This window comes from Teichococcus vastitatis, assembly GCF_003604215.1.
In the GTDB taxonomy this organism is placed as follows: Bacteria; Pseudomonadota; Alphaproteobacteria; order Acetobacterales; family Acetobacteraceae; genus Pseudoroseomonas; species Pseudoroseomonas vastitatis.
This window is the reverse complement of sequence record NZ_QXGS01000001.1, coordinates 668890-723873: the sequence shown is the minus strand read 5'-3', so window position 1 is coordinate 723873 and position 54984 is coordinate 668890. Positions and strand designations below refer to the sequence as shown.

Sequence of the window (54984 nt, the reverse complement as noted above, 5' to 3'; positions counted from 1 at the left end):
CGACCCCCGCCACCCTGGCGGGCGGCGCCATCGTGGTGCTGGCCTGCGTCATGAGCCAGCGGGCGCAGCGCGCGGTGGACTGAACCCGGTTCAGCGCCGCTTCGGCCCGGCCTCGTTCAGGGCCAGGTTCTGCGCGGCCAGATCGGCGGCGGGGCTGTCCGGCGCCAGCCGGATGGTGGCCTGCCAATCCGCCCTCGCCCCCGCCCTGTCGCCCTTCAACTGCTTCAGGATGCCTCGCTCCAGCATCGCCTCCGCATTCTGCGGCTCCAGAGAGAGGACCTGCTGGATGTCGCGCAGCGCGTCCTCCGTGCGATCCAGGTGGCGCAGCGCGGCGGCGCGGAACACCAGCGTCTCGGCCCGGCCAGGGTCGTTGAGCACCGCCTGATCGAGATCGAGCAGCGCTTCTGCGTAGCGCCCCAGCGCGGCGGCCGCGATGGCGCGATCCACCAGCAGGGCGGAGTCCTGCGGCGTCAGGCTCAGCGCCAAGGTGGAGGCGGCATAGGCACGGTTGGGCGCGTTGCTGAGCATCCAGGCCTGCGACGCCTGGGCATACACCGCCGCCCGTGCCGGCGCCTCCGCCGAGGCCGTGGCGGCCAGCCGCTCCAGCCGCCCGGCCGCACGCTCGGTGTCACCCACCGCCAGCAGGCCCAGCGCCAGGCAGTGCCGCGCCCCGTCACCGCCGCCGCGTTCCTCCCACTGGCCGGCACGCTGGACGGCGCCTTCCGGATCCACCCGCAGCAGGGCCAGGCAGGCTTCGTATTCGGGGCCGCTGCCCAGGCGCGGCGGCTCGGCGCGCGGCTGCGCGTCGGGTGGCTGCGCGGCCCAGCCCGTCCCGGTGAACAACAGGAACAGCCCGGCCAAGGCACCCGAGGCCGCGTGGCGAAAGAAAAACCGCATGCGTCGCAGTCTAGCCGCGCCCAGCACCCTGCGCCACATGCAGGCCGGACGGCAGATGGTGGGAGGGCGGATGAACCGGCTGGTGGTGATGGGACTGGGTTATTGCGGCACCGAGGTGGCGCGTCTGGCCCGGCAGGCCGGCTTCGCGGTGCAGGGCACGCGGCGCGAGCCGCCGGCGGGCAGCAGCGCACTGCGCTTCGCCGGGGCCGGCCCCGCCCTGGCCGAAGCCACCCACCTGCTCGTCACCGCCGCACCCGGGGCGGAGGGCGATCCCGTGCTCCGGGCCCATGCCGGGGTCCTGGAACAGGCGCGGACGCTGCGCTGGGTGGGCTACATCTCCACCACGGCGGTTTATGGCGACCGCGGCGGCGACTGGGTGACCGAAACCACCCCGCCGGCACCGCGGCAGGAGCGGGCGATCCGCCGGCTGCAAGCCGAGCAGGATTGGGCGTCGGCGCTCGCCGGGCGCGGGGTGGCGCTGGACCTGTTCCGCACCGGCGGCATCTACGGTCCCGGCCGTTCGGCGCTGGACGAGCTGCGCGCCGGCCAGGCGCGGCGGGTCGACAGGCCGGGGCACCTGTTCTCCCGCATCCACCGCGACGACATCGCCCTGGCCGTGCTGGCGGCGATGCAGTCGCCCGGCACGCCGGAGGCGCCGCGCGTGCTGCATCTGGTGGATGACGAGCCCGCCTCCGGCGCCGCCGTGGTGGAGGAAGCGGCGCGGCTGCTCGGCATCGCGCCGCCGCCGCTGCTGCCGTTCGAACAGGCGCTGGAGGGCATGTCGGCGATGGGCCGCTCCTTCTGGGCCGAAAGCCGGCGCGTCAGCAGTGGCGCGACGCAGCAGGAGCTGGGCCTGCGCTGGCGCTACCCTTCCTATCGCCAGGGATTGCGCGGCATCCTGGCGGCGGAAGCAGGGCAGCATGGCGCGGAAGGAAGATGAAAACGCGGCGCGGCTGATCTATGCAAAGGCCATGAACACCCGGCACACGCTGCGCACGCATTGCGCCCGGCATCTCGACACGATGCGCGCCGAAGGCCGCTACCGTGACTTCGCCCGCCTGGAGAAGATCGCGGACCGCTTTCCCCTGTATCGCTGGCACCAGCCCGGCGGCGCCCCGCGCGAGATCACCGTCTGGTCGGCCAACGACTACCTCGGCATGGGCTGCCATCCCGCCGTGCGTCAGGCGGCGGCGGCGGCGATCGCCGCCTACGGCGCCGGCGCCGGCGGCACGCGCAACATTTCCGGCACCTCGCCCGAGCATGCCGGGCTGGAGGCGGAGCTGGCCGCCTGGCACGGCAAGCCGGCGGCGCTGTTGTTCGGCAGCGGCTACGTGGCCAACCAGGCCTCGCTGCTGGCGCTGCTGTCCGCCCTGCCGGGCATGATCGTGTTCTCCGACGCGATGAACCATGCCTCGATGATCGACGGCATGCGGCGCAGCCCGGCGCAACGGCGGATCTGGCGGCACAACGACCTGGCGCACCTGGAAGAGCTGCTGCGCGCCGCCGGTCCGGCCGCGCCCAAGGTGATCGCGCTGGAAAGCGTGTATTCCATGGAAGGCGACGTGGCGCCGCTGCACGCGGTGTGCGACCTCGCCGAGCGCTACGACGCCATCACCTATCTGGACGAGGTGCACGCCGTCGGCCTGTACGGCGTGACCGGCGCCGGCATCGCCGAGCGGGACGGCGCCGCGTCCCGCATCGACATCATCCAGGGCACGCTCGCCAAGGGCGTCGGCGTGGTGGGCGGCTACATCGCCGGGGAGGCGGAACTGGTGGATTACGTCCGCTCCACCGCGGGCGGGCTGATCTTCACCACCTCCATGCCGCCGGCCACCGCCGCGGCGGCCCGCGCCAGCATCCGCCACATCCAGCAGGACACAGCCCTGCGCGACCGGCTGGCGGAGCGGGCGGCGGCGCTGAAGGCGGCGCTGGACCGCGCCGGCCTGCCGCGCCTGCCGAGCGAAAGCCACATCGTGCCGGTGCCGGTGCCGGGCGCTGAGGCGTGCCGCCGGGTGGCCCGGCAACTGCTGGAGCGGCACGGCCTCTACATCACGCCGATCAACTACCCGACCGTGCCGCGCGGCACGGAACGGCTGCGGCTCTGCGCTACGCCCTTCCACACCGACGCCATGATCGGGTGCCTGACCGCTGCGCTGCGCGACGTGCTGCCCCTGGCGGAGGCTGCCTGAAGGCGGCCTACTGGCCGCGCCGCGAGGCCAGCACTCCCGCCGTGGCCCAGTCGGATTTCTCGACGTCAGCGAACAGGATCTGCACGCTGTCCGGCGTGCAACCGGCATGTTGCACCAGCGCCTCGGTGATGGCGCGGGCGGTGTTGGCCTTCTGCTCCTCGGTGCGGCCGGAGAACAGGTCGATGCGGACGAAGGGCATGTGTTGGCTCCTGTGGGGTTGGATCAAACGCTGGCCAGCAGGCCCGCGAACAGCCGGGCACGCGGCACAAGGCTGTCCACCAGCAGGTGCTCCTCCAGCGTGTGGATGCCGCCCCCGAGCACGCCAAGGCCATCCAGGGTCGGGATGCCGAGCGCGCCGGTGAAATTACCGTCCGACCCACCGCCGGCCGAAGCGTGCGGCAGCGGAAAGCCGAGGCGCTGCGCCAGCGCCTCGGCCACGCGGTAAAGGGTCAGCCCGGTCGCGTCCGGCTCCCAGACCGGGCGGGTGACGCCACGGGTGATCTCCACGCCCACCTCGCCGCCGCCGGCCAGGCCCAGCATCCGCTGCACCGCCCCGTCCAGATCCTGCTGCCGCCTGGCCATGGACAGGGCCTCGGCCTCGCAGGTGGTGGTGACGCAATTGACCCACTGCCCGCCGCGGATCACGCCCACGGAAAAGGTGGCGGCCTCGGTGGTCATCGCTTCCACCGCCTGCACCAGCCGGCACATCTCGCGGATGGCGCTGCGGCCCTCGGACAGGGCGGCACCGGCATGGCTTGGGCGGCCGGTGGTGCGCAGATTGAAGCGGGCGATGGCATAGCGGCCGGTGACCACGCCGCCATCCGGGCGGGCGGGCTCCGGCACCAGCACCACCTCGTGGCGCGCCGCCTCGGCCTCGATCAGGTCGCGGGTGGAAGGGCTGCCGATCTCCTCGTCGCCAGTCAGCAGAAAGGTGACGGGGCGGCGCAGCGCGATGCCGGCCTGGACGATCGCCGCCATCGCCTGGACGGCGATGAAGGTGCCGCCCTTCATGTCGCAGATGCCGGGACCGAAGCAGCGATTGCCATCCAGTCGGAACGGCAGGGCGCCCAGCGTGCCCACCGGATGCACCGTGTCCAGATGCGCCAGCACCAGGATGCCGCCCTCGCCGTCGCCATCGCTGTCCGGATGCGGGAAGCGGGCGCGGATGCAGTCGCTCAGGCCCATGCGGCCGGGAATGCGCTCGATCCGGGCGCCGAGGATGGCGAGGTCGCGTCCCGCCAGCGACATCATGCGGTTCACCGCGGCCGGATCAAAGGTGGGGCTTTCGCACTCCACCCACGGGCGCAACCCGGCCAGCAACGCCTCGGCCTCGAAGGGCAGGGACAGGGCGCGCTGCGCCTCGCTGTGCTGACCTGACAAGGCCTCGTCCAACATGCGCATCCCTTTTTCCCTCCCGCCATGCCTTCGGCGCAGCCTGCGTCGGGTCCAGGGCGCCGGCAAGGGGCAGAGGCGGCGCCGGGCCGAAAGGCTGGACGAAAACTGCCCAAGGACTGTTAAACCCATCGCGATGACCGAATCCGCCGCGCCGCGCCGCATCGCGCCTCAGACTGGCCCGCATCTGTGGAGCGGCGCCACGCTGTCACCGGCCGATTGGATGATGCCGCTGGGCGCCGGCGCCGGCGCCGAGATCGAGGCGGCCCTGGCCTCGCCCGGCGGGCCGCTGCCGCTGCTGGCACCGATGCTGGCCCAGGTGATCGAGCGATTGTCGCATGGCCAGGGCTTCTGCCTGCTGCGCGGCCTGCCGCACCGGGCGGAGCCTCACGCGCTGCTCGGCCTGCTGGGCAGCCGCATCGGCCGGCCGGTGGCGACCACCCCGGCCGACGGGCCGTTCCAGGCCGAGCCCTGCGACGTGCTGCTGCTGCTGTGCCGCCAGGGCTGCGTGCTGGCGCTGCATTCCGCCGCAGCCTTGCACAACGCGCTGCTGAAATCCGACCGCGCGACCCTGGAAGCGCTGTATCAGCCGCAGCCCCACGAGCCGGCGGTGCCGGTGTTTGCGGTGCACCAGGGCGCCTTCGCTGCCTGGCCGGCGCCGGCCTCCGCCGCGCTGCGGGACGCAGCGGAGGACGCCGCCCTGTCCATCCCCCTGCATCCCGGCGACCTGCTCTGCCTGAATCCATTCCTGGTCTGGGCCAGCCCGGCCGCCGGATTGGCCGCCCTGCCGCTGATCACCGAGCCATCTCGCCTGACCGGCCCCTTCGCGGCGCTGATGCCGGCCGCCGCGGGCTGAGACGCGTCATGCCGCTGCGCATCCTGGTGGCCAACGCCAACACCACCGAGGCCATCACGGCCCTCTGCGCCGCCGCCGCCCGCGCCGCCGCGGCGCCCGGCACCGAGATCATCCCCGCCACGCCGCGCTTCGGCCCGGCGGTGATCAGCACGCGCGTGGAGAACGTCATCGCCGGCCACGCGCTGCTGGAGCTGCTGGCCGAGCATGCGGGGCGGGTGGAGGCCGTGGTGCTGGCGGTCAGCCACGACACGGCGCTGGAAGCGGCGCGCCAGCTGATGCCGTGCCCGGTGCTGGGCATGACCGAGGCGGCCTGCCTGGTGGCCTGTACGGTGGGGGGCCGCTTCGGGCTGGTGACGCTGGGTGGGGTCGAGACCTATCGCGAGCTGATCGGGCGGCACGGCTTCGCCGTGCGCCTGTCCGGCCTGGAGGGCGTCGCCGCCACGCCGCAGGAGGCGGTGGCCGATCCCGGGAGGGTGGAGGCGCTGGTCGGCGTCGCCGTGCAACGCCTGGTGGATGGCGGCGCGGAGGCGGTGGTGCTGGGTGGGGCCGCCCTGGCCGGCATGGCATCCCGGCTGCCCGCGCCGGTGCCGCTGCTGGATGGCATGGCCTGCGCGGTGAAGCTGGCTGAGGCGCTGGCCGGCCTGAATCTGCCGCGGCCTTCCGCCGGCAGCCTGGCAGCACCGCGCGGGCGGGCGAGCTCCGGCCTGTCTCCGGCCCTGGCCAGGCTGCTGGGCGGCTGAGCCCGAGCGGCAGAGTACCGGCAGCGCGGCGTTTGCTGCGCTGCCACGACCCTTGCAAGGAGAGCCGCATGTTGCCGCAGCTTCGCCCCTACACCGACCATGCCGCCGCCCTGGCGGACGGCCGCCATACGCCGCGCGCCCTGCTGGAAGCCTGCCTGGAGGCGATGGAGCAATGGGAGCCGCAGGTCGGCGCCTTCACCGCCACCGACGTGGAGGGCGCGCGCCGCGCCGCCGATGCCGCCACCGCGCGCTGGAAGAACGGCAGGACACTCTCGGCCATCGACGGCATGACGGTGGGAATCAAGGACATCATCGACACCGACAACATGCCGACGCAGATGGGCTCGCCGCTGTTCGAGGGCCATCAGCCGCGCTTCAGCGCCGCCAGCGCCTGGGCGCTGCGCGACGCCGGGGCGGTGATCCTGGGCAAGACCGTGACCACCGAATTCGCCTCCACCGAGCCGCGCGGCACCCGCAACCCATGGGATCTGTCGCGCACCCCGGGCGGCAGCTCTAGCGGCTCCGGCGCGGCCGTGGCGGCGGGCATGCTGGCGGGGGCGATGGGCACGCAGGTGGTGGGCTCGATCATCCGCCCGGCCGGTTACACAGGGGTCTACGGCTTCAAGCCCTCGGTGGGGGGCATCAACCGGGGCGGCAGCCTGGATCTGCTGAGCCACAGCTGCTCGGGACCGATGGCGGCCAGCCTGTCCGACGCCTGGTGCATGGCGCGCGCCATCACCGAGCGGGTCGGCGGCGATCCGGGCTATCCCGGCCTTGGCGGCCCGTTGCTGCTGCCAGAGGCCCGGCGCCCCGCCACCCTGGCGCTGCTGCGCACCGCCGGCTGGCCGGGGCTGCATCCGGAGGCGCGCGCGGCGCTGGACGGGGCGCTCGAGACCCTGCGCGGCGGGGGTGTGCGCATCCTGCTGCCGGAGGAATGCCCGGAGCTCGCCGTGCTGGAAGCCGCCACCGCGGAATCCCGCGCCATCGCCATGGGCATCAATGCCTGGGAATGGCTGTGGCCGCTGGGTGCCTTCGCCGAGCGCGATGCGGCGGCGCTGAGCCCGTCCGCCCGCGAGCGGCTGGCGGCGGCGCGCGGCATGACGCGGGCGGACTACGTCGCGCTGCTGGAGCGACGCCGCGCCGCCCGCGCCGCCTTGGCGCGGCTGGCCGGGCTGTGCGACGCGCTGGTCGGCGTCACCGCGGCGGGCGCCGCGCCGGTCGGCCTCGGCTCCACCGGGGACCCGGTGTTCGTGGCGCCGGGCTCGGTGCTCGGCGCGCCGGTGGTCAGCCTGCCGGTGCTGCGCTGCGAGGGAATGCCGCTCGGGCTGCAGCTGCTGGGCTTCCGCGACCAGGATGCGGCGCTGGTCTCGCGGGCCGCCTGGATCGGCGACTGCCTCCGGGATGGCGGCGGACGGGCCGGCTGACGCCGGCCCGTCCCGGGCTGTTTCCGGCTACTCGACCTTGGCGCCGGAGCGGCGCACCACTTCGGCCCATTTGGTGACCTCGGCGGCGACGAACTTCTCATAGGCTTCCGGGCTGGTGCCGCCGTCGGGCGTCAGGTCCGGCTTCATGCCGCCCAGATCGGCCAGCTTGGCCCAGGTCTCAGGCTCCTTCACGATGGCGTCGATCTCGGCGCCGAGCTTGTCGATGATGGGCTTCGGCGTCTTGGCCGGAGCCTGCACGCCGAACCAGCCGGTCGCCTCCACGCCTGGCCACCCGGCTTCGGCGGTGGTCGGCACATCGGGGAGGGCGGTGCTGCGCGTGGTGGTGGTGACGGCGAGAGCACGCAGCCGCCCATCGCGGATGTGGCCGATCGCCGAGGGCAGGTTGTCGACGCCGACTTCGACCCGTCCGGCCATGACCTCGGCCAGCATCGGCCCGGCGCCGCGGTAGGGGATGTGGGTCATCTGGATGCCGGCCTCCAGCTTCAAAAGCTCGCCCGCCATGTGCAGCGAGGTGCCGGCGCCGGAGGAGCCGTGGTTGAGCTGGCCTGGCTTCGACTTCGCCAGCGCCACCAGTTCCTGCAAGGTCTTCACCGGCAGGGACGGATTGACGAAGATCACGTTGGGCACCCGGATCAGCAGGCCGACATTGGCGAGGTCGGACGGCTTGTAGGGGATCTCGCTGGCATAGAGCGCGTAGTTGATGGCGCCTGAGGACACCGTCTGCATCAGGATGGTGTAGCCATCCGGATCCGCCTTGGCGACGGCATCCGAGCCGATGTTGCCGCCGGCGCCGGCGCGGTTCTCGATCGGAAAGGGCTGGCCGAGGCGCTGCTGCAGCCGCGCCGCCAGGATGCGCGCCGCGATGTCGGTGGTGCCGGCCGGGGCGAAGGGCACGATGAACCTGACCGGACGGGTCGGCCAGGCTGCCGCCTCTGCGGCGCGCACCACGTGCGGGGCGAAGGGCAGCAGGGCGGCGGCGGACAGCAGGGTGCGGCGGCGTAGGGCCATGATGGGCGTCTCCTGTGGGCCGGGCCGTTCGCCCGGTTCTCGTGTCGACGCCCTTCATGTCCCATCCGCCGCCGCCCGCGCAAGCCGGTGCGGCGGCGCCGGACTTCAACCCTGGCGGCGCACGCCCATTGCCAGGGTCTGCTCGTCCACACGGGATGTGGTGGTGAGGCCGCGCCGCAGGCCCCAGACGCTCTTCTGGGTGTGCAGCGGGATCACCGCGATGTCGCGCATGGCCATCGCCATGGCGTCCTGCAGCTTCTTCTCGCGCGCCGCCTCGTCCAACGTTTTCAGCCCGTCGGCGGTCAGCGCGTCCATCTCCGGGTTGGAATAGCGCCCGTAATTCGACAGGCCGAGCCCCGGCGTGCCGCGGCTGCCGAGCACGGCGCGCAGCGAGGTGGACGGCTCGCCCGTGCTGTTGCTCCAGCCCAGCAGATAGGCCGAGACCTCGAAGCGGTTCAGCCGGCCGATCACGGTGGCCAGCGGCTGCGCGTCGACCTGGGTCTTCACCCCGATCCTGGCCCAGAGCTGCGCCACCACCTGCAGGATCTGCGCGTCGTTGACGTAGCGGTCGTTCGGCCCGCGCAGCACGATGGAGAAGCCGCCGGGATAGCCGGCTTCGGTCAGCAGCGCCTTGGCGCGGTTGGGATCGAAGCCGGGCACGGGTATGGCCGGGTTGTAGCCGAAGGCGCCTTCCGGCATGAACTGCCCGGCCGGCACCGCGGCGCCTTCCATCACCCGGCTGACGATGGCCTGGCGGTTGATGGCCAGCGACAGCGCTTCGCGCACCCGGTGATCCTGCAACGGGTTGCGGCCCAGCTTTTCGCCGTTGGGGCCGGTGATGTCGGGGCTGTCGCCGTCGCGGAACACGTCGAGGCCGAGAAAGATCAGCCGCAGGCTGGTGCCCTCGACGATGGTGAGGCGGTCCTCCTGGCGCAGCCGGGCGAGGTCGGCGGTGGGCAGGTTGTCGATCATGCCGACATCGCCCGACAGCAGCGCCGCCACGCGCGAGCCCGACTGGGTGATGATGCGGTAGTCGAGCGTCCGCCATTCGGGCTTGTCGCCCCAGTAATCCTCGTTGCGCTCCATCCGCACGCGGTCGTTCGGGCTGTAGGAGACGAAGCGGAACGGCCCGGTGCCGATGGCGGCGCGGCCGTTGTTGAACTCGGCCGAGGCGACCTCCCCCAGGCTGCGCGGCAGGATGAAGACCGAGGCCAGGTCATTGGCCAGCTGCGGATAGGCGCTGGCGGTGGTGAGGCGGATGCGGCGCTCGTCCAGCACCTCGATGCCGGTGATGGCCCGGGTGTAGACGGAGAAAGAAGATGGGCTCTGCACCGTCGGCACGCGCCGCAGGCTGTAGGTCACGTCCTCCGCCACCAGCGTTTCACCGTTGTGGAACGTCACCCCCTGGCGCAGCGTGAACTCCCAGGTGGTGTCGTTCACCAGCCGCCAGCCCTCGGCCAGGCCAGGGCGCAGCCGGGCGTTCTCGTCGCGCTGCACCAGCGTGTCGAACAGGTGCGTGGAGACCTGGATGCTGGGCGTCAGGGTGTAATAATGCGGGTCGATGCTGGCCGGCGGTGCGCTGACCGCGATGGACAGGGCATCGCCGGCGCCCTGGGCACGGACGGGCAGGGCCGGAAGGGCGGCGGCGCCGAGCAGCGCCCCGCCGAAGCCGCGTCGGGTCAGGCTCATGCCGCGTCCTCCACCCGTGCCGCCTCGCCGAGGCCGAGTTCCTGCTGCACCAGGCTGGCCCAGTAGGCGGCGCCGGGCACCAGGATCTCGTCGTTGAAATCGTAGAGCGGGGTGTGGACGTTGTGGAACGAGCCGTCCGGGTTCACGCCGTTGCCGATGCGCATGAACACGCCGGGCTTCTGTTGCAGCATGAAGGCGAAATCCTCGCCGCCTGTGCTCATCGGGAACTCGCCGACCTCAGCGGCGCCGGCCACGGCGGCGGCCGCAGCGTTGGCGGCAGCGACCTTTTCCGGCGCGTTCACGGTGGGTGGGCAGAGCGCCTCATAGGTGAACTCGGCGGAACAGCCGGACGCAGCGGCCAGCGTTTCGGCCAGTTCCCGCAGCCGGCGCCGGATCATCGCCTGCGCCTCCGGGCGGAAGTAGCGCGCGGTGCCGCGCACCTCGACCTTGGCCGGCATCACATTGGGCGAGCCTTGGGTGCCGCCGTGCACATAGCCCACGGACAGCGCCGCCGGCTCGGTGGGCTTCAGGTTGCGCGGGATGATGGTGTGCACGGCCATCAGGAACTGGCCCAGCACCACGGTGGCATCCGTCGCCAGATGCGGCGCCGCGCCGCCATGGCCGCCGGTGCCGTGGAAGGTGACACCCCAGAAATCCGCGCCGGCCAGGATCGGGCCGGGGCGGGTGGCGAAGGCGCCTGCCGGCAGGCCCGGCGTGTTGTGCATGCCCCAGACGCTGTCCATCGGGAAGCGTTCGAACAGCCCGTCCTGGATCATGGCGGCGGCGCCGGTACCGGCTTCCTCGGCCGGCTGGAAGATGAAGTGCACGGTGCCGGCGAAATCCGGGTTGCGCGCCAGATACCGGGCGGCGCCCAGCAGCATGGTGGTGTGCCCGTCATGGCCGCAGGCGTGCATCTTGCCCGGCACGGCGGAGGCGTGCGGCAGGCCGGTTTCCTCCTGGATGAACAGCGCGTCCATGTCGGCGCGCAGCCCGATGGCGCGCTGCGCCTGGTTGTGGCCGAGCGGGTGGCGCCCCTTGAGGGTGCCGACCACGCCGGTGCGGCCGATGCCGGTTTCCACCTCCAGGCCCCATTCCCGCAGCTTCTCCGCCACCAGGGCGGCGGTGCGAACCTCCTCGAAGCGGGTTTCCGGATGGCGGTGGATGTCCCGCCGGATGGCGGTCAGTTCCGCCTCGTCCTGCCGGATGTCGTCGAGGATGTCCTGGCGCACGCTGCCCAATCCCTGTTCTGCCACGAAAGGCGGCGAAACTGAGCCGCCGCGCCGGAGCGGTCAACGGGGGTGGCTGGCCATCCATCCCAGAACGCGGGATAACTGCCGGACTGATTGCCTGGAGATTGCTGTGGCCCCTGCCCGATTCCTGATCCGCGACGCGGTGGAGAGCGACCTGCCCCGCATCCTGACGATCTTCAACGAGGCGATCCGGACCAGCACCGCCGTCTGGCACCTGGAGGAAACCACGCTCGAGGCCCGCCAGGCATGGCTGCGGGAGCGGCGGGGCCGCGGATTGCCGGTGCTGGTGGCCGAGCTGGAAGGCAGTGCCCAGGGCTTCGCTTCCTACGGGGATTTCCGTCCCTTCGCCGGCTATGCGCTGACGGTGGAGCATTCCATCTATGTGGATCAGGCGCTGCGCGGGCGTGGCCTGGGCCAGGGGCTGCTGGAGGCCCTGCAGGACCGGGCCGTGGCGGCCGGCATGCATGTGATGCTGGCCGGGATCGAGGCCAGCAACGTCGCCTCGGCGGCGCTGCACCGGAAGGCCGGCTTCGAGGAAGCTGGCCAGCTGCGCCAGGTGGGGCGCAAATTCGGCCGCTGGCTCGACCTGCTGTTCATGCAGAAGATCCTGGCGGCCTCCGGCGGCCACCCGCCAGCCGGGTGATCCGGGATCGGGGTGCCGCGCACCCTCCCGGGACTGGTGCCCGCGCCCGGGAGTGCGGCCAGGTGGCACCCGGGCGGGCTCCTCCGATACGGCGCGTCGCTGCCACGGCCTCAAGCCACCGGATGCGGCATCGACCGGGCCCCGATGCGAGGACGGGAACGCCGTTGCGAAGGCGCCAGCGGCGGCGATGGATAGCTGTGGCCGGGCGCTGCCGCATTTCTCCGTCACGTTTTCAGAAGCCCTTTTCTCGTTGACGCCGGGATGGCCGGGCCGCATGGTCCGCCGCCCGAAAATCAACCCAGGGAAATACCCTTCCGATGCCTGCGATCACGCTGCCCGACCAGTCCGTTCGCCAGTTCGACGGGGCTGTGACGGGCACCACCGTGGCCGCCAGCATCGGCCCCGGCCTCGCCAAGGCGGCCCTCGCCATGGAGGTGGATGGCCAGCTGCGCGACCTGTCGCACGAGATCGCCTCCGACGCCGCGGTGCGCTTCATCACCCGCAAGGATCCAGAGGCGCTGGGCATGATCCGCCACGACGCCGCCCATGTGTTGGCCGAGGCAGTGCAGGAGCTTTATCCCGGCACCCAGGTCACCATCGGCCCGGCGATCGAGAACGGCTTCTACTACGACTTCGCCCGCAATGAGCCCTTCACGCCCGAGGATTTCCCGGCCATCGAGGCCAAGATGCGGGAGATCATCGGCCGCAACGCTCCCTTCGTGCGGGAAGAATGGCCGCGCGACGAGGCGATCGCCTTTTTCGAGAAGAAGGGCGAGCGCTACAAGGCCGAGCTGATCCGCGACCTGCCGGAGAGCGAGGTGATCTCGGTCTACCGTCAGGGCGAGTGGCTGGACCTATGCCGCGGACCGCACATGCGCTCGACCGGCGACATCGGCTCGGCCTTCAAGCTGATGAAGGTGGCCGGCGCCTATTGGCGGGGCGACCACCGCAACGCCATGCTGAGCCGCATCTACGCGACCGCCTGGCGGGACGGAAAGGAGCTGGATGCCCACCTGCACCAGCTGGAGGAGGCCGAGAAGCGCGACCACCGCAAGATCGGCAAGGAGATGGAACTGTTCCACCTCCAGGAGGAAGCGGCGGGGTCGATCTTCTGGCATCCCAAGGGCTGGCGCCTCTACACCACGGTGCAGGACTACATGCGCCGCCGTCTGGACGCGACCGGCTACCAGGAGGTGAAGACCCCGCAGCTGCTGGACCGCAAGCTGTGGGAAGCCTCCGGCCACTGGGACAAGTACCGCGAGAACATGTTCCTCGCGACCGTGGACGACGAGTCCGAGAAGGACCGCGTCCTCGCCCTGAAGCCGATGAACTGCCCGTGCCACGTGTTGATCTTCAACCACGGGCTGCGCTCCTACCGCGAGCTGCCGATGCGCATGGCCGAGTTCGGCGCCTGCCACCGCTACGAGCCCTCGGGCGCGCTGCACGGCATCATGCGGGTGCGTGCCTTCACCCAGGACGATGCCCACATCTTCTGCACCGAGGCGCAGATCGCGCAGGAAACGGTGGAATTTGTGGCGCTGCTGTCCCGTATCTACCGCGATTTCGGGTTCGAAAGCTTCCGGGTGAAGTTCTCCGACCGACCGGAGAAGCGGGCGGGCGACGACGCCACCTGGGACCGGTCCGAGGGCGCGCTGAAGGAAGCCTGCCGCATCGCCGGCGTCGAGTACGAGCTGAACCCGGGGGAGGGCGCCTTCTACGGCCCGAAGCTGGAATTCGTGCTGCGCGACGCCATCGGCCGTGACTGGCAATGCGGCACGCTGCAGGTCGATTTCGTGCTGCCCGAGCGGCTGGATGCGCAGTATGTCGGCGAGGACGGCAACCGGCACCGCCCCGTGATGCTGCACCGCGCCATCCTGGGTTCCTTTGAGCGCTTCCTCGGCATCCTGATCGAGGAGCATGCCGGGCGCTTCCCGCTCTGGCTGGCGCCCGTGCAGGTTGCGGTCGCCACCATCGTGGACGAAGCCTCGCCCTTCGCTCGCGAGGTGGCGGAGGCCTTCCGCAAGGCCGGATTGTCGGTCGAGCTGGACCTGCGCAATGAAAAGATCAACCGCAAGGTGGTCGACCATATCGAGGCCCGCGTGCCGGTGCTGGCGGTGATCGGCCGACGCGAGGCGGAGGAAGGCAAGGTGGTGCTGCGCCGCCTGCCCGGCCGCGAGCAGGTGACGGTGACGCTGGCCGAGGCGGTGGGGACCCTTGCAGCCGAGGCCGCGCCACCCGATCTGAAGACCCCTCTAAAGGTTGCAGCGGCCTGATCGCTGGACCATAAGACACTTCGATTTCGTTCCAACAGCAACAGGAGTTGACTCTGGCCCGAGGCCCTATTCCGAACCAGCTGCCGCCCCGCGAAGGACCGCGGGTCAATGAGGATATTCGCGTCCCGCAGGTTCGCCTGATCGACCAGGATGGTGAGATGCTCGGCGTCATGAGTGCGCGCGAAGCCCTGCTTCGTGCCTATGACGTCGGCATGGACCTGCTGGAAATCAGCCCCAATGCCGTGCCGCCGGTGTGCAAGATCACCGATTACGGCAAGTTCAAGTATGAGCAGCAGAAGAAGGCCAACGAGGCCCGCAAGAAGCAGAAGATCGTCGAGATCAAGGAGATCAAGGTTCGTCCGAACATTGATGACCACGATTACGACGTGAAGATGCGGGCGGCGAAGGGCTTCCTGGAGGAAGGCGACAAGGTGAAGGTCACCCTGCGCTTCCGTGGCCGCGAGATGGCGCACCAGGATCTCGGCGTCAGGGTTCTGGAACGCGTTCGGAACGAGCTTGGCGAATTGGCCAAGGTTGAGCAGATGCCGCGCCTTGAGAACCGGCAGATGATCATGGTGCTGGCGCCCAAATAAGCGTTCATCCCGGGGAAGCGCCTTCCCCGGGGACGCTTCAGCCCTTGGCCGGCGGATGGCTCGGAAAGCGCAGGTCCAGCCCGCGCGCCCGCCAGCCGGCCTCGATGATGGCCTTGTCGATCATGCCGGCCGGATCCGCCTTGCGAGGCGAGAAGGGCAGGGCCGGTGCCCGTGTCTGCCGCCAGATGTCCAGCAGCCGGCGCAGCTCCACCAGCGGTTCCCGATGGTCGTCCACCCGCAGGTCGAGGTCCGGGAAGTCCTCGGTGGTGACCAGTTTCATCGCCGCCGACTGGCGCCCGCGGCGGTCACCGCCCGCCGCTTCGCCTGCATCCAGCGCCAGCATCAGCCGCTCCGGCAGGAGAGAGGCTGTGGCGGAGGCGAAGGTCGCCGCCGTTTCACCCACCACGGCAGGCCCCGCCAGCATGTTGCCGGCGACGCTGAAGCCAGGGCCGGACTGGCTGCCCGCCCATTCCACGCAGCTTTCACCGGTCCACGCGGCGCTGCGGCCCTGCCGGTCCACGGCATGGATCTGGCGCAGCGCCTTGCCGGCATCCCCCACCAGGGCGCCCTCGATCGCCGCCGCCGGTGCCAGGCCGCGCGCCAGCGCGTCCAGCACGGCCGGTGCCAGGTAGCGGTTGGTGAAGGACTGCGTGGACACGGCGCCCACCCCGGCGCGCACATGCGGGCAGGAGGCGCCGACGGCAAAGGCGCAGGTCGTTACGGCCACGGCAAAGGCGCCGGTTGCGGCGTCATGCGCCACGATCGACCAAGTCATGCAGACGATTCCTCCGTTTTGGCCCGCTGCCATCAGGGGAGACGCCGCCACACCGGTCAAGGGGGCGCGCCCCGGCCGCATTCCTTCCATCCGTGCGAAACGCTTGCCTTGGGGAAATGACTGTGGTGCAAGCTCGCCCATGGCCGACCTGTCCTCCCAAGCGCTCCACCACGACCGCATCCTCATCCTCGATTTCGGCAGCCAGGTGACGCAGCTGATCGCGCGCCGGGTGCGGGAATCCGGCGTCTACTGTGAGGTGTGGCCGTTCACCGCCACCGCCGAACGCATCCAGGGCTTCGAGCCCCGTGGCATCATCCTGTCCGGCGGGCCGGCCAGCACGGTGGATGAGGGCAGCCCGCGCGCGGCGCCGGCGGTGTTCGAGATGGGCGTGCCGCTGCTCGGCATCTGCTACGGCCAACAGACCATGTGCATGCAGCTCGGCGGCCGGGTCGAGAAGAGCGACCACCAGGAATACGGCCGGTCCTATGTCGAGGTGCGCGAAGAATGCGCCCTGACCCGGGACGTCTGGTCTCCCGGCGCGCGGGAGCAGGTCTGGATGAGCCATGGCGACCGCGTCGCCGAGCTGCCGGCGGGTTTCCGAATCGTGGCGGTGAGCGAGGGTGCCCCCTTCGCCATGGTGGCCGATGACAGCCGGCACTTCTACGGCATCCAGTTCCACCCCGAGGTGGTCCACACCCCGCATGGCGCACAGTTGCTGCGCAACTTCACCCACGGCGTCTGCGGCTGCGGGGGCGACTGGACCATGGCGGCCTTCCGGGCCGAGGCGATCCAGCGCATCCGCGCCCAGGTCGGCGACGGCAAGGTCATCTGCGGCCTGTCCGGCGGCGTCGATTCCTCGGTGGCGGCCGTGCTGATCCACGAGGCCATCGGCGACCAGCTGACCTGCATCTATGTCGACCACGGCGTGATGCGCGGCGGCGAGACGGAGCAGGTGGTCCGCACCTTCCGTGACCGCTTCAACATCAGGCTGGTGCACCGTGACGCCTCCGACCTGTTCCTCGGCCAGCTGGAAGGCGTCACAGACCCGGAGCGGAAGCGCAAGACCATCGGCCGCCTGTTCATCGAGGTCTTCGAAGAGGAGCAGGCCAAGATCGGCGGCGCTGATTTCCTGGCGCAGGGCACGCTGTATCCGGACGTCATCGAGAGCGTTTCGGCCACCGGCGGGCCGTCGGTCACCATCAAGTCGCACCATAATGTCGGCGGTCTGCCCGAGGGCATGCGGATGAAGCTGGTGGAGCCGCTGCGCGACCTGTTCAAGGACGAGGTGCGCGAGCTGGGCCGTGAGCTTGGCATGCCGGAGGAGATCGTCGGCCGCCACCCGTTCCCCGGCCCGGGCCTGGCCATCCGCATTCCCGGCGAAGTCACGCGGGAACGGGTGCAGATCCTGCAGAAGGCCGATGCCATCTATCTGGAGGAGATCCGCGCCGCGGGCCTCTATGACGCCATCTGGCAAGCCTTCGCCGTGCTGCTGCCGGTCAAGAGCGTCGGGGTGATGGGCGATGGCCGCACCTACGACAATGTCTGCGCCCTGCGCGCGGTGACCTCCACGGACGGCATGACGGCGGATGTGTACCCGTTCACCATGGAGTTCCTGACGCGCGTCTCGGCCCGCATCGTCAACGAGGTGCGTGGCATCAACCGGGTGACCTACGACATCACCTCGAAGCCCCCCGGCACCATTGAATGGGAATGAGGCGGCCGGGATAGCCGGGCGAGCGGTGCGGCGGGGAAGGCAGGGTCTCCCCTTTCCGTGTCAGCGGGGCGCCGGCCGCAGCCGCTCGGCCAGCACCGCCCCCAGGGCGCCCAGCAGCATCAGCGTCGCCATCGGCCGCGCCGTGCCGTCGGCGAAGTGGCTGAGCAGGAAGCCGCTGCTGCCGGCGATGGCGAATTGCAGCGTGCCCATCAGGGCCGAGGCGGAGCCCGCCTGCATGGCATGCCGGCTCAAGGCGCCGACCGCCGCGTTGGGCATCACGAAGGACGAGCAGGACATCGCCACCGCCACTGGCAGCAGGATCGCCAGCCAATGCGGCGGACCAACATAGGCGATCACGGTCAGCACCAGCGTTGCCAGCAGGATCGCCAGGGCCGCCATCCGCACCAGCCGCTGCGGCCCGAAGCGCAGCAGCATCGGCGGGTTGAGCTGCGAGCAGATGATGAAGCCGGAAGCGTTGGCGCCGAACAGGATGGCGAAGGCACCCGGCGTCATGCCGAACTGGCCGACGAACACTCCGGCCGCGCCGCCGATAAAGGCGAACAGCATGAACAGCATAGCGCTGCCCATCATCACGTGGGTGATGAAGCTGGGCTCGCGCAGGATCTGCAGGAAGCGCACCAGCAAGGCGCTGAAGCCGAGCCGCAGGCGGCGTTCGGGGGCCAGGGTTTCCGGCAGCAGCCGCCACACCAGCACGGAGGAGATCACGGCATATCCGGCCCCGAACCAGAAGATCGGCCGCCAGCCGCCGAAGTTCAGCATCAGCCCGCCCAGGCTGGGGGCCAGGATCGGTGCCGCGCCCATCACCAGCATCAGCCGCGACATCAGCTTCGCCGCCGCGTGACCATCCGCCAAGTCGCGCACCACGGCACGCGGCAGCACCATGCTGGCCGAGCCGCCGAAGGCGGCGACGCAGCGGAAGGTCGCCAGCATCTCGATGCTGGTGGCGGTGGCGCAGCCCACCGAACCGAGGATAAAGATGAACAGGCCGATCAGCAGCGGCCGCCGCCGGCCCAGCCGGTCCCCGAGCGTGCCCTGCACCAGCTGCCCGACCGACAAACCGAGGAACCAGGCGGCCAGCGTCAACTCGGCCGATCCCGTTGGCGCGCCGAACCCGTGCTCGATGGCTGGAAAGGCGGGAAGGTACATGTCGGTCGAGAGCGGCCCGATCGCGGTCAGAAAGCCGAGCAACAGGGGCAGCCAGACAGGCATGGTGGGGAATGATCCGGAGATGGAAGCGGGGCTGTGCAGGCATCGCCGTATCTCTGGCCATGCCGAAACAGAATGACCTGCCGCGCGAAGAACCGCCAGGGCCCACAACTGCTGCCGGATAGCGAAATCCGCCCGGATCCTGTGCACCGGAGAGCTGGATGATAATATTATGATTCACTGCGGCAGGTCATTCCGTCAGCAAGGTCACCCTGGTGCCGGCCGCTTCGCTGAGGCATGCGGCCACAGCTTCATCTCCTGACGTGCCGGGCGTCATCGATCACTCCTCAGCCAGGGGCGGGCTGCACGCCGCCGGTGCGAGAGGGCCGGCGGCCGCATCCGGCGGCGGGACCTGTTCGGGCCGCAGCGCCGCCCCCGGCCGCCTACATTGGCGCATTGCGCTTCCCCGCGTGTTCCGGCTTGCCGAGCGTTGGCGGGGCGGGAAGACTTGCCTGGCCGGCGACGCGCCGGCCCAGAAAAACCCAGGGAGAAATGCCGTGTTCCGAAATCTCGCTGCCCTCGCGGGCGGCCTCGCGCTCGTGGCCGGCTTCGGCCTCCCCGCCGCCGCCCAGCCTGCCGCCGACACGGTGGGCGCCATCCGCGCCCGCGGAACGCTGGTCTGCGGCGTGATCGGCACCACCGCCGGCTTCAGCCTGCCTGACAGCCGCGGCGTCTATCGCGGCCTCGACGTGGATGGCTGCCGCGCCGTCGCCGCCGCCATCCTCGGCGACGCGGACAAGGTGCGCTACGTCAACACCACCACCCAGAACCGCTTCACCGCGCTGCAATCGGGGGAGCTGGACCTGCTGGTGCGCAGCACCACCTGGTCCCTCGCGCGCGAGGCGGCGCTGGGCCTCGCCTTCGCCACAGTCAATTTCTACGATGGCCAGGGCTTCATGGTGCGGAAGTCGCTCGGGGTGGAGAGCGCCAAGCAGCTCGACGGCGCCACCCTGTGCCTGCAGCCCGGCACCACCTCCGAGCTGAACGCCGCCGATTACTTCCGCAGCAACGGCATCAAGTTCACACCGGTCGTCATCGAGAACGTCGAGGAACTGCGCTCCGCCTTTATTGCCGGGCGCTGCGATTCCTATACCAACGACACCTCTTCGCTTGCCGCCTTCCGTGCGGTGCAGCGCAACCCCGCCGACTACGTGCTGCTGCCCGAGGTGATTTCGAAGGAGCCGCTCGGCGCCGCCATCCGCAAGGGCGACTGGCGGTTCTTCGACATCGTGCGCTGGACGCATTTCGCGCAGCTGACGGCGGAGGAGCTCGGCATCACCAGCACCAACCTGGCCGAGTTCGAGAACAGCACCAACCCGGACGTGCAGCGCTTCATGGGCAGGAGCGGCGAGCTGGGCAAGATGCTGGGGCTGGCGCCGGACTGGGCGGTGCAGGTCGTGCGCCAGGTTGGCAATTTCGGCGAGACCTGGGAGCGCAACATCACCCCGATCGGCGTTCAGCGAGGGCTGAACAGCCTGTGGACCAAGGGCGGGCTGCAATATGCGCCGCCGATGCGCTGAGGCATCATGCCGGGGAGGGCGTCTCCCCGGCCGCCCTTACCCATGGGCGGCGAGAATCGCGTCGAAGCGTTCCCGCCGCAGCCGCTCGTAGTGGCGGCGGTGAAAGCCGTCGATCTCCCGCAGCTTCGCCTCGTCGAGCGGCATGAACTCGTAGGTTTCGCTCTGCGCGATGCGCATGCGGTCGAAGCCCATGGCGCGGAAATGCGCCGGCGAGAAGGAATTGCCCTGCTCGCCGATATAGCGGCCAAAGGACACGGTGGTCAGCACCCGCGTCATGCCCAACTCCAGGCAGGCGATGCTCTTGGCCGCGTCCTGGGATGACGCCTCAGTGGTGATGCTCAGCGGCCGGTAGAGTTCGAAGATGCGCCGGTGCGGCCGGTCATTGTAGTCGCGGCCCTCCAGCAGCGCGTAATACGGCGCTAGCCATTCCATCATCCGCCGCCAGGCCTGCCGCCGCAGCCCGAAGCCCCAATGGTGCTCCAGCGGGATGTATTTCACCACCGGGCCCGGATAATCCCGCCGGTGGTCGCCATAGGCGGCGAAATAGGCAACGTGGTCGAACGACTCGCTGCGGCGGCGCAGTTCCTCCAGCGCGAACAGGTACCAGGGGCCGAGCTCCAGATCGTCCTCCAGGAAGTAGGCCAGCTCGGCATCCAGCTCCTCGAAAGCCAGCCGCTCGCCGCGCAGGATGTTCTGCGCCACGCCGAGGTTATGCGGACTGCGCATCACCTGGCCGGCGGGAAAATGGCGCCGGAAGGCGGCGACGCATTCATCCAGCGCCGCATCCGTGGTGAAGCGCCGGCCGGTGTGGCGCGACACCGCGCCATCCTGAAGCAGCCACACTCGGGCGGGGTCGAATCGCACCCCGCGCTGCGCCGCGAGCGAGGCGCAGATCCGCTCCAGGTAGTGCGGCCGGTCGAACGCGTAGAGGATGATCGGCGCGGTGACGCTGTGCACCGGGCTCACCGGCCGGCGACGCGGCGAAAGCCGGGCTCGGCCGGAGGTTCGGCGAAATCCTCGTCGATCTGCTCCACCCAGGCCAGCGGCGGGCCCTTGCGGCAGGCGGTCAGCAGCGCGCTGACGGCGGCGGCATCGCCGGAAACCAGCGCTTCCACGCTGCCGTCGCTGCGGTTGCGCACCCAGCCCTGCACGCCCAGTCGGTGCGCCTCGGCCACCATCCAGTCGCGATAGCCGACGCCCTGCACCCGGCCGCGGATCCGCACCGTCTTGGCATCCATGTCCTGCTCCTCCCCTTCCGCCCTGGTCCACGGCGTGGCGGGAAGCGTCTCAGGCCCGTGCCAGCCGCAGCAATTGCGCCGCCAGATGGACGTCGCGCTCCACGGCCCGCTGCCGCGCCGCGGCTTCCTCGTCCACGCCCCACAATTCCTGCTGGTAGCTTTCATCGACGAAGCCGAGCCGGCAAGCCTCCGCCGCATCGACCTGCCCGGCCACGATGGCGAGACCCAGCACCAAGCTGCCCAGCGCCGGTACCGCGATTCCGAGCGCCGCCAGCTCCAGCGGCGGCAGGGCGGCCACGGCGCGGTGCAGCGCGGCCACCGAGGCCGGGTCCTGCTCCACCGGCATGATGCCAACCGTCACCCGCAGCGGGGCGTCATAGGTCAGGGCCGCCCAATCCAGCAGCGGCTGCCATTCCGCCGCCTGGATGGCGGCGAGGCGCGGCTCGGTCGCGCGGTAGCAGAGCAGGTCGGTTTCCCCATACTTCGCCACGGCAGCGGCGGAGGGCGCCGGGTCGGGCGCGATGCGGTCCACCGCCGTGGCGGCGACGCGGGTCAGCGGAACCTCCTCCAGGCTCATCTCGCCGCCCTTGGCGGCGCCGCCGGCCTGCTGCCATTCGGCGGCCACCGCCTCGGCCAGGGCACGGCCGGGCAGGCGCAGCGCGCCGCTGCCGGGCAGCCGCATCGGACGGCCGTCCAGTAGCACGGTGAAGCCATCCTCGCCTTCGGAGACGGTGGCCTGGTCCCAGAAACGCTTCATGCGCGGCTTATCGCGGAGGGCCGCTGTCGCATCAAGCCTTGTCCTTCCGCTGCGGCTTCAATCCCTGAAGGCCGCGCAGGGTCAGCACGGTGGCGAGCGACAGCATCACCGCCACGGCGAAGGCATGCAGCGCCACGGCGGCGCCGATCGCGCCCGTCACCCACAATCCGGCGGCGGTGGCGGTGCCGTGCACCCGTCCGCGGTCGCGGATGATGGCGCCCGCGCCCACGAAGCCGATCCCGGTGGTCAGGCCCTGCAGGATGCGCGACACGGCATCGGCGTTGATGTCGGCCGGCACTCCCGCCGCCTGCAGGAAGCCGCAGGAGGCCAGCGCCACCAGGGGGAAGGTGCGCAGCCCGGCACTGCGGTCCTCCCGCTCGCGGTCCCAACCGATCGGCAGGGCCAGCACATAGGCCACCACTAGGTCGCGGATCTGCAACAGCGCCGGGGCGAGTTGCGGGTCGTCAGGCAGCATCGGCTTCTCCATTCCGGCAACGGGGACGGTGCCGTCCGGTTGCCGGCTCCGCGTTGTCTCGCGCCGCAGGAGGCGTATAGATCCGGCCTGACCGCAGCGGAGGCCCGATCATGCGCAACGATCCCATCAGCCTGGACGAGCTGTCCGCCCGCATTGAGGGCAAGGGTCCTGCCTATACCCGGCTGGCCGACACCATCTGGGGCTTCGCCGAGCTGCGCTTCAACGAGCACCAGTCGGTGGCGGCGCAGATCGCGACGCTGGAAGGCGAGGGCTTCCGCATCACCCGCGAGGTCGCCGGCCTGCCCACCGCCTTCATGGCGGAATGGGCTCACGGCGGCCCGGTGATCGGCTTTCTCGGCGAGTTCGATGCCCTGGCCGGGCTCAGCCAGGAGGCCGGCGTGGCGGAGCCGCGGCCGGTGGTGCCGGGCGGCATCGGCCATGGCTGCGGCCACAACCTGCTGGGCTCGGGCGCCATGCTGGCCGCCGTGGCGGCGCGCGACGCGCTGGCCGCGGAGGGCCGCCCCGGCACCATCCGCTATTACGGCTGCCCCGGCGAGGAAGGCGGCTCCGGCAAGACCTTCATGGCGCGGGACGGCGTGTTCGACGACCTCGACGCCGCCATCTGCTGGCATCCCGGCGTGTTCGCCGGCGTGAACTCGGCCAGGACGCTGGCGAATTTCCAGGTGTATTTCCGCTTCAAGGGACGGCCGTCCCATGCCGCCGGCTCCCCGCATCTTGGCCGCTCGGCGCTGGACGCCGTCGAGATCATGAACATGGGCGCCAACTACCTGCGCGAGCACATCCCCTCCGACGCACGGCTGCACTACGCCATCACCGACGCCGGCGGCAATTCGCCCAACGTGGTGCAGGCCAATGCCGAGGTGCTGTACCTGATCCGCTCGCCCAAGGTGGCGCAGGCGGCGGCGCTGTTCGAGCGCGTGAAGCGCTGCGCCGAGGGTGCCGCGCACATGACCGAGACGCAGCTCTCGGTGGAGATCGACAAGGCCTGCTCCGAGGTCATGCCGAACACGGTGCTGGAGATGGTGATGCACGAGAACATCCGCCGCCTCGGCGCGCCGGTGTTCGACGATGCCGAACGCGCCTTCGCCGCCGCCATCCGTGAGACCCTGACGGCGGACGACATTGAGAGCAGCGTCGAGTTCTTCGGCGCCCCTCCGGAGGCCGCGTCGCTCGACCTGGCGGCCGAGATCCTGCCCTTCGACGGCACGCCGCGCTGGATGCCGGGCTCCACCGATGTGGGCGATGTGTCCTGGGTGGTGCCGACGGTGCAGTGCCACGGGGCGAATTACGCGGTGGGCACGCCGTTCCACACCTGGCAGATGGTGGCGCAGGGCAAGAGCCCGGCGGCGCACAAGGGCATGCTGCACGCCGCCAAGGCGATGGCCGCGACGGCGCTGGACGCGATCCGCGACCCTGAGCTGCTGGCCCGCGCCAAGGCGGAGCTGCGGCGGCGCACCGGCGGCCGGCCTTATGCCTGCCCGATCCCGCCGGAGGTCAAGGCGCCGCCGCTGCGCGCCGCGCGCTGAGGCCGGTTCCGCCCGCCCTCACCGCATGGCGGCGACGTCGATGATCTCGCTGCGCGGCAGCCGTGCCACCGGACCCAGGGTGGTCAGCGTGCCGCCATCCAGCATCACGTTGTGCAGCGTACCATCCGCCAGCAGCCAGGCGGTGTTGTCGCCTTCCGCCCGGCTGGCGATGTCGAAGGCCGCGCCGGCCGGCAGCGAACCGAGCAGCACCTTGGGCTGCTGTACCCCGTCATTCGGCGGCGCCTGCAGGTTCAGCTGCCCGAGCAGCATGTCCAGGGTGTAGAGCATCGTCGCGGCCGGCTTGCCGACGCTGTTGGTATAGGCGCCGGCAGTGATGCGCGGCACCGTCTCGCCGAGTGCGCCGGCCTGGTACTTCAGCGCACCGTCCCGCGTCACCGCGCCGGTGTCGGGATGGACGCGGAAATTGGTGCCGTTCATGCCCATCAGCCGCAGCCGGTCGGCCATCGGATTGAAGTCCACCACGGCGCGGCCGCCGCCCTCGAAACGCTCCGACAGGCTGCTGACCTGGACGGCTTGGCCGCTGGCGGGATCCACCGTGACAATCTGGCCGGCGCTGGTGACGCCGTAGAGCTTGCCGTCGGCCGGACGCTGATCGATGCCGAGCAGCGTGCCCTCCGCGCCGCGCACGGCCACCGGCTTCGCCGCCATGCGGGTCTCGGTGTCGATGGCGACGATCTCGTTGCTGTTGGTCAGTCCGATCAGGGTCGCCGCATCGGCCGCGCGGGTCAGGCCCAGCACGCCGGGCAGGATCATGGCGGCGCAGGCGAGGGAACGTGACAGGATCATCAGGTGGCTCCGGTTCCGTGAGGGCGGGATGCTCCTCTGCCGGCGTTACGCAGCCCCGGCGGGCTTGGACGCAGCCCATCTGATCACGAAAAAGCGATCCGGTTCAGCTCCCCGTCGCCGCGGTGAGCCTGCCGATGAACTGCACCGGGCCGCTCGGCCGCGGCAGCGGCGATCCGCCTGGCGGCTCCAGCGTGATCTCGATCAGCATGCCGGGCTGCGGCTCGAGACCGCCGGGCGCCACGATGATGCGTCCCTCGGGCGGGATCAGCCCCAGCGAGACCGGAGCGGTGGCGCCCTGCGGCAGAGCCCAGAGCTGCAGCACGCGGTCCGGCGGCAGGGGCTGCGGGTTCAGCGAAGCCAGCCGCAGTCCCTCGCGCGCCGTTTCCACCACCCAGGCGGGCTGATCGCGCTGGGTCAGCAGCACCGTCATCAGCCGCGGCGGCTCGGCGGGCTGCAGCAGCAGCAGCGCCGCGAGGCCGGCGGCCAGCCCGGTGGCGCCCAGCGCCCAGCCCCGCCAAAGCCAGCCCGCGCCGCCGTTCACGCGTCGCGGCCCGGCCGGGGCATCGGACAGAGATTCCTCGATGCGCTGCCAGAGCGCCGGCGGCGGCGCTTCGGGCGGGGACAGCGCCATCAGCGGCGACAATCGCGCTTCCCAGGCGGCGACGGCCGTGCGCATTTCGGCATCCCGCGCCATGACGCGCTCAACCGCCTCGGCCTCGCGTGCTTCCAGCGTGCCCAGCACGTATTCGCCGGCCAGCGCGTCGCGTTCTTCCTGCGTCATGCCAGGCACCCCCGAAGCTGCGCCAGGCCGCGCCGGATCCATGCCTTCACCGTGCCGAGCGGCTGGTCGAGCCTCGCCGCGATCTGCGCGTGTGACAGCCCGTGCACGAAGGCGAGCAGGATGCCGTGGCGGTTGCGTTCCTCCAGCGCCAGCAGGCAGTCGCGCAGCCGGCGTCCATCGGCGCGGGCGGCGACGCTGTCCAGGGCGCTGGCATCCACCGCCGCATCGCCGAGCGCGGGATCGTCGGTCAGGATCTCGCGCCCCTGCCGTCGGGCGATATCGAGCGCGGCATGGCGGACGATGCCGCCGAGCCAGGCTTCCGCCGCGCCGCGTCCGGGATCGAATTGTTCGGCGCGGCGCGCGATGTTGAGAAAGGCGTCGTGCAGCGCGTCGGCGGCGCGGTCGCGGTCGCGCAGGATGGCGTTGGCCACGCCGAACAACCGCACCGACTGCCGGTCATAGACACCGCGCAAGGCCGCGCGGTCGCCGGCCGCGACGGCAGCGAGCAGCCCGGTCAGATCCTGCCCGCCGCCATCCATGGCCTCAGCCCGCCGCCTTGGCTTCGCGCCGGCGGCGGTGCAGCACGAACTCGGTGTAGCCGTTCGGCTGCTTGGCGCCCTCGAACACCAGGTCGCGCGCCGCCCGGAAGGCCGGGCCGTCATAGCCCGGTGCCATCGGCCTGTAGGCCGGGTCCGCCTTGTTCTGCCCGTCCACCACCGCGGCCATGCGGCGCAGCGTGTCCTCCACCTGGCTCTCGCTGACGATGCCGTGGCGCAGCCAGTTGGCGATGTGCTGCGCCGAGATGCGCAGCGTCGCGCGGTCCTCCATCAGGCCGACATCGTTGATGTCCGGCACCTTGGAGCAGCCGACGCCCTGGTCGATCCAGCGCACCACGTAGCCGAGGATGCCCTGGGCGTTGTTGTCCAGCTCCGCCTGCACGTCGCCCGGTGCCCAGTTGCTGGTGCCGAGCGGGATGGTCAGGATGTCGTCCAACCTGGCGCGCGCCCCGCCCTGCGCGATTTCCTCCTGCCGCTTCGCCACGCTGGTCTCATGGTAGTGCAGCGCATGGAGCGTGGCGGCGGTGGGGGAGGGCACCCAGGCGGTGTTGGCGCCGGCCTTCGGATGGCCGCCCTTCTGCGCCAGCATGTCGCCCATCTTGTCGGGCGCCGCCCACATGCCCTTGCCGATCTGCGACTTGCCGCGCAGCCCGCAGGCGAGGCCGGTGTCGACGTTCCAGTCCTCATAGGCCTTGATCCAGGCGGCGCCCTTCATGTCGCCCTTGCGCAGCACCGGCCCGGCCTCCATGGAGGTGTGGATCTCGTCGCCGGTGCGGTCGAGAAAGCCCGTGTTGATGAAGGCGACGCGCGCCGACGCGGCGGCGATGCAGGCGCGCAGGTTCACCGTGGTGCGCCGCTCCTCGTCCATGATGCCCATCTTCAACGTGTTGCGCGGCAGGCCGAGCGCGTCCTCGACGCGGCCGAACAGCTCGTTCGCCCAGGCCACTTCCTCCGGCCCGTGCATCTTCGGCTTGACGATATAGACGGAGCCGGCGCGGCTGTTGAGCCGCCGGCCCTTCACGTCGTGCAGCGCGATGGCGACAGTGATCAGGGCGTCCAGGATGGTTTCCGGCACCTCCCTTCCATCCAGCATCACGGCATCGGTCATCATGTGGTGGCCGACATTGCGCACCAGCATCAGCGAGCGGCCGGGCAGCGTCAGCGTGCCGCCCTCCGGCGTGGTGTAATCGCGGTCGCCGTTCAGCCGCCGGGTCTGGGTTCGGCCGCCCTTCTCGAAGGAGGCTTCGAGGTCGCCTTTCATCAGCCCGAGCCAGGCGCGGTACACCGCCACCTTGTCCTCGGCGTCCACGGCGGCGACCGAATCCTCGCAATCCATGATGGTGGAGATGGCGGATTCCAGCACCACGTCGGCGATGCCGGCCGGGTCCTCCCGGCCGATGGGGTGGGCCTTGTCGACCACCACCTCCATGTGCAGGCCGTTGTTGCGCAGCAGGATGGCGGACGGCGCCTCGGCGCTGCCGGCATAGCCGGCGAATTGCGCGGAATCCCGCAGCGCCGTGGCGCCGCCCTGCACCAGCCCGACCACCAGCACGCCGCCGACCACCGACAGCTCCGCCACGTCCGACCAGGACCCGCCCAGCAGCGGCGCCGCGCCATCCAGCACTTGGCGGGCCCTGGCGATCACCTTCTCGCCGCGGGCCCGGTTGAAGCCGCCCTTGCCCCCTGCGCCACGGGCCAGCGCGCCCTCCTCGGGAATGGCGTCCGTGCCGTAGAGCGCGTCATACAGGCTGCCCCAGCGGGCATTACCGGCGTTCAGCGCGTAGCGGGGGTTGTTCACCGGCACCACCAACTGCGGGCCGGCCAGGGTGGCGATCTCCGGATCCACGTTCTCGGTGGTGATGGTAACCGGGCCGGGATCGGGCCGCAGGTAGCCGATCTCCTCCAGGAAGCCGCGGTAGGCGGCGAGATCCACCGGCTTCTGCGGATGCGCCCGGTGCCATTCGTCGAGCTTCGCCTGCAGCGCGTCCCGCCGGGCCAGCAGCTCGGCGTTACGCGGCCCCAGATCGGCAAGGATCGCCTGCATGGATGACCAGAACGCCGCCGGCTCGATGCCGGTGCCGGGCAGCGCCTCGGCCTCGATGAACTGACGCAGCACGGGTGCGACCTGCAGCCCCGCCTCGGTGTTCGCCATGCCCCGTGATCCTCCAAGCTGGTTCTTCTGGTCTGAGCATAGACGGCAACGCCGCCCGCCGGCAAAGCCGCCCCCGCCGCCTCACCGGGGTGGAATGCCCATTGCCGGTTTCCGCCGATGGGTGGACGCTGGCGGCCCCGATCCACGGAACAGGATGCCCGCCGCCATGGCCATCGCCTACGCACCCTCGCCCTTCGCCACCCAGCACTGGCAGGTCACCAAGCCGGCGGCGCGCGGCGCGCGGGGCCTGGTGGTGAGCCAGAGCCGCGCCGCCGCGGAAGCAGGCGTCGCGGTGCTGGAGGCCGGCGGCAACGCGGCCGACGCCGCGGTCGCGACCGCCTTTGCCCTGGCGGCGATGGAGCCCTGGAACTCTGGCCTGGGCGGCATCGGCTTCGCCCTGGTCCACAAGGCCGGACAGCCCCGGGCCGAACTGCTGGATTTCGGCCCCGTCGCCCCCGCCGCCAGCGATCCCTCCGCCTTTCCGATGACCGGCCGGATGAAGCAGGACCTGTTCTCCTGGCCGGAGGTGGAGGGCGACCGCAACATCCACGGCCCGCTGTCGATGGTGATCCCGTCGGCGGTGGCCGGCTACGCGGCCATGGCCGAGCGCTTCGGCAGCGGCATCGCCCTGGCCGATCTGCTCGGCCCCGCCATCGCCCTGGCCCGGCGGGGCCTGCCGCAGGACTGGTACACCACGCTGAAGGTGGCGAATTCCGCCAAGGTGCTGCGGCTGTATCCCGACAGCGCGCGCATCTACCTGCCGGACGGGCTGCCGCCGGTGGCGCCCTACCAGGGGGCACCGGGTTTTTTCCGCCTGGGCCGCCTGCCGGACACGCTGGAGCGGCTGCGCGACGCCGGATGGCGCGATTTCTACGAGGGCGAGGTCGCGGCCTCCATCGTGGCCGATGTGGCGGCGATGGGCGGCTTCCTGTCGGCCGAAGATCTGCGCGGCTGCCAGGCGCGCATCCGTCCGGCCCTGTCCATCCCCTGGCGCGGCGACATCGTGCTGCAGGGCGCCGGCGGGCTGACCGCTGCGCCCACCCTGGCGCGGGTGGCGGCGGAGATGGCGAGGCTCGACTCTGCCGCGCCGGATGCCGCCTGGTTCAGCGCCCTGGCCCGCACGCTGCGCGGTGCCTATGCCGAGCGCCTCGAAGGCCTCGGCGCCGCTACCGCCGCCGAACCGTCGGAAACCTGCACCACCCACCTCACCGTGGTGGATGCGGAAGGCAACATGGTGGCGATGACCACCACGCTGCTCTCCTCCATGGGCAGCCGCGTGGTGCTGCCCGGCAGCGGCGTGCTGATGAACAACGGCATGATGTGGTTCGATCCACGCCCCGGCTCGGCCAATGCCATCCGTCCCGGCGCCCGGCCGCTCTGCAACATGTGCCCGGTGACGGTGTCCGACGGCACCGGACCGGTGATGGCGCTGGGCGCCTCGGGCGGGCGGCGCATCCTGGCCTCGGTGGCGCAGATGCTGGCCTTCACCTTGGATTTCGGCATGACGCCGGAGGAAGCGGCGCACCACCCGCGCATCGACGTGTCGGGGCCGGACGGCGCCACCGCCGACCGCCGCCTGCCGGCCGAGGTTCTGGCGGCGCTGGAGGCGCAGGGCGAGCTCACCGTGGTGGAGCACGCCGTGCTGCCGGTGAACTTCGCCTGCCCTAACCTGATCCGGCGGGAGGAGGCGGGGTTCGCCGGCATCAGCGATGCCATGACGCCGTGGTCGGCGGCGGTGGCGGCGCGGTGACCGGCGCCGTGGCCGCCGCTGACCCGGCGCTGCGGCGGGTGGTGCGACGGGTCGCGGCGCTGAACCTCGGCTATTTCGGCGTGGAATTCGCCGTGGCGCTCGCCATCGGCTCGGTGTCGCTGCTGGCCGACAGCATCGACTTCCTGGAAGACGCCTCGCTGAACCTGCTGATCCTGCTGGGGTTGGGCTGGAGCCTGCGCCGCCGCGCGCGGCTCGGCCGGGTGCTGGCCCTGATCCTGCTGGTGCCGGCGTTGGCCACGCTGTGGACCGCCTGGACCAAGTTCCAAGCGCCCGTGCCGCCGGCGCCACTGGCGCTGACTCTGGCGGGCGCCGGCGCCATGCTGGTCAACCTGCTCTGCACCGCGATGCTGGCGCGGGTCCACCGCGGTGGCGGCAGCCTGACGCGCGCCGCCTTTCTGTCGGCGCGCAACGACGTGCTGGCCAACATCGCCATCATCCTGGCCGGGCTGGTCACCGCGTTTCTGTGGGCCTCCGCATGGCCGGACCTGATCACCGGCCTCGGCATCGGCGCCTTGAACGCCGACGCGGCGCGGGATGTCTGGCAGGCGGCGCGCGAGGAAGGCCGCGCGGCGTCGGCCTGACGCTCAGCGTGCGCGCATCGCCAGCAGAATACCGCCGCCGATCAGCGCCAGCCCGGCCAAGTGGAACAGTTCCAGCGCCTCGCCCAGGAAAACCACGGCCATCAGGCTGCCGAACACCGGCAGCAGGTGGATGAACTGCCCGGCCCGGTTGGCCCCGATTAGTTCCACGCCGCGATTGAAGAACAGGTAGGACAGCAGCGAGGGAAACACCGCGAGATAGCCCACCGACAACAGCGTCGCGGCTCCCAGCGGCGGCAAGGGCCGCGCCGCCGCCTCCCACAGCCAAGCCGGCAGCAGGGCGAGGAGGCTGGCGGCGACCGCGCAGAACAGGAAGCTCAGCGGATGCACCCGGGGGCGCAGGCGCAGGCAGGCAGAATAGATGGCATAGGCCAGCACCGCGCCCATGATCCAGAGATCGCCGGCGCGCAGCCGCAGCCCCAGCAGATCCTCCAGCGAGCCATGCGAGGCGATGCACACCACCCCGGCCAGCGACAGCGCCAGACCCAGCAATTGCCGCGGCCGCGGCGCTTCCCCGAACACCAGAAAGGAACAGGCGAGAATGGCGAGCGGGATCACCGATTGCAGCAACGCGCCGTTCACCGCCGTGGTGGACCGCAGCCCGAGATAAACGAAGGTGCTGAACACCGCGATGCCGAGCAGCCCGAGCAGCAGCATCAGCGGCCATTGCCGGAACAGCGCCGGGGCATCCCGCCGCAGATGCGGCCATGCGAAGGGCAACAACAGCAGCAGCGCCAGCATCCACCGCCAGAACGCCAGGAAGAAGGGCGGAACAATGCCATGCACGGCGCGGCCGATAACGAAATTGCCGGCCCAGAACAGTGACGCTGCCACCAGCAGCAGCACCGGCATGCCCCACAGGCGCTGCATCGGGCCGCGGCGCGGCCGGGGGGCGGGATGGCTCGGCGTCGGCATTGGGCATTCTCCTGCGGCGGGCCTGCCTGAGTCCGGAACCGGCCGGCTGCAAGTTTCGGACTGCTCCGCGGCCGTGTCAGGCGGTGGCCAGCAGCACCACGCCGGCCGAGATCAGCGCGATCGCCGCCAGCTTCTGCGCCCCCAGCGCCTCGCCAAAGGCGAAGTGGCCGATCACTGCGACGATGATGTAGGACGCGGCGGTGCAGGGCAGCGCCACGCTCATCGGCAGCTTGCGCAGCGCCACGATGTAGAGCATCGCCGCGCCGCCATAGAGGCCGAGCCCGATCACCGTTTGCCAGCGGAACAACTGCGTGACGAAGCTGCCGCCGCCGATTGTGCCCATCTTCAGCAGCACCTGCCCGGCCAGCGAGGTGCAGATGGCGGCGGCGAGCGTCAGCCAGTGGAACATCCCGGAGGCCAGCATCAGCGCGGCCCGCCGGTCACCACATCCCGCACCACACCTTGCGGCTTGCCATTGGCCGACAGGAAGGCCCGGCCGATATACTCGCCCATCACGCCCAGGATCAGGAACTGCATGCCGGCGACGAGCAGCGTCACCGTCATCACCGAGGCCCAGCCGGAGGGCGTTTCCTTGGTCAGCGCCTCGATCATGGTGAACACCGCACCGATCACGCCCAGCACGCCCATGCCGATGCCCGCCAGCATCGCCAGCCGCAGCGGCATCAGCGAGAAGTTGGTGGCGAGGTTCAGCCACAGCCGCACCAGCCGCCGCAGCGTGTAGTTGGAGCGGCCTTCCATGCGCGCCAGGTGCAGCACCTCGATGCTGTCGATGCGCTGCGTCACCTGCATCACCAGCCCGTCCACATAGGGATACGGGCCGGCGTAGCGCGTGACCTGCTGCACCACCAGCGCGCACATGCATCGGAAGGAGGACAGGTACAGGCCCTTCGGCTTGTCCATCAGCTGGTCCGCCACCCAGTTGGCGAAGCGGGAGCCGAGATTGCGCCAGCCCTCATGCTTCTTCTCGGCATAGCGGGTGTACACCACGTCCCAGCGCCCGAGCCGGGCATGGTCGTACAGCTTCAGCACTTCCTCCGGCGGGTTCTGCAGGTCGTCGTCCATGGTGATGACGTAGCGGCCGCGCATGTGCCGCAGCCCGGTCATGACGGCGTTGTGCTCGCCGAAATTGCGCGCATGCTCGATGTAGGTGACCGGCACACTGGCGGTGCGCGCCAGCTCGCGGCACACCTCGCCGCTATTGTCGGGGCTGCCGTCATTGACCAGAATGATCTCCAGCCCGCCCTCCGGCCGCAGGGCCGAGAGCGCGGCGACGAGCCGGCCCACCGTATCGGCGCCGCGATACACCGGCACCACGATCGACAAGCCCACGGGGATGCCGCGGGCAAGCGGATCATCGGACATCCGGTCCTCCGGGCCCGGACCCTTGATGGACGGGCCGACGGGGTGTTGCTCAGCATTCATGGCGGGCGGCCTCGGGTGGTCGGAAGCGGGGCGATCAGGCTCGCCGGGCGATGGCCAGCACCGATCCGCCGGCCGGGTAGCGCAGGCCGAGGCGGAACAGCGCGGCCTCCGCCACGGTGACGCCGTGCAAGGTGGCATTCAACCACGGCGGAAACGGGGCAACATCGCTGGCGGCGTCGTCGGCACGCGCCAGCAGCTTGCGCTGCGCCACCATCAGCGGCAGCAGCAGCGCGTTCCAGTAGCCGATGCGACGCGGCGCGAAGCCGTTCGTCTGCAGCAGGGCGCGCACCTCGCCGGCAGTGTAGCGGCGGGCATTGTGGACGCGCCTGTCATGCGCCGAGTGCAGCCAGCGGAAGGCCGGCAGGTTCAGCACCAGCAGGCCGCCGGGCCGCAGCACGCGGCGCATCTCGCACAAGGCGCGTTCCTGTTCCACCGCGGCGTGGCACAGCACGTCCATGCTGGCCAGCGCGCCGAAGCTGGCCGCGGCGAAGGGCAGGGCGGCGGCGTCGCCCGCCACCACCTGGGCCCCCGATTTGGCGGCGGCGCGACGCGCGGCGAGCGAATTGTATTCGAGCCCGTGCAAGGCCTGCCCGGGAAACGCGGCGGCGAGGCGCTGCAGCAGGCCGCCGGTGCCGCAGCCCACGTCGAGCCAGGGGCCGTTCGGCGATTCGGTGCGCAGGGCGGCGACAACGCGGGCGTGCAGGGCACGGTACCACCACATCCGCTGCTCGGCCGCGTCCATCAGGTCGTATTCGGCGGGATCCACGGAGAATGCTTGTGGCAGTGCCCGACCCTTGCCGCAATGGGATTGCACAAAGGCAGCGCCGGGGAAAGGATGGTCCGGCGCGGGATGAAGCCACAGCTCATGGATTCCTTGACCCGGCAGGACACTGCCTGGGATTCGACGCCGTCTGCCAGCAGCGGGCGTCTTGCCGGTCTCAACCTGGCCACGCGGCTTGCCGCAGTGCTGGCGCTGCTGCCGGCGCTGGGATTCCTGCTGGTGCTGCTGGCGCCACCGCTGAATCCGGATGTGTCGGCGGTGCTGGACTTTGCCACCCGCATGCTGCGTGGCGAGCCGTTGTATGAGCGGCTGGTCGACGTCAATCCGCCGCTGATCTTTCTGCTGAACCTGCCCGCCGCCCTGCTGGCGGAATGGACGCCGCTGCGGCCGGGCCAGGCGTTGCAGCTCAGCGTGTTGCTGCTCTGCGCTGCCGTGTGGCGGTTGTGCATCCTGTTGCGGCATCCGGCGGAAGGGCCGGCGGCGCGCGCCGTGCTGCTGGCGGTGCTGCCGCTGCTGATGCTGCAAGCGGGCTTCGACTTCGCCCAGCGCGAGCACCTGATGGCGGTCGCCGCGCTGCCCTACCTGATCCTGGCCGAGCGCCGCATCACCGGTCAGCCGGCGCCGCGCCGCCTGTGGTGGGCCACCCTGTTGCTGGCCGCCGCGGGCTTCGCGCTGAAGCCGCATTTCCTCGCGGTGCCGGCGCTGGTGGAGGCGGCGGTGCTGTTGTCGGTGGCGCCGCGGCGTGGTCTCGCCGCCGCGCTGCGCGATCCGCTGCCCTGGGGCCTGGCCGTGCTGTGGCTCCTTTATCTGGCCGCCATTCCGCTGTTCTTCCCGGCCTACCTGGACACGGTGCTGCCCTTGATCCGAGACTGGTACCTGGATTTCGGCGGCGGCTCGGTCGGCCAGGTGCTGCGCAGCGCGATCACCGGCAGCGCCGCCCTGTTCACCCTGGGGCTGGCATGGCTGACGCTGATGGCGCCGCGCCGGCTCGGCTGGCTTCCCCGGCTGGCGGCGGCGGCGGCACTGGGCGGCCTCGCCGCCGCGCTGGTGCAGCACAAGGGCTGGAGCTACCATCTCGTGCCGGTCTGGCTGTTCGGCGGCCTGGCCGGCGCGATGCTGCTGGCGCGCGCCGCGGATGCCCTGCTGCCGGACGCCGCCGCCGGCCGTGCCGGGCCGCTGCTGGCCTTCGCCGCCGCCCTGGCGCTCGCCTGCTTCGCGCTGCGCGGCGACCAGTCGCCCTGGGTGCAGCTCAACTACGCGAACAGTCCCGGCGGCCAACTCGCCACCTGGCTGCGACGCGAAGCACCGCGGGGCGAGTTGCTGGCGCTGTCCCCCGATATCTCGGGCCTTTATCCGGCGGTGCAGGACACGGAGCAGCGCCTGCTCCTGCCCTACATGAGTACTTGGCTGTTGCAAGCTACCTACGCCACCTGCCATCCCGCCGCGCCGCGTTACCGGCCCGAGACGGCGATGCCGGCGGCCGAACGCCGGCTGCGCGACGAGGTGGCCGAGGCGTTGGCCTTCGGCATGCCGGAAACCGTGGTGATCGCCCGGTGGAGCGGCATTCCCGACTGCGGCGGCTCCTTTGATCTGCTGGAGTATTTCAGCCAGGACCGCCGCTTCGCCACCGCCTTTCGCCATTACCGCCCGGCCGGCGAGATCGCCGGCTACCGCCTGTTCCGGCGCCGGGATTGATGCCGCCCAATCATTCTGCCGTCGCCGCCCCGCCGCTGGATCAGGCGCTGCGCGGCATCGGCCTGGTGGCGGCGGGCTACGCCACGGTGGCGGTGTCGGACGCCATGGTGAAGTGGGTGCTGCCGGAGATCGGCACCGCCGCCGCCATGGTGTGGCGCGGGCTGTTCGGCGCCCTGACCATCGCCCTGCTGGTGCGCGGGCGCATTCCGCGCGCGGTGAACCGCCGGCTGCTGCTGGCCCGCTGCACCGTGCATTGCGGCGTCACCGTGCTGTTCTATCTGGTGTGGCAGCGCGGCATGCCGCTGGCCGACAGCTACGCCATCGCCGCCGTCGCGCCGCTGCTGATGACGCTGCTGGCCATCCCTGTCCTGGGTGAGAGCGTCGGCTGGCGGCGTTGGGCCAGCACCGGCTTCGGCTTCTGTGGCGTGCTGGTGATGCTGCGGCCCGGCGGGGCCTTGTGGGGGCTGGACGCCGCGCTTCTGCTGGTGGCGGTCGGGATGATGGCGCTGACGCGGATCTGGACGCGGCTGCTCGCGCGGACGGACAAGCCGGCCGCCATCACCTTCTGGCTGATGCTGGCGCATGTGCCGGCCGGGCTGCTGCTGATGCCGGCGTTGCCGCCGCCGCAATGGCTACCCGGGCCCGGGACCTTGCTGCTGCTGATGCTGCTCGGCGCCTCGAACGGCATCGCGCACTGGCTGTTCGCCCGCGCCTTCGCCCTGGCGCCGGTGTCGCTGCTGGCGCCGTTCGAATATTCCACCCTGGTCTGGGGCACCCTCCTCGGGCTGCTGGTGTGGGGCAATTTCCCGGCCGGCGGCACGCTGGCCGGCGCCGCCATCGTGATCGCCGCCGGGCTGTACAATCTGCACCGCGAACGGTTGCGCCGGCGCGAAGCCCGGAAGGAGCTGGCCGGCTGATGCCGTTGCGCCACGATCTGCGCCGCGGCGCGCTGATGATGCTGGGGGCGACCGCCCTGTTCTCGCTGATGGGGGCGCTGGTGAAGGGGCTCGGCGACAGCATCCCGTTCCCCGAGCTGATGTTCTTCCGCAACCTGCTGGCCCTGCCGGTGGTCGCGGCGATCGGGCTGCGGCGCAAGGTGGACCTGCGCACCCAGCGCTTCGGCGGGCATTTCCTGCGTGCCCTCGCCGGGCTGGCGGCGATGAGCTGCTCCTTCTTCGCCCTCACCGTGCTGCCGCTGGCCGAGCAGACGGCGCTGACCTATTCCACGCCGATCTTCGTCATCATCCTGTCGATCCCGATGCTGGGCGAGCGGCCGGGGCCGCATCGCTGGGGCGCGGTGCTGGTGGGCTTCCTCGGCATCCTGGTGATCGCGCTGGGGCAGGGCGCCTTCATCGGCGGCGGACGGCACGATCCGTCGATCCCGGAATGGCTGCTCTGGGCCGGCTTCGGCGCCGCAGCGACCCACGGCCTGTTCTCCGCCCTGACCACGCTGCTGGTGCGGCAGCTTTCCGCCACCGAGGCCAGCGCCGCCATCGTGCTCTGGCAATCCATCCTGATGACGGCGATGACCACCCTGGCGCTGCCCTTTGTCTGGGTGACGCCGAGCTGGGAGCAGCTGCCGCTGCTGATCGGCATGGGGTTGCTGGGCGGGCTGGCGCAGGTGATGCTGACAGAAGCCTATGCCAGCGCGCAGGTATCGGCGCTCGGCCCTTATTCCTATTCCGCGCTGATCTGGGCCATCGGGATCGGCTGGCTGGTCTGGGGCGACGTGCCGACGCCCTCCATGCTGGCCGGCGCCGCGATGATCGTCGCCGCCGGGCTGTACATCCTGCACCGCGAACTGCGTCGCCGGGGGAAACCATCATGAGCCTGCGCTTCCTGCGTGACGATCCGCTGCCCGCCGGCGTGGCGGAGGAACTCGGCCACCCCGACGGCGTCCGGCTGCGCCGCATCCGTTGCAACAATCCCGGACCCTTCACCTTTCTCGGCACCAACAGCTACCTGATCGGGGAGGGGGAGGTGGCGCTGCTCGATCCCGGGCCGGTCGATGCCGCGCATCACGGTGCCATTCTGCGCGCCCTGGACGGCGAGCGGCTGACCCGCATTCTGGTCAGCCACACCCACCGCGATCATTCTCCCGGCGCCGCGGCGCTGCAGGCGAGCACCGGTGCCGCCACCTTCGGCTTCGGCCCGCACCAGACCCCGCCCGCCGAGGGGGGTGACGGCGGCGACCACGCCTTTTGCCCCGACCATCGCTTGGCCGATGGGGCGGTGCTGGAGGGGGAAGGCTGGCGCATCACCGCCCTGCACACCCCGGGCCACTGCGCCAACCACCTGTGCTTCGCGCTGGAGGGCAGCGGGGTACTGTTCTCGGGCGATCATGTGATGAGCTGGTCCAGCAGCGTGGTGGCGCCGCCGGACGGCGACATGGCCGATTACATGGCGGCGCTGCGGCGGCTGGCCAAACGCGATGACCGGCTGTTTCTGCCCGGTCATGGCGCGCCGTTGCCGGAGCCGATCGGCTTCACCCGCGCGCTGCTGGCGCACCGCCAGGCGCGGGAGGACGGGCTGCTGGAGATCCTGGGCCGGCACGGGCCGGCGACGGTGGGAGAGCTGGTGCCGTTCCTGTATATCGGCCTCGACCTCAGGCTGCAGCCGGCGGCGGCGAAGAGCCTGCTGGCGCATCTGCTGAAGCTGCAGACGGATGCCGCCGTGGCGATCGATGCGGAAGGGAGATGGGCGGTCCGGGAACAGCGTTCCTGAAACCAGCCGGAATGGCCGGGCCATTCCGGCCGCACGGCCAGCGAGGAGGGAGGGCGGTGGCGCCCTCCCCCGAGCGGTTCAGGCGGCCTGCGCCATGGCAACCGCCTTCCACACCACCTCGGGCGTGGCCGGCATGTCGAGATGCGTCACGCCCACCGGGCTCAGCGCATCCACCAGCGCGTTCATCACCGCCGGCGGCGAGCCCACCGCCCCGGCCTCGCCCGCGCCCTTGACGCCGAGGGCGTTGGTTTCGCAGGGGATCTCGACCAGCTCGACCTCGATGTCCGGCAGGTCGCCGGCGCGGGGCAGGGCGTAATCGTTGAGGCTGGCGGAGATCAGCTGGCCGGTCTCCTTGTCATAGGCGGTGCGTTCCATCACCGCCTGGCCGATGCCCTGCGCCACGCCGCCATGCACCTGCCCGCGCACGATCAGCGGGTTCAGGGCGTGGCCCACATCGTCTACCACGATGTAGCGGGCGATCTCGGTGTGGCCGGTGTCCGGGTCCACCTCGACTTCCGCGATGTGGCAGCCATTCGGGAAGGTGTGCGCCGGAATGGCCGCGACCTCGGCGGCATCGAGCAGCGTCACCGTCTCGCCCTGGGAAGCGCGCTCCAGCTGCTTCGCGGCCAGTTCCAGGATGCCGATGTCGCGGTCGGTGCCGGCAATGGCGAAGCGGCCGCCGGTGAACTCGATATCGGCCGGCGAGGCTTCCAGCGCCTCGGCCGCTGCCTGCTTGCCCTTCTCGATCACCGAGGCGGTGGTGGCTAGCAGCGCCGCGCCTTCCGAATACAGCGAGCGCGCGCCGCCGGTGCCGCCTCCGGAGGGCAACCCGTCCGAGTCGCCCTGCAGCACGCGGATCTTCTCGACCGGGATGCCCAGCTGGTGGCCGGTGATCATGGCATAGGCCGTCTCGTGGCCCTGGCCGGTGGACTGGGTGCCGACCAGCACGTCCAGCATGCCGTCCTCGGCGAAGCGCATCGCGGCGCGCTCCGAGGCGTCGCCGCCCGTGGCTTCCAGGTAATAGGCCATGCCGATGCCGCGGCGCTTGCCGCGGGACGCGGCCTCGGCCCGGCGCGCCTCGAAGCCCGCCCAGTCGGATTTCTCCAGTGCCTTGTCCAGCACCAGGGCGAACTCGCCCGAATCATAGGTCTGCCCCACCGGCGTCTTGTGCGGCATGGCGGAGGCGGGAACCATGTTGCGGCGGCGCAGCTCGATGCGGTCCACGCCGATCTCTCGTGCCGCGGCATCGATCAGCCGCTCCACCAGGTAGTTGCTCTCCGGGCGCCCGGCGCCGCGATAGGCGTCCACCGGCACGGTGTTGGTCAGCACGCCCAGCACGTTGGCGTAGATCGCCTGGAAGCCGTAGACGCTGGCCAGCACCTTGGTGCCGGCGCCGCAGGGGATGAACGGCGCAAAGGTCGAGAGATAGCCGCCCATGTCGGCGTAGTTCTTGGTCCGCAGCGCCAGGAACTTGCCGTTCTTGTCCAGCGCCAGCTCGCCTTCGGTCAGGTTGGCGCGGCCCTGGGTGTCGGACTGGAAGGCCTCCATCCGCTCCGAGGCCCATTTCACCGGCCGCCCGAGCTTGCGCGCCGCCCAGCAGCAGAGCGCGTATTCGGCGTACATGTAGAGCTTCATGCCGAAGCCGCCGCCGACATCGGGGGTGATGACGCGGAACTTCTCCGGTGGCAGGTGGAACACCGAATTCGCCAGGATGTCCTTCACCAGCCAGGAACCCTGGGTGCCGGCATGCAGCGTGAAGCGCTCGGTGGCGGGGTCGTATTCCGCCAGGGCGGCGCGGCCTTCCATGCTGTTCACGATGATGCGGTTGTTCACCACCGTCAGCTTGGTGACGTGCGCCGCCTGGGCGAACAGCGCGTCCGTGGCGGCTTGGTCCCCGGTGGCCCAGTCGAAGCAGATGTTGCGCGGCGCCTTGTCCCAGATCTGCGGCTGGCCCGACTCGGTGGCGGTGGCCAGGTCGGTGCAGGCGGGGAGGACGTCATAATCCACCATCACCTGCTCGGCGGCGTCGCGTGCCGCCTGCACGCTGTCGGCCACGATCAGGGCGACGCCGTCACCGACGTGGCGCACCTTGTCCACCGCCAGCCCGTAGCGCGGCGTGTCGGCGCGCGGCGTGCCGTCGCGGTTCTTCAGCGGAATGGCGCAAGGGATCTCGCCCAGGCCATCGGCCAGCCAGTCCTGGCCCGTCAGCACCGCATGCACACCGGGCAGGGCGGCGGCGTCGGCGGTGTCGATCGAGGCAATGCGGGCATGGGCATGCGGACTGCGCAGCACCACCGCATGCAGCTGGCCAGGCACCGCGATGTCATCGGTGTAGCGGCCATTGCCTTTCAGAAGTCGTGGGTCCTCGACCCGTCGCACGGCCTGGCTGAGCCCGAACTTGGCCATGGCTGTTCTCTCCCCGGATGTTCTCCCGGAGCATAGTTGGCCATGGCGAGAGGCATGGGAAGAGGGGAAGCGCTCAGCCCGTGTTGGCGGCGGCGGCCGGCAGCGGCAGCACGCGCCGGGCCCACAGCGTCAGCACCGCCATCAGAATGGCGGCCGTCAGGAAGCCTGCGCTGTAGCCGCCATGCCGCAGCAGGACGCCGAAACCGATCGAGCCGATCCCCTGGCCCAGGAACAGGGCCATGGCGAAGGCGGACACGGCGGTGGCGCGGGCTTCCGGCAGGGCCTCGGTGCTGCGGGCCTGCAGCACGCCGTGGAAACCGAAGAAAAACAGGCCGATCAGGGCCTGCAACACCGCCACCATCGGCCATACCGGCGCCAGGGCCAGCGCGGCGAGGGCGACCGACAGCAGCAATCCTCCGGCCAGCATCAGGCGCATCTCGCCCAGCCAGTCCAGCAGGCGCCGGGCGGTGCGGGTATAGGCCAGGGCACCGAGGCCGAAGCCGGCCACCACCAGCCCGGCCTGCCAGGGTTCCAGGTGGAAGTCCTGGATCAGGTAGGAGCCGATGAACGGAAAAGCGCCGCCGAACAGCAGCAGCCCGTCCAGAAACGCGGTGAGCAGCAACAGGCGGGCTGGGCGGCGGCGCAGCAGCTCGGCATAGCGCGTGAAGCCGAAGCGCCCGGCCTTGGCCGGCTGCCCGCGCCACAGCCGCGTTCCCAGTGTGCCGGCGATGGCCACCGCCGTCAGCAGGGCCACCGTGGCGGTGACCAGAAACACCGAGCGCCAGCCGAAGGCCTGGCCGATGCTGCCCGAGACGGGGCCGGTGAGCAGCTGCGCCATCACCATGCCGGTCATGAAGCGGCTGATCGTGGCCTGCCGTTCCTGGTAGGGGACATTGTCGCCGATCCAGGCCAGGGCGAGCGGGATGATGGCGCCGCCCGCCGCTCCGGTTGTGGCGCGCAGCGCGATCATCTGCCCGAGCGAGCCGGCCATGGCGCAGGCCGCCATGGCCAGGCCATAGGTCACGAGCCCGATGGTCAGCACGCGCAGCTTGCCGAAGCGGTCGCCCAGCGGCCCCAGCAGCACCTGACAGAACCCGTAGGGCAGGGCGAAGGCGGTGATCAGCACCGCCACTTCCGCCACGCTGCTGTGCAGGTCGCGCGCCACCAGCGGCAGCAGCGGGTCGAGCAACCGCATGCCGCAGCCGGTGGCAAAGGCGGCCGCCGCCAGCAGGGGCAGGATGGCGAGGTTGCCGGATGGCAAGGGGCCGGGCGGCGCCGGGTTGACCGTCACCGCGTCCGCCGCCTCGCCGCGCGGGCTCACGCGGCGTCGACCTTGTTGGCGTCCGGGATGGGGCGGGTGGCCCGCTTGCGCTCGCTCTCGGTTTTCAGCTGGCCGCAGGCGGCCAGGATGTCGCGCCCGCGCGGCGTGCGGATGGGCGAGGAATAGCCGGCATCCGATACAACCTTGGCAAAGCGGTGGATGGCGTTGCCCGAGGAAGTCTCGTAGGGGCTGCCGGGCCAGGGATTGAACGGGATCAGGTTCACCTTGGCCGGGATGCCCTTGAGCAGCCGCACCAGCTCCCGCGCATCGGCTTCCGAATCGTTCACGCCCTTCAGCATTACATATTCGAAGGTGATGCGGCGGGCGTTGGAGGCGCCGGGGTAACGGCGGCAGGCCGCCATCAGCTCCTCGATCGGGTATTTGCGATTCAGCGGCACGATCTCGTCGCGGATGTCGTTGCGCACCGCGTGCAGGGACACGGCGAGGCCGACGCCCAATTCCTCGCCGCACTTGTCCATCATCGGCACCACGCCGGAGGTGGACAGGGTGATGCGGCGGCGCGACAGGCCGATGCCCTCGCCATCCATGATGATCCGCATCGCCTTGGCGGTGTTCTCGTAGTTATAGAGCGGCTCGCCCATGCCCATGATGACGATGGTGGAGAGCAGGCGCGGCGTGCCGTCGGTCGGGCTCGGCCATTCGCCATAGCTGTCGCGCGCCGCCATGAACTGGCCGACGATCTCGGCGGCGCCGAGATTGCGCACCAGCTTCTGCGTGCCGGTGTGGCAGAACTTGCAGCTCAGCGTGCAGCCCACCTGCGTCGAGATGCAGACAGCGCCACGGTCCTCCTGCTGGTCGGGGATGTAGACGGTCTCGACCTTCTGCCCGTCGCGGAAGGCGAACAGGAACTTGCGGGTGCCGTCCTCGCTGGTCTGCTCGGTGTCCACGCCGGGACGGCCCACCACGAAGCGCTCCGCCAACTTCTGCTGCATCGGGCGGGCGATGGTGGACATCGCCGCGAAATCGGTGGCGCCTTGGTGATAGATCCAGTGCCAGAGCTGCTTGGCGCGGAACGGCTTCTCGCCGATCGCCACCATCTCCGCCGCCAGCTCCTCGCGCGACAGGCCGACCAGGTCGCGCCGGCCATCCGGCAGCGTGGCCGCGGGCGGCGCGAACAAGGCCGACTTGGCCAGGATGCGGGCGCGTTCGGCTTCGGTCAGGTCAGGCGTCGGGGCAACGGAAATGCTCATGATGGGTCACCGGCGGGCGGCCGGGCACTCCTTGCTGATGGCTTCATAGGCGGCGGTGAAGCCCGAGAGGGAAAACGTGTCGGTGGCGGTGCCGCGGCCCTGCGGTCCGGTGCCCCTGGCCACCGCGTTGGCGCCCGATTTGAACGCGGCCACGGCGCGGGTGCCTTCGCGCGCGTACGCGTTGTCCTGCGCCGGATAGAATTCTAGGTCGGTGCCGCCGACGCCGATTTCAACCTCGGCATTGCGCACATAGGTGTAGCCGGATTGCAGCGCCACCTGGTCGCGCCCTTGCGGCCGGTGCGTGACCGTCAGGATGACGTTCTGGCGGTTGCCGGCTCCATCGGTCTTGCTGGCGCGGGTAAAGGCGTAGCAGATCTTCTGCGAGCCTTGGCCCATGGCCGCCGCCGTCCAGTCGGCGAAGGTGCCGAGCGCCTGCGGACGCTGCTGGGCCACGGCGCCGCCGGGCAAAACGACGGACACCATCGTCGCGATGGGGATGCCGATCAGGATCAGATTGCGAATGAGCCGGGTCATGGCCGTCACATAAGGGTTGTGGAGGCGGGGTCGCAACCGCGCAGGCACCGGGGCCGATGTGCGGGGGCCGCAGGGATGTGGCACGTCGGCGCCCGCACCGGAAGCGAAAAGGCGGGCGTTCTTGTGCGTCGCGTCATTTCGCCGGCGACTTGGCGGGCGGCCACAGCACTTTGTCGCCATAGTTGCAGGCCTCGCGCGCCACGCAGTGCCAACATTCCGGCATTCGCGCCTTGCAGATGTAGCGGCCATGCAGGATCAGCCAGTGATGCGCGTCGCGCAGCAGGTCGGGCGGGACGCGGCGCATCAGCCCCTCCTCCACCTCGCGCGGGGTTTTGCCCGGCGCCAAGCCGGTGCGGTTGCCGAGGCGGAAGATGTGCGTGTCCACCGCCATCGCCTCGGCCCCGAAGGCCACGTTCAGCACCACATTGGCGGTTTTGCGGCCCACTCCCGGCAGCGCCTCCAGCGCCTCGCGGTCGGCCGGCACCTCGCCGCCATGCTGGTCCAGCAATTGCCGCGACAGGGCGATCACGTTCCTGGCCTTGCCCTTCCACAGCCCAATCGAGCGGATGTGGCGCGCCAGCCCTTCCTCCCCCAGCGCCACCATGGCCGCCGGGGTATCGGCTTCGCGGAACAGCGTCGCCGTGGCCTTGTTGACGGACACGTCGGTGGCCTGGGCGGACAGCGCCACCGCCACCAGCAGCGTGTAGGGCGAGGAGAAGGCCAGCTCGGTTTTCGGCGCCGGATTGGCCTCGGCCAGCGCGCGGACGAAGCGTTCCGCCTGGGCGGCGGACATGCGGCGGGCGCGCCGTGGTGCCTCGGCGGTGCCGTGCAGCGGGCGCTTGGCGCCGCGCGGCCGGCGCAGGGCCGCCGCCCGGGTGCCATCCGGTTCCAGCTGGGGCGGCCGCGGGATGGCGCCGGGCAGCGCTGGAGCCGGCATGGGCGGAGGGGGGGTCTTGGAAGGTCGTTTCATGGGCCGTGAATCGTGAGGGGTCGCGCCACTACGCAGCACGTCCGGACAACCTATGTTGCCCGGCAATGTCCGCAACATCCGAACCCGGCCCAGAGCCGCTGCTGTTCCAGGCTGTCAGCACCCCGTCCCGCTCGCTGCGGCCGATGGCGCTGGTGGTGCTGGCCGTGCTGTGCGTCGGCTGGCCGATCCTGGGCAGCATCCTGTTCGTGGTGCTAGGTGCCTGGCCGGTGGTGCCGTTTCTCGGCGTCGAATCGGCGCTGGTGCTGGGCGCCGTGGTGCTGCACCACCGCTGGTCCGGCCGGTCGCGGGAAGTGATCTCGATCACTCCCTCGCACCTCAGCGTGCGCTGGCGCGACGGGCGCCGCCGGCAGGGGGAGGCGACACTCGACCCTTACTGGGTGCGGGTCGAGCTTTCCGAGCGGCACGGCCTGACGCTGGTGCAGCGGGAACGCCGGGTGATGATCGGCCGCTTCCTGTCGGACGAGGAGAAAGCGGATCTGGCCCAGGCCCTGGACCAGGCGCTCGCGGCCTACCGGCGGCCGGTGTTCGACAATCCGCAGTTGCGCGATCCCTGATCCTCCCGACATCCTGCCGCCCGGTCGGACCCGATCCGGGCCGCCGCTTTCCAAAGGAACAACCCATGGTGCAGTCCAGCAATGCCGGCGCCCGGATGATGCGGCACGCCGGAAACGTGGTGAACATGCTGGACTCGGCCCGGCAGGTTGCTACGGCCCGGCTATCGGCCGAGCAGGCGGGGCTGCGGGGCGGCCATGCGACGGTGCTGGAATATGGCCGCATGGTGCCGGAGAAGATGCTGGCCTTCACCGCGGCCCAGGCGGCGCTGTGGCAGGGCGGCGCGCAGCTGATGCAGCGGGCGATGGAGTACGGCTTCCAGGAGGCGGCGGCGCAGCAGTCCCTGCTGCGACAGGGCGCCACGGGCGGCCCGGCCGGCTGGGCCACCGCCCAGGCCGAGTGGATGGGCGGCGCCGGCCTGCGGGCGACGCGTTTCTGGACTCAGTTGGGTGCCGACGCGCTGAACATGGCGGAACAATCGCTGAAGCCGGTGCAGCGCGCCGTGTCCGGCAATCTCAAGCGGCTCGGCTGAGTTCCGCGATACCAGGTGGGCTCAGGACGGCACGTCGCCCGCCGCGAAGCGGTCAATCTCCGCCTGCCGGCCCCGGGCGGTGGCGGCATAGAGCACCAGGATCGCCAGCAGCAGGCCGCCCGCGATCATCGGCGCTGTGGCGCCGCCGCTGGTGGTGCGCACCACGATCAGCGCCAGGCAGACCAGCATGCCGAGCGCCGGAACCACCACCGGCACCTCGAACGCGCCGCGCGGCTCGCCCGGGCGGCGCTTCAGCACGATCAGCGCGCCGTTGACCAGGGTGAACACGAACAACAGCAGCAGCACGGTGGCGCTGGCCAGCGCGGCGATGTTGCCCAGCATGGCCAGGGCCAGCACGATCACGAACAGCGCGCCGATGGCGACATGGGGGGTATGGCGGCTGGGATGCACCCGCCCGAAGGCTTCCGGCAGCAGCCCCTGCCGCGCCATGCCGTAGAGCAGGCGCGATGCCATCACGTAGTTCACCAGCGCGGTGTTGGCGACGGCGAAGATGGTGATGCCGATGAAGCCCAGGGGCGGAAACCACGGCGCCGCGCGGCGCACCACCTCCGCCAGCGGGGCCGGCGCGGCGGCCAGGTCCCGCCAGGGCACCACCGACACGGCGGTGACGCAGATCGCCATGTAGATCACCGTGGCGGTCACCATGGCCAGGATCAGGCCGGCCGGCATGGTGCGCTCGGGGTTCTTCACCTCCTCGGACAGGTTCAGCGTGTCCTCGAAGCCGATAAAGGAGAAGAAGGTCAGCACCGCGCCCTGGAACACCAGCAGGGTCGTGCCGGCCGCCTCGGTGCCGCCGGCCGGCCCATCGGGCCATTCCAGCAGGCTCGCACTGCCCCAGTAAGGGATGCCGACCGCGATCACCAGGACCAACCCGAAGGCCTCCACCACGGTGCAGACTGCATTCAGCCACAGCGATTCACGGATGCCGCGCAACAGAATGCCGGCCAGCAGCAGCAGAAAGCCGGCGGCCAGCAGCGCCACCGGCACCCCTTGCCAGCCGAAGGCGGCCTGCAGGTTGCGCGCCACCACATTGGCCTGGGTGGCGATGGAGGTCAGGCCCGAACAGGCCACCGCCAGCCCCACGAGGTAGCCCAGCAGCGGCGAGCGGTAGGCCCGCTGCGTGACGTAGCAGGCGCCGCCGGCGCGCGGGTAGCGGGAGGCGATGGTGGCATAGGACAGCCCAGTGAGCAGCGCGGCCACCATGCTGACCAGAAAGGCCAGCCAGATGGCGCTGCCCATCAGCCGTGCCGCCTCGCCCACCAGCCCATAGATGCCGGCCCCCAGCATGGAGCCGAGTCCATACATCATCAGCAGGCCCAGGCCGATGCGGCGCTGCAGCCGGGGCTCCGCCCCGGCGGTTGCTGCGGTTGCCATGGATCGCTCCTGTCACCACCCAATCGAAACATTCCGGTAATGGTGAAGCGAACCGGCAGTTGCGCCGCAAACGGAAAAGGCGCCGCGGCCCTCGCCGCGACGCCCTCATGCTCCCCGGATGGGACGGACGCTCAGCCCAGTCGCTCGCCGTGCAGCGAAACGTCGAGGCCCTCGCGCTCCTCCTCCTCGGTGACGCGCAGCCCCATCACTAGGTCGATGACCTTCAGGATGATGAAGGTCGCGATGGCGGTGAAGGCGAAGGTCGCGGCCACGGCATAGACCTGCAGCATGAACTGCGCGAAGGAGCCGGCGATGCCATCCGGGGCGGCCGGCGTGGCCGACAGCGGGCCATAGGCGAAGATGCCGGTCAGCAGGGCGCCGGCGATGCCGCAGACGCCGTGCACGCCGAAGGCATCCAGGCTGTCATCATAGCCGCACCAGTGCTTCAGCGCCGTGGCGCCCCAAAAGCCGGACAGGCCGGCGATCAGGCCGATGACCAGCGCGGGGAAGGGCAGCACGAAGCCGGCGGCTGGGGTGATAGCGACCAAGCCGGCCACGGCGCCGGAGATGGCGCCCAGCACGGACGGCTTGCCTTTGATGATCCACTCGGCGAACACCCAGGCGAGCACGCCGGCGGCGCCGGCCACCTGCGTCACCAGCATGGCCATGCCGGCGCGCCCGCCCGCGGCGCCGGCCGAGCCGGCATTGAAGCCGAACCAGCCGACCCACAGCAGGGCGGCGCCGATCACGGCGAAGGCCAGGTTGTAGGGCGCCATGTTGTCATGGCCGAGGCCGGTGCGCTTGCCCAGCATCACCGCGCCCACCAGGCCCGCCACGCCGGCATTGATGTGCACCACCGTGCCGCCGGCGAAATCCAGCGCGCCCAGGGCGAAGATCCAGCCATTCGGATGCCACACCCAATGGGCCACCGGGCTGTAGACCAGCAGCGACCAGAAGATGGTGAACACCACCAGCGCGGAGAACTTGATCCGGTCCGCCCAGGCGCCGGTGGCCAGTGCCGGGGTGATGATGGCAAAGGTCATCTGGAACATGACGAACACGGTTTCTGGGATGGTGAAGGCCACCGCCGCGTCGCCGCTGCCTAGCGTGAACGGGGCCGCCCAGTTCTCCGCCACGCCGGACAGGAACATCTTCGACAGGTCGCCGACATAGGCGCCGCCCTCGCCGAAGGCCAGGCTGTAGCCCGCCACCATCCAGATGACGCTGGCCAGCGCCGCCAGGAAGAAGGACTGCATCAGGGTGGCGAGCACGTTCTTCTTGCGCACCATGCCGGCATAGAACAGCGCCAAGCCGGGGATGGTCATCATCAGCACCAGGGCGGTGCTGGTCAGCATCCACGCGGTATCCCCCGTATCCGGGGCCGCCGCGGCGTCCTGCGCCAGGGCAGGGTCGGCCAGCAGCAGCGTGGCCAGGGGGGCAGAAAGCATGGCGGCGGCGCCGCGAGCCTGGGGAGCGATCGCTCGCATCATCCTCATTTCCATTGTTGTCCTGTGGCGCTGAGCGGCGTCAAAGCGCCTGGTCGTCGGTCTCGCCGGTGCGAATGCGCAGGGCGCGCTCCACATCCAGCACAAAGATCTTGCCGTCGCCGATCTTGCCGGTCCGGGCGGTGGTGGCGATCGCCTCCACCACGGCGTCGACCATGTTGGCCGGCACCGCCACCTCGATCTTCAGCTTCGGCAGAAAGGACACGTGGTATTCCGCGCCCCGGTAGATCTCGGTCTGGCCCTTCTGCCGGCCAAAGCCTTTCACCTCGGTCACGGTCAGGCCCTGGACGCCAAGCGGGGTGAGCGCCTCGCGCACCTCGTCCAGCTTGAACGGCTTGATAACAGCCATCACCAACTTCATGCGCTGCGGCCCCCTCTAGCTTTATCCGCGTGGCTGCCACGGCTGATGCGAGCGCCGTGCCACACGGTGCCACAGGCCCGGCCGAGGCCGCTCCGAGCGAAAGCTGCACAAATTTTGTGCGGTGGAGCCTGTCCCGGCGGCGGTAGCGGGCTTCCGGGGCGACGCGTCCGGCGGCATGATGCGGCGCATGCAATCCGCCCCCCAGCCTGTTCCCTCATCCTCTCGCCACGAGGTGGTGGTCTGCGTCGTCGGGGCGGGTCCCGTCGGCGCGGCGCTGGCCGCCACCCTGGCCGCCGCCGGGGTGCGCACGGCGGTGGTGGACAGCGCGCCGCTGCCGCCCATGGAACTGCCCGAATTCGATGGCCGCGCCTACGCCATCGCGCTGACCAGCCGCAACCTGCTGGAGGCTGCCGGCATCTGGGCGCACCTGCCCTGGGCGCCCGGCCCGATCACCCGCATCCGCTGCGTGGATGGCGAGGTGGGCGAGGCGCCCAGCCGCATGGCGCTGCACTTCGATGCCGCGGAAACCGGCGCCGGGCCGTTCGGCTGGATGGTGGAGGCGCGGGCGCTCCGCATGGCGCTGAACGCCCGCATGGGTGAGCTGGCGCATCTTTCGGTGCATGCCCCGGTCCGTGCCGAGGTGCAGCGCCACGCCAGCGGCGCCGAGATCCGGCTGTCCAACGGCGCGGTGATCGAGGCGCAGCTGGTGGTGGGGGCGGAGGGACGTCGCTCGCCCCTGCGGCAGCAGGCTGGCATCGGCACGGCGACCCTCGACTACCACCAGACCGGCCTCGTCGGCGCGGTGGCGCATGAGCGTCCGCATGACGGCATGGCGCTGGAGATGTTCCTGCCGCACGGCCCCTTCGCCCAGCTGCCGCTGGCGCCGACGCCGGAGCATCCCAACGCCTCCGCCATCGTGTGGTCGGAGAAGCGTGCCATCGCCGAGCGCATGCTGCGCCTGCCGGATGCGGAATATGGCCGCGAGATCCAGCGCCGCATGGGCGACCATCTGGGGCGCGTCACGCCGATCGGCCGGCGCTGGTCCTATCCGCTCACCGCCATGCATGCCATGCGCTATACCGCGCCGCGCCTGGCCCTGGCCGGCGATGCGGCGCACGGCATCCACCCCATCGCCGGGCAGGGCCTCAATCTCGGCTTCCGCGACGCCGCGACGCTGGCGGAACTGGTGATCGCGGCGGCGGGGCACGGCGAGGATGCCGGCTCGCCGGGGCTGCTGGCGCGCTACCAGGCCGCGCGCCGACCCGATGCCCTGCTGATGCTGGGGGCCACCCACGTGCTGGAGCGGCTGTTCGGCAACCGCCTGCCGCCGCTGCGGCTGGCGCGCCGCCTCGGCCTCGGCGCGGTGGAGCGGATGCCGCGGCTGAAGGGCTTCTTCGCCCGCCGCGCCATGGGCTTCGGACCGGTGACGGGATCGCTGATGCTGGGACAGGGCAGCGCGGCGGACTGACCGCCGCGGCCGCCCGGCTTCCGCGGGTCTGCGGGCGGAGCGGAGACGCTGGAAAGCGCCATGCGCCCGCGCCGGATCTCCGCCGGCGGCGCGGCGAAGCCGGGGATCTGCGGCTGCTGCGCGGCCGGCACCCGGAACAAGGCACGCCGCTCAGGGGTCGAGCAGCAGCCCCTGGGTCAGGCCACGCAGCAGGCCGATCACGTCCTGGATGCCGTCGAGCGCTATCGGGGTACCGGCGCCGGAACCGACGCCTGCGGCCAGAACAGCGCGATCCTGCGCCAGCTCAGCGGCGGAAAGCCGGCCGTCGCCATCATAGTCGAGGCTGTCCATCATCAGCCGGGCCGTGGCGACACCCGCCACCAGCCCGCCACCCTGGGCCACCAGGAGCCGTTCCGGAGTCGCTTCCTCGGCGGTGGCCAGGACCCAGGCCATGCCCCGCACCAGGCGGGCCAGTTCAGCTATCGACAGCACCCGATCCCCCGATGCGTCGCCAGCCAGGATCAAGCTGTCGACACAGCCGAGCACGCTGCCGGAGGGTGGCGCGCAGGCGGCTTCCAGCGCTTCCAGCATGCCCAGCATGGCGATGCCCTCGCCGTGTCGCATGGCGAAGCCGGCCGGGTGACCCGGGCAGCGCCGCCAATCCATCAGCGGCGTGTCGCCCGGCAGGCGCTCATCGCGCAGCTTGGCGTCCGGTTCGGCCGTCTGCAGCATGCCGGCCGAATCGCGCAGCATCAGGCGGGGCGCCTCCGCGCCGCCGCCGGTGCCGACCAGCCATTCGCCGCGCGGCTGCAGGATGATGAAGCGCACCAGCCGCGCCGGACCGGCTTCCGGCAGCCGCGCCACGGACCGGGCGGTGAGCTGCAGCATGGCCTGTGGCGCGGTGCATTCGCCGCTGAACCAGGCGCCGCGCAGCGCCGGCGGCACCGCCGCAAAACGTTCCGGTGGCGGCGCCGCGGGGGTTTGCCCCAGAACCGCGACGGGCCAGGCCGCCAGCAGCACCAGCAGGGCGTGGCGCAGCAACCGCGTCATGGCTGCACCGCCGCGCCGGGCGCCGCCACCTCGGGCAGCGACACCTCGGTGCCCGAGCACAGGTCGAAGCCCGGCCGCTCCAGCTCCTGGCCGTCGCGGAACACGGCCCGAAGATGCGCGGTGCAGCCGACGCCGAGCGGCGGCTGGAAATCCAGCGTCTCACCCCGGCCGAGCACCGTGCTGCCCAGCCGGTCCGGCCCGCGTGGCGCGCCGGTGGCATCGACGTACAGCTCTACCAGGGGCGCGGCGCCAGCATTGCGTAGCCGCACGCTGCCTTCGCGCGGCGGGCCGCGATCGGCCACGCCGGCGCCCTGGTCCAGCCGCTCGGCCAACGTCCAGCCGGGGCGCAGCACGATCAGGCCGTTGTTGCAGATGTTGATGCCGCGCCGTTCCTCGGCACCGCCATTGGCGAACAGGACGCGCAGATCCAGCTCGCAGGCGCTGCGCAGCATCACCTCGGCGCGGGTGCCGCGCTCCAGCGGGCCGTCCGGCAGCCGGTCCTCGCCCCAGTCGCTGTTGTCGATGCCCGAGGCGAAGACCTGTTGCACGGTGGCGGCATGGCGGTTGACCAGGATGAAGGAGCGTTCCGGCGGCTGCGGCACGCCGCTGCCGTCGAACAAGACCTGCGTGGCGGCGCAGAGATCGACGCTGCGCTTCTCCTCGGCGCCGTCATCCTCGTACACGGCCCGCAGGTCGATCCGGCAGTCGCGGCTGCGCAGCCGCAGACGGAAGCGGTCGCCCGGTTCCAGAGTCGTGTTGCCCAGCCGGTCGGTTCCCCAATCCGGTGCATCGGGCTGCGCCGCGGCGAGCCGCTCCGCCGTGCCCGCCGTGGCCGCATACAGGTTGCGGATTCCCCGGCCGGCGCCGTTGGCGATTTCCGCCTGGCGCCAGGGAATGGACGGATCGCCGAACGCCACGCGGGTGCGGCGGCACAGGTCGATGCGGCGGCGCTCCTGGGTGGTGTCGTCCTCGAACACGGCGATGATGTCGAACTGGCAGGCGCGGGTGCGCCCCAGCCGCAACTCGAAGCTGGCTTCCGCATCCACCGTCTCGCTGCCCAGCCGGTCGGCGCCGCGGTCGGATGCGCCGGACGGCGCGGCGTAAAGCTCGCGGATGGCGATGTCGGTGTCGTTCACCACCACGGCCATGCGCATCGGCGCGTCGGGATCGCCCAGCAGCACGCGCGGGGCGCGGCAGGTGTCGAGGCCGCGCCGCTCCTCCACGCTGCCATCGGCGAGCACGGCGCGCAGGTCGAACAGGCACAGCCTTGTGCGGCCGAGCGGCAGGCGCAGCGTGGCGCCGGTGGGCAGGGTTTCCTCGCCCAGCCGGTCGCGCCCGGGCTCAACACTGCCGGCGGGGGTCACGTACAGCTCGCGCAATCCGAGGCCCAGCTCATTGCTGATCAGCAATTCACGCTCCGCCGCAGCCGCCGGAGCGCGGGACGGAGCCGGACGGCCGGTCTGGGCCAACGCACCGCCCGGACCGCCGCCAGCACCGGGCCAGGGCGCCACAAGCAGCGCCACCATCAGGCCCCAGCATAGCCGCATCCAGCACAATCCCCTTGCCGCCGCCGCAGAATGCGAGCCGCCATGCTGCGGTGCAAGCCTGCGGCGGCGGCACGGCGCATTGCGCCGGCCAGCGCGGCTTTCAGAACACAGCCGCGCTGGCGGCGGCGGGATCAGATTGCGGTTTGCCGCAGCGAAGGTTATCGCGGAGCCTCGATGATCGCCCGTCATGGCCGGAGGAACACAAGAATGCTGCGCCGTACCCTGCTGTCCGCCACCGCGGCCACCGCCCTGCTGCCGCTCAGCCCCGGTCATGCCGCCGAGCAGCTTTATCCCACCATGAACGTGTTCGTGCCGGCCGGCCCGGGCGGCGGCTGGGACGGGCTCGGCCGCGCCATCGAGCAGGTGGCGCGCCAAGCCGGGCTGGTCGGCAATTTCCAGTTCGAGAACGTCGGCGGCGCCGGCGGCACGGTCGGGTTGCCGCGCTTCGTGTCGCAGCGCCGCGGGCGCGAGGGCGCCATCATGGTGGCGGGCGCCATCATGGTCGGCTCGGTGCTGGCGAACAAATCGCCCGTCGGCATCAAGGACCTGACGCCGGTTGCCCGGATGACCAGCGAACCCGGCATCATCGTGGTGCCGGCCAGCAGCGACATCCAGGACATCAAGGGCTTCCTCGAAGCCCTGAAAACCAATCCCGGCGGAACCTCGGTGGCCGGCGGCAGCGCCGGCGGAATGGACCACATCCTGCTCGGCCTGCTGCTGAAGTCGGTCGGGCGCTCGGCCAAGGACGCCTCCTACGTCGCCTTCGCCGGCGGCGGTCCGGCCCAGGCCGCGATCCTCGGCGCCCAGGTGAAGGCCGGCATTTCCGGCTATTCCGAGTTCGCCGAGCAGATCAAGGCGGGGCGGATGCGCGCGCTGGCGACCTCCGGCGAGACGCGCAGCGTCGAGGGCGTGCCGACGCTCAAGGAAAGCGGCCTTGACATCGTGCTGGGCAATTGGCGCGGCGTGTTCGGCCCGCCGGGCCTCAATGCCGCGGCGCGCGAGAAGCTGGTGCGGTTCGTCACCACCTTGCACGGGCTTCCGGCCTGGAAGGACATGCTGCAGCGGCAGGGCTGGGACGATGCCTTCCTGGTGGGCGATGCCTTTGATGCCTTCCTGAAGCAGGATGAGGCGGCGACGGCGCAGGTGCTGACCGAGATCGGCCTGATCTGAGGCCGGGCGGGGGGATGCGGCGGATGAACGGGGAACGGCCCGGCGCCATGCCGGACCTGGTGGTGGGCGTGTTCGTGGTGCTGCTGGGGCTGCTGTGCCTGTGGCAGGCCTGGGCGATCCCGGTGACGCCGCTCTATGCGCAGGTCGGGCCGAAATTCATGCCCTATGTTGTCGGCACGCTGGTCTGCGCGGTCGGCATCGGCCTGGTGGGGGTGGCGCTGCGCGGCGGCTGGTCGCACACCATCGAGGAGGTGGAGCACCTGCCACCCACCAACTGGCGGGCGCTCGGGCTGCTCGGCGCCGGGCTGGTCGCCAACCTGGTGCTGATCGGCACGCTCGGCTTCGTGTTCGCCGCCACGGCGCAGTTCGTGCTGGTGGCGGCGTCGTTCGGCAGCCGCCACCCGATCCGCGACCTCGCCATCGGCATCGCCGTGTCGCTCGGTGCCTACCTCGCTTTCGACAAGCTGCTGGGCGTCAACATCGGCGCCGGCATCCTGGAAGGGATCCTC

Annotated in this window: 53 protein-coding genes (2 of these 53 cut by a window edge); 23 read left to right on the top strand and 30 right to left on the bottom strand. The window is 70.9% G+C overall.

Features of this window, described 5'->3' with window-relative positions:
* Positions 1 to 83 carry the 3' portion of a DMT family transporter gene (locus D2K64_RS03420; protein WP_238383984.1) on the top strand. 775 nt of this gene lie to the left of the window's left edge, so only the last 83 of its 858 coding nucleotides appear in the window; its start codon lies beyond the left edge, outside the window; it ends in the stop codon at positions 81 to 83.
* A 7-nt stretch (positions 84 to 90) separates the two neighbouring features.
* On the opposite strand, the gene D2K64_RS03415 is transcribed toward D2K64_RS03420, so the two are convergent.
* Positions 91 to 897 carry a tetratricopeptide repeat protein gene (locus D2K64_RS03415; RefSeq protein WP_120006600.1) on the bottom strand — a complete coding sequence of 269 codons (807 nt, stop codon included), beginning with the start codon at positions 895 to 897 and terminating at the stop codon, positions 91 to 93.
* On the opposite strand from D2K64_RS03415, the gene D2K64_RS03410 reads away from it, so the two are divergent.
* Positions 896 to 1837, top strand: coding sequence for an SDR family oxidoreductase (locus D2K64_RS03410; protein WP_238383983.1), 942 nt, complete (start codon positions 896 to 898; stop codon positions 1835 to 1837). The two genes, D2K64_RS03415 and D2K64_RS03410, sit on opposite strands and share 2 nt — an antisense overlap.
* 31 nt (positions 1838 to 1868) lie before the next feature.
* Positions 1869 to 3086: a 5-aminolevulinate synthase gene (gene hemA, locus D2K64_RS03405; protein WP_120006848.1), complete on the top strand. Its 1218-nt coding sequence runs from the start codon at positions 1869 to 1871 to the stop codon at positions 3084 to 3086.
* A gap of 7 nt (positions 3087 to 3093) precedes the next feature.
* Here the strand turns inward: hemA and D2K64_RS03400 are convergent, their stop codons facing one another.
* Positions 3094 to 3312, bottom strand: a complete 219-nt coding sequence (locus D2K64_RS03400) for a tautomerase family protein (RefSeq protein WP_274379286.1) — start codon at positions 3310 to 3312, stop codon at positions 3094 to 3096.
* The gene (locus D2K64_RS03395) at positions 3309 to 4487 is read right to left on the bottom strand and encodes a M20/M25/M40 family metallo-hydrolase (protein WP_238383982.1); all 1179 of its coding nucleotides are present in this window, start codon (positions 4485 to 4487) and stop codon (positions 3309 to 3311) included. The genes D2K64_RS03400 and D2K64_RS03395 overlap by 4 nt, the downstream gene beginning before the upstream one ends.
* Positions 4488 to 4614: 127 nt before the next feature.
* Between D2K64_RS03395 and D2K64_RS03390 the strand changes: the two genes are divergently transcribed.
* From D2K64_RS03390 to D2K64_RS03380, 3 genes are all read left to right on the top strand, one after another.
* On the top strand, positions 4615 to 5334 hold the full coding sequence (locus tag D2K64_RS03390) for a hypothetical protein (RefSeq protein WP_120006596.1): 720 nt from the start codon (positions 4615 to 4617) through the stop codon (positions 5332 to 5334).
* Positions 5335 to 5342: 8 nt separating this feature from the next.
* The gene (locus D2K64_RS03385; protein ID WP_120006594.1) at positions 5343 to 6074 is read left to right on the top strand and encodes an aspartate/glutamate racemase family protein; all 732 of its coding nucleotides are present in this window, start codon (positions 5343 to 5345) and stop codon (positions 6072 to 6074) included.
* Positions 6075 to 6142: 68 nt separating this feature from the next.
* The gene (locus D2K64_RS03380; RefSeq protein ID WP_120006592.1) at positions 6143 to 7498 is read left to right on the top strand and encodes an amidase; all 1356 of its coding nucleotides are present in this window, start codon (positions 6143 to 6145) and stop codon (positions 7496 to 7498) included.
* 27 nt (positions 7499 to 7525) lie between these two features.
* Here D2K64_RS03380 and D2K64_RS03375 read toward each other — a convergent pair whose 3' ends face one another.
* The 3 genes from D2K64_RS03375 to D2K64_RS03365 form a co-directional block, all read right to left on the bottom strand.
* Positions 7526 to 8527, bottom strand: coding sequence for a Bug family tripartite tricarboxylate transporter substrate binding protein (locus D2K64_RS03375; RefSeq protein ID WP_238383981.1), 1002 nt, complete (start codon positions 8525 to 8527; stop codon positions 7526 to 7528).
* Between the two features lie 105 nt (positions 8528 to 8632).
* The gene (locus D2K64_RS03370) at positions 8633 to 10216 is read right to left on the bottom strand and encodes an ABC transporter substrate-binding protein (RefSeq protein WP_120006588.1); all 1584 of its coding nucleotides are present in this window, start codon (positions 10214 to 10216) and stop codon (positions 8633 to 8635) included.
* Entirely contained in the window at positions 10213 to 11445 is a 1233-nt protein-coding gene (locus D2K64_RS03365) for an amidohydrolase (protein WP_120006844.1), read from the bottom strand. The genes D2K64_RS03370 and D2K64_RS03365 overlap by 4 nt, the downstream gene beginning before the upstream one ends.
* Positions 11446 to 11575: 130 nt before the next feature.
* On the opposite strand from D2K64_RS03365, the gene D2K64_RS03360 reads away from it, so the two are divergent.
* The 3 genes from D2K64_RS03360 (at position 11576) to infC (ending at position 14975) form a co-directional block, all read left to right on the top strand.
* Positions 11576 to 12109 (top strand): GNAT family N-acetyltransferase, encoded by a 534-nt coding sequence (locus D2K64_RS03360; RefSeq protein WP_238383980.1) that lies wholly within the window; start codon positions 11576 to 11578, stop codon positions 12107 to 12109.
* Between the two features lie 317 nt (positions 12110 to 12426).
* Positions 12427 to 14382: a threonine--tRNA ligase gene (gene thrS, locus D2K64_RS03355; RefSeq protein WP_120006584.1), complete on the top strand. Its 1956-nt coding sequence runs from the start codon at positions 12427 to 12429 to the stop codon at positions 14380 to 14382.
* Between the two features lie 47 nt (positions 14383 to 14429).
* Positions 14430 to 14975, top strand: a complete 546-nt coding sequence (gene infC / locus D2K64_RS03350; protein WP_238383979.1) for a translation initiation factor IF-3 — start codon at positions 14430 to 14432, stop codon at positions 14973 to 14975.
* A 37-nt stretch (positions 14976 to 15012) separates the two neighbouring features.
* Here infC and D2K64_RS03345 read toward each other — a convergent pair whose 3' ends face one another.
* Entirely contained in the window at positions 15013 to 15750 is a 738-nt protein-coding gene (locus tag D2K64_RS03345; protein WP_120006582.1) for a DUF1028 domain-containing protein, read from the bottom strand.
* A 139-nt stretch (positions 15751 to 15889) separates the two neighbouring features.
* Here D2K64_RS03345 and guaA point away from each other — a divergent pair, with 139 nt between their 5' ends.
* Positions 15890 to 17464, top strand: coding sequence for a glutamine-hydrolyzing GMP synthase (gene guaA, locus D2K64_RS03340; RefSeq protein WP_120006580.1), 1575 nt, complete (start codon positions 15890 to 15892; stop codon positions 17462 to 17464).
* Positions 17465 to 17524: 60 nt separating this feature from the next.
* Here the strand turns inward: guaA and D2K64_RS03335 are convergent, their stop codons facing one another.
* On the bottom strand, positions 17525 to 18694 hold the full coding sequence (locus tag D2K64_RS03335; RefSeq protein ID WP_120006578.1) for a multidrug effflux MFS transporter: 1170 nt from the start codon (positions 18692 to 18694) through the stop codon (positions 17525 to 17527).
* 494 nt (positions 18695 to 19188) lie between these two features.
* Between D2K64_RS03335 and D2K64_RS03330 the strand changes: the two genes are divergently transcribed.
* The gene (locus D2K64_RS03330) at positions 19189 to 20211 is read left to right on the top strand and encodes an amino acid ABC transporter substrate-binding protein (protein ID WP_120006576.1); all 1023 of its coding nucleotides are present in this window, start codon (positions 19189 to 19191) and stop codon (positions 20209 to 20211) included.
* A 36-nt stretch (positions 20212 to 20247) separates the two neighbouring features.
* Here D2K64_RS03330 and D2K64_RS03325 read toward each other — a convergent pair whose 3' ends face one another.
* From D2K64_RS03325 to D2K64_RS03310, 4 genes are read right to left on the bottom strand one after another with little or no spacing between them, the layout of a single operon-like run.
* On the bottom strand, positions 20248 to 21168 hold the full coding sequence (locus D2K64_RS03325) for a glycosyltransferase family protein (protein WP_120006575.1): 921 nt from the start codon (positions 21166 to 21168) through the stop codon (positions 20248 to 20250).
* Between the two features lie 5 nt (positions 21169 to 21173).
* On the bottom strand, positions 21174 to 21449 hold the full coding sequence (locus D2K64_RS03320; protein ID WP_120006573.1) for an acylphosphatase: 276 nt from the start codon (positions 21447 to 21449) through the stop codon (positions 21174 to 21176).
* A 49-nt stretch (positions 21450 to 21498) separates the two neighbouring features.
* Positions 21499 to 22206, bottom strand: a complete 708-nt coding sequence (locus tag D2K64_RS03315) for an ATP12 family chaperone protein (protein WP_120006571.1) — start codon at positions 22204 to 22206, stop codon at positions 21499 to 21501.
* 31 nt (positions 22207 to 22237) lie between these two features.
* Entirely contained in the window at positions 22238 to 22681 is a 444-nt protein-coding gene (locus tag D2K64_RS03310) for an MgtC/SapB family protein (RefSeq protein WP_120006840.1), read from the bottom strand.
* Positions 22682 to 22791: 110 nt separating this feature from the next.
* Here D2K64_RS03310 and D2K64_RS03305 point away from each other — a divergent pair, with 110 nt between their 5' ends.
* The gene (locus D2K64_RS03305; protein WP_120006569.1) at positions 22792 to 24228 is read left to right on the top strand and encodes a M20 family metallopeptidase; all 1437 of its coding nucleotides are present in this window, start codon (positions 22792 to 22794) and stop codon (positions 24226 to 24228) included.
* Positions 24229 to 24246: 18 nt separating this feature from the next.
* On the opposite strand, the gene D2K64_RS03300 is transcribed toward D2K64_RS03305, so the two are convergent.
* From D2K64_RS03300 to D2K64_RS03285, 4 genes are all read right to left on the bottom strand, one after another.
* Positions 24247 to 25035: a DUF4394 domain-containing protein gene (locus tag D2K64_RS03300; protein ID WP_120006567.1), complete on the bottom strand. Its 789-nt coding sequence runs from the start codon at positions 25033 to 25035 to the stop codon at positions 24247 to 24249.
* A gap of 103 nt (positions 25036 to 25138) precedes the next feature.
* Positions 25139 to 25816, bottom strand: a complete 678-nt coding sequence (locus D2K64_RS03295) for an anti-sigma factor (protein ID WP_157985695.1) — start codon at positions 25814 to 25816, stop codon at positions 25139 to 25141.
* Positions 25813 to 26355, bottom strand: a complete 543-nt coding sequence (locus D2K64_RS03290; protein WP_120006563.1) for a sigma-70 family RNA polymerase sigma factor — start codon at positions 26353 to 26355, stop codon at positions 25813 to 25815. The genes D2K64_RS03295 and D2K64_RS03290 overlap by 4 nt, the downstream gene beginning before the upstream one ends.
* A 4-nt stretch (positions 26356 to 26359) precedes the next feature.
* Positions 26360 to 28525, bottom strand: coding sequence for a malate synthase G (locus D2K64_RS03285; RefSeq protein ID WP_120006561.1), 2166 nt, complete (start codon positions 28523 to 28525; stop codon positions 26360 to 26362).
* Between the two features lie 166 nt (positions 28526 to 28691).
* Between D2K64_RS03285 and D2K64_RS03280 the strand changes: the two genes are divergently transcribed.
* Both D2K64_RS03280 and D2K64_RS03275 read left to right on the top strand, forming a co-directional pair.
* Complete coding sequence (locus D2K64_RS03280) at positions 28692 to 30275, top strand: gamma-glutamyltransferase (protein WP_120006559.1); 1584 nt, start codon at positions 28692 to 28694, stop codon at positions 30273 to 30275.
* Entirely contained in the window at positions 30272 to 30877 is a 606-nt protein-coding gene (locus D2K64_RS03275) for a cation transporter (protein ID WP_120006836.1), read from the top strand. Before D2K64_RS03280 ends, D2K64_RS03275 begins: the two co-directional genes overlap by 4 nt.
* 3 nt (positions 30878 to 30880) lie before the next feature.
* On the opposite strand, the gene D2K64_RS03270 is transcribed toward D2K64_RS03275, so the two are convergent.
* From D2K64_RS03270 to D2K64_RS03255, 4 genes are all read right to left on the bottom strand, one after another.
* Positions 30881 to 31810 (bottom strand): DMT family transporter, encoded by a 930-nt coding sequence (locus tag D2K64_RS03270; RefSeq protein WP_238383978.1) that lies wholly within the window; start codon positions 31808 to 31810, stop codon positions 30881 to 30883.
* Positions 31811 to 31886: 76 nt separating this feature from the next.
* Positions 31887 to 32234 (bottom strand): DMT family transporter, encoded by a 348-nt coding sequence (locus tag D2K64_RS03265; protein WP_238383977.1) that lies wholly within the window; start codon positions 32232 to 32234, stop codon positions 31887 to 31889.
* Positions 32234 to 33193, bottom strand: a complete 960-nt coding sequence (locus D2K64_RS03260; RefSeq protein ID WP_120006557.1) for a glycosyltransferase family 2 protein — start codon at positions 33191 to 33193, stop codon at positions 32234 to 32236. The genes D2K64_RS03265 and D2K64_RS03260 overlap by 1 nt, the downstream gene beginning before the upstream one ends.
* 94 nt (positions 33194 to 33287) lie before the next feature.
* Entirely contained in the window at positions 33288 to 34019 is a 732-nt protein-coding gene (locus tag D2K64_RS03255; RefSeq protein ID WP_120006555.1) for a class I SAM-dependent methyltransferase, read from the bottom strand.
* Positions 34020 to 34118: 99 nt separating this feature from the next.
* On the opposite strand from D2K64_RS03255, the gene D2K64_RS03250 reads away from it, so the two are divergent.
* Genes D2K64_RS03250 through D2K64_RS03235 form a run of 4 tightly spaced genes read left to right on the top strand, consistent with a single transcriptional unit; the run spans position 34119 to position 38453 of the window.
* Entirely contained in the window at positions 34119 to 35729 is a 1611-nt protein-coding gene (locus D2K64_RS03250; RefSeq protein WP_238383976.1) for a hypothetical protein, read from the top strand.
* The gene (locus D2K64_RS03245; RefSeq protein ID WP_238383975.1) at positions 35729 to 36646 is read left to right on the top strand and encodes a DMT family transporter; all 918 of its coding nucleotides are present in this window, start codon (positions 35729 to 35731) and stop codon (positions 36644 to 36646) included. Before D2K64_RS03250 ends, D2K64_RS03245 begins: the two co-directional genes overlap by 1 nt.
* Positions 36646 to 37557: a DMT family transporter gene (locus D2K64_RS03240; protein ID WP_120006553.1), complete on the top strand. Its 912-nt coding sequence runs from the start codon at positions 36646 to 36648 to the stop codon at positions 37555 to 37557. Before D2K64_RS03245 ends, D2K64_RS03240 begins: the two co-directional genes overlap by 1 nt.
* Positions 37554 to 38453, top strand: a complete 900-nt coding sequence (locus D2K64_RS03235; RefSeq protein WP_120006551.1) for an MBL fold metallo-hydrolase — start codon at positions 37554 to 37556, stop codon at positions 38451 to 38453. Before D2K64_RS03240 ends, D2K64_RS03235 begins: the two co-directional genes overlap by 4 nt.
* 78 nt (positions 38454 to 38531) lie before the next feature.
* Here D2K64_RS03235 and D2K64_RS03230 read toward each other — a convergent pair whose 3' ends face one another.
* The 5 genes from D2K64_RS03230 to nth all read right to left on the bottom strand — a co-directional run bounded on the left by D2K64_RS03230 (position 38532) and on the right by nth (position 44718).
* A complete protein-coding gene (locus D2K64_RS03230; RefSeq protein WP_120006549.1) occupies positions 38532 to 40859 on the bottom strand; it encodes a xanthine dehydrogenase family protein molybdopterin-binding subunit in 2328 nt (775 codons plus the stop codon).
* Positions 40860 to 40932: 73 nt separating this feature from the next.
* Positions 40933 to 42180 (bottom strand): MFS transporter, encoded by a 1248-nt coding sequence (locus D2K64_RS03225; protein ID WP_120006547.1) that lies wholly within the window; start codon positions 42178 to 42180, stop codon positions 40933 to 40935.
* The gene (rlmN, locus tag D2K64_RS03220; RefSeq protein ID WP_120006545.1) at positions 42177 to 43391 is read right to left on the bottom strand and encodes a 23S rRNA (adenine(2503)-C(2))-methyltransferase RlmN; all 1215 of its coding nucleotides are present in this window, start codon (positions 43389 to 43391) and stop codon (positions 42177 to 42179) included. The genes D2K64_RS03225 and rlmN overlap by 4 nt, the downstream gene beginning before the upstream one ends.
* A gap of 6 nt (positions 43392 to 43397) precedes the next feature.
* Positions 43398 to 43925: an invasion associated locus B family protein gene (locus D2K64_RS03215; RefSeq protein ID WP_120006543.1), complete on the bottom strand. Its 528-nt coding sequence runs from the start codon at positions 43923 to 43925 to the stop codon at positions 43398 to 43400.
* 133 nt (positions 43926 to 44058) lie between these two features.
* Complete coding sequence (nth, locus tag D2K64_RS03210; protein WP_120006827.1) at positions 44059 to 44718, bottom strand: endonuclease III; 660 nt, start codon at positions 44716 to 44718, stop codon at positions 44059 to 44061.
* A gap of 242 nt (positions 44719 to 44960) precedes the next feature.
* On the opposite strand from nth, the gene D2K64_RS03205 reads away from it, so the two are divergent.
* On the top strand, positions 44961 to 45470 hold the full coding sequence (locus D2K64_RS03205; RefSeq protein ID WP_120006541.1) for a DUF2244 domain-containing protein: 510 nt from the start codon (positions 44961 to 44963) through the stop codon (positions 45468 to 45470).
* A gap of 65 nt (positions 45471 to 45535) precedes the next feature.
* Positions 45536 to 46000 carry a hypothetical protein gene (locus D2K64_RS03200; RefSeq protein ID WP_120006539.1) on the top strand — a complete coding sequence of 155 codons (465 nt, stop codon included), beginning with the start codon at positions 45536 to 45538 and terminating at the stop codon, positions 45998 to 46000.
* Positions 46001 to 46021: 21 nt separating this feature from the next.
* Here D2K64_RS03200 and D2K64_RS03195 read toward each other — a convergent pair whose 3' ends face one another.
* The 3 genes from D2K64_RS03195 to D2K64_RS03185 form a co-directional block, all read right to left on the bottom strand.
* A complete protein-coding gene (locus D2K64_RS03195) occupies positions 46022 to 47395 on the bottom strand; it encodes an APC family permease (RefSeq protein WP_120006537.1) in 1374 nt (457 codons plus the stop codon).
* Between the two features lie 131 nt (positions 47396 to 47526).
* Entirely contained in the window at positions 47527 to 48885 is a 1359-nt protein-coding gene (locus D2K64_RS03190; RefSeq protein WP_370764264.1) for an ammonium transporter, read from the bottom strand.
* A 37-nt stretch (positions 48886 to 48922) separates the two neighbouring features.
* Positions 48923 to 49261 (bottom strand): P-II family nitrogen regulator, encoded by a 339-nt coding sequence (locus D2K64_RS03185; RefSeq protein WP_120006535.1) that lies wholly within the window; start codon positions 49259 to 49261, stop codon positions 48923 to 48925.
* A gap of 187 nt (positions 49262 to 49448) precedes the next feature.
* Here D2K64_RS03185 and D2K64_RS03180 point away from each other — a divergent pair, with 187 nt between their 5' ends.
* The gene (locus D2K64_RS03180; protein ID WP_120006533.1) at positions 49449 to 50729 is read left to right on the top strand and encodes a UbiH/UbiF/VisC/COQ6 family ubiquinone biosynthesis hydroxylase; all 1281 of its coding nucleotides are present in this window, start codon (positions 49449 to 49451) and stop codon (positions 50727 to 50729) included.
* A 150-nt stretch (positions 50730 to 50879) separates the two neighbouring features.
* On the opposite strand, the gene D2K64_RS03175 is transcribed toward D2K64_RS03180, so the two are convergent.
* Positions 50880 to 51758: an EF-hand domain-containing protein gene (locus D2K64_RS03175; protein WP_120006531.1), complete on the bottom strand. Its 879-nt coding sequence runs from the start codon at positions 51756 to 51758 to the stop codon at positions 50880 to 50882.
* Positions 51755 to 53284, bottom strand: a complete 1530-nt coding sequence (locus D2K64_RS03170; RefSeq protein WP_120006529.1) for a hypothetical protein — start codon at positions 53282 to 53284, stop codon at positions 51755 to 51757. The genes D2K64_RS03175 and D2K64_RS03170 overlap by 4 nt, the downstream gene beginning before the upstream one ends.
* Positions 53285 to 53512: 228 nt before the next feature.
* Here D2K64_RS03170 and D2K64_RS03165 point away from each other — a divergent pair, with 228 nt between their 5' ends.
* Together D2K64_RS03165 and D2K64_RS03160 are read left to right on the top strand one after the other, a co-directional pair.
* Positions 53513 to 54475, top strand: coding sequence for a Bug family tripartite tricarboxylate transporter substrate binding protein (locus D2K64_RS03165; protein WP_120006527.1), 963 nt, complete (start codon positions 53513 to 53515; stop codon positions 54473 to 54475).
* Positions 54476 to 54498: 23 nt separating this feature from the next.
* Positions 54499 to 54984 carry the 5' portion of a tripartite tricarboxylate transporter TctB family protein gene (locus D2K64_RS03160; protein WP_120006525.1) on the top strand. The gene runs 3 nt beyond the window's last position, so the window shows 486 of its 489 coding nt (coding positions 1-486); its start codon is at positions 54499 to 54501; the stop codon falls past the right edge of the window.

What these genes read in the sequence shown, in the direction of transcription:
- D2K64_RS03410 (WP_238383983.1), top strand. Translation starts at nt 896, where the DNA reads ATGCGTCGCAGTCTAGCCGCGCCCAGCACCCTGCGCCACATGCAGGCC.
- D2K64_RS03415 (WP_120006600.1), bottom strand. Translation starts at nt 897, where the DNA reads ATGCGGTTTTTCTTTCGCCACGCGGCCTCGGGTGCCTTGGCCGGGCTG.
- hemA (WP_120006848.1), top strand. Translation starts at nt 1,869, where the DNA reads ATGAACACCCGGCACACGCTGCGCACGCATTGCGCCCGGCATCTCGAC.
- D2K64_RS03395 (WP_238383982.1), bottom strand. Translation starts at nt 4,487, where the DNA reads ATGCGCATGTTGGACGAGGCCTTGTCAGGTCAGCACAGCGAGGCGCAG.
- D2K64_RS03390 (WP_120006596.1), top strand. Translation starts at nt 4,615, where the DNA reads ATGACCGAATCCGCCGCGCCGCGCCGCATCGCGCCTCAGACTGGCCCG.
- D2K64_RS03385 (WP_120006594.1), top strand. Translation starts at nt 5,343, where the DNA reads ATGCCGCTGCGCATCCTGGTGGCCAACGCCAACACCACCGAGGCCATC.
- D2K64_RS03380 (WP_120006592.1), top strand. Translation starts at nt 6,143, where the DNA reads ATGTTGCCGCAGCTTCGCCCCTACACCGACCATGCCGCCGCCCTGGCG.
- D2K64_RS03375 (WP_238383981.1), bottom strand. Translation starts at nt 8,527, where the DNA reads ATGGCCCTACGCCGCCGCACCCTGCTGTCCGCCGCCGCCCTGCTGCCC.
- D2K64_RS03370 (WP_120006588.1), bottom strand. Translation starts at nt 10,216, where the DNA reads ATGAGCCTGACCCGACGCGGCTTCGGCGGGGCGCTGCTCGGCGCCGCC.
- thrS (WP_120006584.1), top strand. Translation starts at nt 12,427, where the DNA reads ATGCCTGCGATCACGCTGCCCGACCAGTCCGTTCGCCAGTTCGACGGG.
- D2K64_RS03345 (WP_120006582.1), bottom strand. Translation starts at nt 15,750, where the DNA reads ATGACTTGGTCGATCGTGGCGCATGACGCCGCAACCGGCGCCTTTGCC.
- guaA (WP_120006580.1), top strand. Translation starts at nt 15,890, where the DNA reads ATGGCCGACCTGTCCTCCCAAGCGCTCCACCACGACCGCATCCTCATC.
- D2K64_RS03335 (WP_120006578.1), bottom strand. Translation starts at nt 18,694, where the DNA reads ATGCCTGTCTGGCTGCCCCTGTTGCTCGGCTTTCTGACCGCGATCGGG.
- D2K64_RS03320 (WP_120006573.1), bottom strand. Translation starts at nt 21,449, where the DNA reads ATGGATGCCAAGACGGTGCGGATCCGCGGCCGGGTGCAGGGCGTCGGC.
- D2K64_RS03315 (WP_120006571.1), bottom strand. Translation starts at nt 22,206, where the DNA reads ATGAAGCGTTTCTGGGACCAGGCCACCGTCTCCGAAGGCGAGGATGGC.
- D2K64_RS03310 (WP_120006840.1), bottom strand. Translation starts at nt 22,681, where the DNA reads ATGCTGCCTGACGACCCGCAACTCGCCCCGGCGCTGTTGCAGATCCGC.
- D2K64_RS03305 (WP_120006569.1), top strand. Translation starts at nt 22,792, where the DNA reads ATGCGCAACGATCCCATCAGCCTGGACGAGCTGTCCGCCCGCATTGAG.
- D2K64_RS03300 (WP_120006567.1), bottom strand. Translation starts at nt 25,035, where the DNA reads ATGATCCTGTCACGTTCCCTCGCCTGCGCCGCCATGATCCTGCCCGGC.
- D2K64_RS03295 (WP_157985695.1), bottom strand. Translation starts at nt 25,816, where the DNA reads ATGACGCAGGAAGAACGCGACGCGCTGGCCGGCGAATACGTGCTGGGC.
- D2K64_RS03290 (WP_120006563.1), bottom strand. Translation starts at nt 26,355, where the DNA reads ATGGATGGCGGCGGGCAGGATCTGACCGGGCTGCTCGCTGCCGTCGCG.
- D2K64_RS03285 (WP_120006561.1), bottom strand. Translation starts at nt 28,525, where the DNA reads ATGGCGAACACCGAGGCGGGGCTGCAGGTCGCACCCGTGCTGCGTCAG.
- D2K64_RS03280 (WP_120006559.1), top strand. Translation starts at nt 28,692, where the DNA reads ATGGCCATCGCCTACGCACCCTCGCCCTTCGCCACCCAGCACTGGCAG.
- D2K64_RS03270 (WP_238383978.1), bottom strand. Translation starts at nt 31,810, where the DNA reads ATGCCGACGCCGAGCCATCCCGCCCCCCGGCCGCGCCGCGGCCCGATG.
- D2K64_RS03265 (WP_238383977.1), bottom strand. Translation starts at nt 32,234, where the DNA reads ATGCTGGCCTCCGGGATGTTCCACTGGCTGACGCTCGCCGCCGCCATC.
- D2K64_RS03260 (WP_120006557.1), bottom strand. Translation starts at nt 33,193, where the DNA reads ATGTCCGATGATCCGCTTGCCCGCGGCATCCCCGTGGGCTTGTCGATC.
- D2K64_RS03250 (WP_238383976.1), top strand. Translation starts at nt 34,119, where the DNA reads ATGGATTCCTTGACCCGGCAGGACACTGCCTGGGATTCGACGCCGTCT.
- D2K64_RS03245 (WP_238383975.1), top strand. Translation starts at nt 35,729, where the DNA reads ATGCCGCCCAATCATTCTGCCGTCGCCGCCCCGCCGCTGGATCAGGCG.
- D2K64_RS03240 (WP_120006553.1), top strand. Translation starts at nt 36,646, where the DNA reads ATGCCGTTGCGCCACGATCTGCGCCGCGGCGCGCTGATGATGCTGGGG.
- D2K64_RS03235 (WP_120006551.1), top strand. Translation starts at nt 37,554, where the DNA reads ATGAGCCTGCGCTTCCTGCGTGACGATCCGCTGCCCGCCGGCGTGGCG.
- D2K64_RS03230 (WP_120006549.1), bottom strand. Translation starts at nt 40,859, where the DNA reads ATGGCCAAGTTCGGGCTCAGCCAGGCCGTGCGACGGGTCGAGGACCCA.
- rlmN (WP_120006545.1), bottom strand. Translation starts at nt 43,391, where the DNA reads ATGAGCATTTCCGTTGCCCCGACGCCTGACCTGACCGAAGCCGAACGC.
- D2K64_RS03215 (WP_120006543.1), bottom strand. Translation starts at nt 43,925, where the DNA reads ATGACCCGGCTCATTCGCAATCTGATCCTGATCGGCATCCCCATCGCG.
- nth (WP_120006827.1), bottom strand. Translation starts at nt 44,718, where the DNA reads ATGTCCGCCGCCCAGGCGGAACGCTTCGTCCGCGCGCTGGCCGAGGCC.
- D2K64_RS03205 (WP_120006541.1), top strand. Translation starts at nt 44,961, where the DNA reads ATGTCCGCAACATCCGAACCCGGCCCAGAGCCGCTGCTGTTCCAGGCT.
- D2K64_RS03200 (WP_120006539.1), top strand. Translation starts at nt 45,536, where the DNA reads ATGGTGCAGTCCAGCAATGCCGGCGCCCGGATGATGCGGCACGCCGGA.
- D2K64_RS03195 (WP_120006537.1), bottom strand. Translation starts at nt 47,395, where the DNA reads ATGGCAACCGCAGCAACCGCCGGGGCGGAGCCCCGGCTGCAGCGCCGC.
- D2K64_RS03190 (WP_370764264.1), bottom strand. Translation starts at nt 48,885, where the DNA reads ATGATGCGAGCGATCGCTCCCCAGGCTCGCGGCGCCGCCGCCATGCTT.
- D2K64_RS03185 (WP_120006535.1), bottom strand. Translation starts at nt 49,261, where the DNA reads ATGAAGTTGGTGATGGCTGTTATCAAGCCGTTCAAGCTGGACGAGGTG.
- D2K64_RS03180 (WP_120006533.1), top strand. Translation starts at nt 49,449, where the DNA reads ATGCAATCCGCCCCCCAGCCTGTTCCCTCATCCTCTCGCCACGAGGTG.
- D2K64_RS03175 (WP_120006531.1), bottom strand. Translation starts at nt 51,758, where the DNA reads ATGACGCGGTTGCTGCGCCACGCCCTGCTGGTGCTGCTGGCGGCCTGG.
- D2K64_RS03170 (WP_120006529.1), bottom strand. Translation starts at nt 53,284, where the DNA reads ATGGTGGCGCTGCTTGTGGCGCCCTGGCCCGGTGCTGGCGGCGGTCCG.
- D2K64_RS03165 (WP_120006527.1), top strand. Translation starts at nt 53,513, where the DNA reads ATGCTGCGCCGTACCCTGCTGTCCGCCACCGCGGCCACCGCCCTGCTG.